The organism is Microseira sp. BLCC-F43, assembly GCF_041929235.1.
Lineage (GTDB): Bacteria > Cyanobacteriota > Cyanobacteriia > Cyanobacteriales > Aerosakkonemataceae > Microseira.
The window spans coordinates 1-57,671 of sequence record NZ_JBHFNP010000168.1; the positions used below are offsets into that span (position 1 = coordinate 1).

At 45.3% G+C, this 57,671-nt stretch carries 51 protein-coding genes and 2 pseudogenes (1 of these 53 running past the window's edge); 27 read left to right on the forward strand and 26 right to left on the reverse strand.

Going from position 1 to position 57,671, the window contains the following annotated elements:
• The first annotated feature begins 152 nt into the window (after positions 1–152).
• A complete protein-coding gene (locus ACE1CM_RS23265; protein ID WP_374880975.1) occupies positions 153–344 on the forward strand; it encodes a hypothetical protein in 192 nt (63 codons plus the stop codon).
• A 15-nt stretch (positions 345–359) separates the two neighbouring features.
• Positions 360–1,484, forward strand: coding sequence for an RNA-guided endonuclease InsQ/TnpB family protein (locus ACE1CM_RS23270; protein WP_374880810.1), 1,125 nt, complete (start codon positions 360–362; stop codon positions 1,482–1,484).
• A 229-nt stretch (positions 1,485–1,713) separates the two neighbouring features.
• On the opposite strand, the gene ACE1CM_RS23275 is transcribed toward ACE1CM_RS23270, so the two are convergent.
• Positions 1,714–2,232: a hypothetical protein gene (locus ACE1CM_RS23275; RefSeq protein ID WP_374880812.1), complete on the reverse strand. Its 519-nt coding sequence runs from the start codon at positions 2,230–2,232 to the stop codon at positions 1,714–1,716.
• A gap of 747 nt (positions 2,233–2,979) precedes the next feature.
• Here ACE1CM_RS23275 and ACE1CM_RS23280 point away from each other — a divergent pair.
• Complete coding sequence (locus ACE1CM_RS23280) at positions 2,980–3,264, forward strand: hypothetical protein (protein ID WP_374880814.1); 285 nt, start codon at positions 2,980–2,982, stop codon at positions 3,262–3,264.
• A gap of 139 nt (positions 3,265–3,403) precedes the next feature.
• On the opposite strand, the gene ACE1CM_RS23285 is transcribed toward ACE1CM_RS23280, so the two are convergent.
• On the reverse strand, positions 3,404–3,802 hold the full coding sequence (locus tag ACE1CM_RS23285) for a hypothetical protein (protein ID WP_374880816.1): 399 nt from the start codon (positions 3,800–3,802) through the stop codon (positions 3,404–3,406).
• A gap of 395 nt (positions 3,803–4,197) precedes the next feature.
• Between ACE1CM_RS23285 and ACE1CM_RS23290 the strand changes: the two genes are divergently transcribed.
• The 5 genes from ACE1CM_RS23290 to ACE1CM_RS23310 all read left to right on the forward strand — a co-directional run bounded on the left by ACE1CM_RS23290 (position 4,198) and on the right by ACE1CM_RS23310 (position 6,211).
• The gene (locus tag ACE1CM_RS23290; RefSeq protein WP_374880817.1) at positions 4,198–4,839 is read left to right on the forward strand and encodes a P-loop NTPase; all 642 of its coding nucleotides are present in this window, start codon (positions 4,198–4,200) and stop codon (positions 4,837–4,839) included.
• A 2-nt stretch (positions 4,840–4,841) separates the two neighbouring features.
• Positions 4,842–5,075, forward strand: coding sequence for a hypothetical protein (locus ACE1CM_RS23295; protein WP_374880819.1), 234 nt, complete (start codon positions 4,842–4,844; stop codon positions 5,073–5,075).
• 153 nt (positions 5,076–5,228) lie between these two features.
• Entirely contained in the window at positions 5,229–5,555 is a 327-nt protein-coding gene (locus ACE1CM_RS23300; RefSeq protein ID WP_374880821.1) for a hypothetical protein, read from the forward strand.
• Between the two features lie 144 nt (positions 5,556–5,699).
• Positions 5,700–5,933 (forward strand): hypothetical protein, encoded by a 234-nt coding sequence (locus ACE1CM_RS23305; protein ID WP_374880823.1) that lies wholly within the window; start codon positions 5,700–5,702, stop codon positions 5,931–5,933.
• Between the two features lie 98 nt (positions 5,934–6,031).
• Positions 6,032–6,211 carry a hypothetical protein gene (locus ACE1CM_RS23310; RefSeq protein WP_374880825.1) on the forward strand — a complete coding sequence of 60 codons (180 nt, stop codon included), beginning with the start codon at positions 6,032–6,034 and terminating at the stop codon, positions 6,209–6,211.
• A gap of 88 nt (positions 6,212–6,299) precedes the next feature.
• On the opposite strand, the gene ACE1CM_RS23315 is transcribed toward ACE1CM_RS23310, so the two are convergent.
• Together ACE1CM_RS23315 and ACE1CM_RS23320 are read right to left on the reverse strand one after the other, a co-directional pair.
• The gene (locus ACE1CM_RS23315; protein WP_374880827.1) at positions 6,300–6,440 is read right to left on the reverse strand and encodes a hypothetical protein; all 141 of its coding nucleotides are present in this window, start codon (positions 6,438–6,440) and stop codon (positions 6,300–6,302) included.
• A gap of 19 nt (positions 6,441–6,459) precedes the next feature.
• Positions 6,460–6,738, reverse strand: a complete 279-nt coding sequence (locus ACE1CM_RS23320) for a PepSY domain-containing protein (RefSeq protein WP_374880829.1) — start codon at positions 6,736–6,738, stop codon at positions 6,460–6,462.
• Positions 6,739–6,796: 58 nt separating this feature from the next.
• Between ACE1CM_RS23320 and ACE1CM_RS23325 the strand changes: the two genes are divergently transcribed.
• Positions 6,797–6,937, forward strand: a complete 141-nt coding sequence (locus tag ACE1CM_RS23325) for a heavy-metal-associated domain-containing protein (RefSeq protein WP_374880831.1) — start codon at positions 6,797–6,799, stop codon at positions 6,935–6,937.
• A gap of 442 nt (positions 6,938–7,379) precedes the next feature.
• On the forward strand, positions 7,380–8,606 hold the full coding sequence (locus ACE1CM_RS23330; protein ID WP_374880833.1) for a glycosyltransferase: 1,227 nt from the start codon (positions 7,380–7,382) through the stop codon (positions 8,604–8,606).
• A 158-nt stretch (positions 8,607–8,764) separates the two neighbouring features.
• Here ACE1CM_RS23330 and ACE1CM_RS23335 read toward each other — a convergent pair whose 3' ends face one another.
• Positions 8,765–9,745 (reverse strand): hypothetical protein, encoded by a 981-nt coding sequence (locus ACE1CM_RS23335; protein WP_374880835.1) that lies wholly within the window; start codon positions 9,743–9,745, stop codon positions 8,765–8,767.
• A 166-nt stretch (positions 9,746–9,911) separates the two neighbouring features.
• Here ACE1CM_RS23335 and ACE1CM_RS23340 point away from each other — a divergent pair, with 166 nt between their 5' ends.
• The 6 genes from ACE1CM_RS23340 to ACE1CM_RS23365 all read left to right on the forward strand — a co-directional run bounded on the left by ACE1CM_RS23340 (position 9,912) and on the right by ACE1CM_RS23365 (position 16,837).
• Positions 9,912–10,040 carry a hypothetical protein gene (locus ACE1CM_RS23340; protein WP_374880837.1) on the forward strand — a complete coding sequence of 43 codons (129 nt, stop codon included), beginning with the start codon at positions 9,912–9,914 and terminating at the stop codon, positions 10,038–10,040.
• 274 nt (positions 10,041–10,314) lie between these two features.
• The gene (locus ACE1CM_RS23345) at positions 10,315–11,448 is read left to right on the forward strand and encodes a glycosyltransferase (protein WP_374880839.1); all 1,134 of its coding nucleotides are present in this window, start codon (positions 10,315–10,317) and stop codon (positions 11,446–11,448) included.
• A gap of 149 nt (positions 11,449–11,597) precedes the next feature.
• Positions 11,598–12,707: a glycosyltransferase gene (locus ACE1CM_RS23350; RefSeq protein WP_374880841.1), complete on the forward strand. Its 1,110-nt coding sequence runs from the start codon at positions 11,598–11,600 to the stop codon at positions 12,705–12,707.
• A gap of 116 nt (positions 12,708–12,823) precedes the next feature.
• A complete protein-coding gene (locus tag ACE1CM_RS23355) occupies positions 12,824–14,866 on the forward strand; it encodes a CHASE2 domain-containing protein (protein ID WP_374880843.1) in 2,043 nt (680 codons plus the stop codon).
• A 327-nt stretch (positions 14,867–15,193) separates the two neighbouring features.
• The gene (locus tag ACE1CM_RS23360) at positions 15,194–16,075 is read left to right on the forward strand and encodes a M48 family metallopeptidase (protein ID WP_374880845.1); all 882 of its coding nucleotides are present in this window, start codon (positions 15,194–15,196) and stop codon (positions 16,073–16,075) included.
• Positions 16,076–16,591: 516 nt separating this feature from the next.
• A complete protein-coding gene (locus ACE1CM_RS23365; protein ID WP_374880847.1) occupies positions 16,592–16,837 on the forward strand; it encodes a fatty acid desaturase in 246 nt (81 codons plus the stop codon).
• Here the strand turns inward: ACE1CM_RS23365 and ACE1CM_RS23370 are convergent.
• The 3 genes from ACE1CM_RS23370 to ACE1CM_RS23380 all read right to left on the reverse strand — a co-directional run bounded on the left by ACE1CM_RS23370 (position 16,797) and on the right by ACE1CM_RS23380 (position 20,436).
• Entirely contained in the window at positions 16,797–18,077 is a 1,281-nt protein-coding gene (locus tag ACE1CM_RS23370) for a glycosyltransferase (protein ID WP_374880849.1), read from the reverse strand. The genes ACE1CM_RS23365 and ACE1CM_RS23370 overlap by 41 nt on opposite strands.
• A gap of 223 nt (positions 18,078–18,300) precedes the next feature.
• Positions 18,301–18,531 (reverse strand): hypothetical protein, encoded by a 231-nt coding sequence (locus ACE1CM_RS23375; RefSeq protein WP_374880851.1) that lies wholly within the window; start codon positions 18,529–18,531, stop codon positions 18,301–18,303.
• A gap of 411 nt (positions 18,532–18,942) precedes the next feature.
• Positions 18,943–20,436, reverse strand: a complete 1,494-nt coding sequence (locus tag ACE1CM_RS23380; RefSeq protein WP_374880853.1) for an RNA-guided endonuclease InsQ/TnpB family protein — start codon at positions 20,434–20,436, stop codon at positions 18,943–18,945.
• A gap of 67 nt (positions 20,437–20,503) precedes the next feature.
• On the opposite strand from ACE1CM_RS23380, the pseudogene tnpA reads away from it, so the two are divergent.
• Positions 20,504–20,900: pseudogene (tnpA, locus tag ACE1CM_RS23385) on the forward strand (IS200/IS605 family transposase).
• On the opposite strand, the gene ACE1CM_RS23390 reads toward tnpA, so the two are convergent.
• The 3 genes and pseudogenes from ACE1CM_RS23390 to ACE1CM_RS23400 all read right to left on the reverse strand — a co-directional run bounded on the left by ACE1CM_RS23390 (position 20,891) and on the right by ACE1CM_RS23400 (position 23,511).
• The gene (locus ACE1CM_RS23390) at positions 20,891–21,385 is read right to left on the reverse strand and encodes a hypothetical protein (RefSeq protein WP_374880855.1); all 495 of its coding nucleotides are present in this window, start codon (positions 21,383–21,385) and stop codon (positions 20,891–20,893) included. The pseudogene tnpA and the gene ACE1CM_RS23390 overlap by 10 nt on opposite strands.
• Before the next feature lie 298 nt (positions 21,386–21,683).
• Positions 21,684–22,097: a hypothetical protein gene (locus tag ACE1CM_RS23395; RefSeq protein ID WP_374880857.1), complete on the reverse strand. Its 414-nt coding sequence runs from the start codon at positions 22,095–22,097 to the stop codon at positions 21,684–21,686.
• Positions 22,098–22,284: 187 nt separating this feature from the next.
• Positions 22,285–23,511 (reverse strand): annotated as a pseudogene (locus ACE1CM_RS23400) (ISL3 family transposase).
• A gap of 218 nt (positions 23,512–23,729) precedes the next feature.
• On the opposite strand from ACE1CM_RS23400, the gene ACE1CM_RS23405 reads away from it, so the two are divergent.
• From ACE1CM_RS23405 to ACE1CM_RS23415, 3 genes are all read left to right on the forward strand, one after another.
• A complete protein-coding gene (locus ACE1CM_RS23405) occupies positions 23,730–23,948 on the forward strand; it encodes a transposase (protein ID WP_374880977.1) in 219 nt (72 codons plus the stop codon).
• 382 nt (positions 23,949–24,330) lie between these two features.
• Positions 24,331–25,506, forward strand: coding sequence for an arginine deiminase family protein (locus tag ACE1CM_RS23410; protein ID WP_374880859.1), 1,176 nt, complete (start codon positions 24,331–24,333; stop codon positions 25,504–25,506).
• Positions 25,507–25,520: 14 nt separating this feature from the next.
• Positions 25,521–25,766, forward strand: coding sequence for an AMP-binding protein (locus ACE1CM_RS23415; protein ID WP_374880861.1), 246 nt, complete (start codon positions 25,521–25,523; stop codon positions 25,764–25,766).
• A 1,071-nt stretch (positions 25,767–26,837) separates the two neighbouring features.
• On the opposite strand, the gene ACE1CM_RS23420 is transcribed toward ACE1CM_RS23415, so the two are convergent.
• The 7 genes from ACE1CM_RS23420 to ACE1CM_RS23450 form a co-directional block, all read right to left on the reverse strand.
• A complete protein-coding gene (locus ACE1CM_RS23420) occupies positions 26,838–27,710 on the reverse strand; it encodes a DUF6671 family protein (RefSeq protein ID WP_374880863.1) in 873 nt (290 codons plus the stop codon).
• A gap of 117 nt (positions 27,711–27,827) precedes the next feature.
• On the reverse strand, positions 27,828–28,694 hold the full coding sequence (locus ACE1CM_RS23425; RefSeq protein ID WP_374880865.1) for a nitrate ABC transporter ATP-binding protein: 867 nt from the start codon (positions 28,692–28,694) through the stop codon (positions 27,828–27,830).
• A gap of 134 nt (positions 28,695–28,828) precedes the next feature.
• On the reverse strand, positions 28,829–30,829 hold the full coding sequence (locus ACE1CM_RS23430; protein ID WP_374880867.1) for a nitrate ABC transporter ATP-binding protein: 2,001 nt from the start codon (positions 30,827–30,829) through the stop codon (positions 28,829–28,831).
• A gap of 125 nt (positions 30,830–30,954) precedes the next feature.
• Complete coding sequence (gene ntrB / locus ACE1CM_RS23435) at positions 30,955–31,782, reverse strand: nitrate ABC transporter permease (RefSeq protein WP_374880869.1); 828 nt, start codon at positions 31,780–31,782, stop codon at positions 30,955–30,957.
• A 108-nt stretch (positions 31,783–31,890) separates the two neighbouring features.
• Positions 31,891–33,270 carry a CmpA/NrtA family ABC transporter substrate-binding protein gene (locus tag ACE1CM_RS23440; protein ID WP_374880871.1) on the reverse strand — a complete coding sequence of 460 codons (1,380 nt, stop codon included), beginning with the start codon at positions 33,268–33,270 and terminating at the stop codon, positions 31,891–31,893.
• A gap of 1,438 nt (positions 33,271–34,708) precedes the next feature.
• Positions 34,709–36,091 carry a cation:proton antiporter gene (locus ACE1CM_RS23445; protein WP_374880873.1) on the reverse strand — a complete coding sequence of 461 codons (1,383 nt, stop codon included), beginning with the start codon at positions 36,089–36,091 and terminating at the stop codon, positions 34,709–34,711.
• A 184-nt stretch (positions 36,092–36,275) separates the two neighbouring features.
• On the reverse strand, positions 36,276–37,994 hold the full coding sequence (locus ACE1CM_RS23450; RefSeq protein WP_374880875.1) for a SulP family inorganic anion transporter: 1,719 nt from the start codon (positions 37,992–37,994) through the stop codon (positions 36,276–36,278).
• Between the two features lie 963 nt (positions 37,995–38,957).
• On the opposite strand from ACE1CM_RS23450, the gene ACE1CM_RS23455 reads away from it, so the two are divergent.
• From ACE1CM_RS23455 to ACE1CM_RS23480, 6 genes are all read left to right on the forward strand, one after another.
• Positions 38,958–40,820, forward strand: a complete 1,863-nt coding sequence (locus ACE1CM_RS23455) for an NAD(P)H-quinone oxidoreductase subunit F (RefSeq protein ID WP_374880877.1) — start codon at positions 38,958–38,960, stop codon at positions 40,818–40,820.
• Between the two features lie 211 nt (positions 40,821–41,031).
• A complete protein-coding gene (locus tag ACE1CM_RS23460; RefSeq protein ID WP_374880878.1) occupies positions 41,032–42,519 on the forward strand; it encodes an NADH-quinone oxidoreductase subunit M in 1,488 nt (495 codons plus the stop codon).
• A 142-nt stretch (positions 42,520–42,661) separates the two neighbouring features.
• Positions 42,662–43,963, forward strand: a complete 1,302-nt coding sequence (locus tag ACE1CM_RS23465; RefSeq protein WP_374880880.1) for a CO2 hydration protein — start codon at positions 42,662–42,664, stop codon at positions 43,961–43,963.
• Positions 43,964–44,443: 480 nt separating this feature from the next.
• Positions 44,444–45,070, forward strand: coding sequence for a 2OG-Fe(II) oxygenase (locus tag ACE1CM_RS23470; RefSeq protein WP_374880882.1), 627 nt, complete (start codon positions 44,444–44,446; stop codon positions 45,068–45,070).
• Positions 45,071–45,633: 563 nt separating this feature from the next.
• Positions 45,634–46,224, forward strand: coding sequence for a DUF6272 family protein (locus tag ACE1CM_RS23475; protein WP_374880884.1), 591 nt, complete (start codon positions 45,634–45,636; stop codon positions 46,222–46,224).
• 50 nt (positions 46,225–46,274) lie between these two features.
• On the forward strand, positions 46,275–46,628 hold the full coding sequence (locus ACE1CM_RS23480) for a hypothetical protein (RefSeq protein WP_374880885.1): 354 nt from the start codon (positions 46,275–46,277) through the stop codon (positions 46,626–46,628).
• Between the two features lie 76 nt (positions 46,629–46,704).
• On the opposite strand, the gene ACE1CM_RS23485 is transcribed toward ACE1CM_RS23480, so the two are convergent.
• The gene (locus tag ACE1CM_RS23485) at positions 46,705–47,106 is read right to left on the reverse strand and encodes a fasciclin domain-containing protein (protein ID WP_374880887.1); all 402 of its coding nucleotides are present in this window, start codon (positions 47,104–47,106) and stop codon (positions 46,705–46,707) included.
• Positions 47,107–47,403: 297 nt separating this feature from the next.
• Here ACE1CM_RS23485 and ACE1CM_RS23490 point away from each other — a divergent pair, with 297 nt between their 5' ends.
• Positions 47,404–48,246 (forward strand): universal stress protein, encoded by an 843-nt coding sequence (locus ACE1CM_RS23490; RefSeq protein ID WP_374880889.1) that lies wholly within the window; start codon positions 47,404–47,406, stop codon positions 48,244–48,246.
• Positions 48,247–48,420: 174 nt separating this feature from the next.
• Here ACE1CM_RS23490 and psbM read toward each other — a convergent pair whose 3' ends face one another.
• From psbM to ACE1CM_RS23525, 7 genes are all read right to left on the reverse strand, one after another.
• Positions 48,421–48,534, reverse strand: coding sequence for a photosystem II reaction center protein PsbM (gene psbM, locus ACE1CM_RS23495; RefSeq protein WP_374880890.1), 114 nt, complete (start codon positions 48,532–48,534; stop codon positions 48,421–48,423).
• 215 nt (positions 48,535–48,749) lie between these two features.
• On the reverse strand, positions 48,750–49,046 hold the full coding sequence (locus ACE1CM_RS23500) for a 2Fe-2S iron-sulfur cluster-binding protein (protein WP_226590923.1): 297 nt from the start codon (positions 49,044–49,046) through the stop codon (positions 48,750–48,752).
• Positions 49,047–49,175: 129 nt separating this feature from the next.
• On the reverse strand, positions 49,176–49,370 hold the full coding sequence (locus ACE1CM_RS23505; RefSeq protein ID WP_374880892.1) for a hypothetical protein: 195 nt from the start codon (positions 49,368–49,370) through the stop codon (positions 49,176–49,178).
• Positions 49,371–49,415: 45 nt separating this feature from the next.
• The gene (locus tag ACE1CM_RS23510) at positions 49,416–51,152 is read right to left on the reverse strand and encodes a TolC family protein (protein ID WP_374880894.1); all 1,737 of its coding nucleotides are present in this window, start codon (positions 51,150–51,152) and stop codon (positions 49,416–49,418) included.
• Positions 51,153–51,356: 204 nt separating this feature from the next.
• The gene (locus ACE1CM_RS23515) at positions 51,357–52,931 is read right to left on the reverse strand and encodes a response regulator (RefSeq protein WP_374880896.1); all 1,575 of its coding nucleotides are present in this window, start codon (positions 52,929–52,931) and stop codon (positions 51,357–51,359) included.
• A gap of 66 nt (positions 52,932–52,997) precedes the next feature.
• On the reverse strand, positions 52,998–57,347 hold the full coding sequence (locus ACE1CM_RS23520) for a PAS domain S-box protein (protein WP_374880898.1): 4,350 nt from the start codon (positions 57,345–57,347) through the stop codon (positions 52,998–53,000).
• 241 nt (positions 57,348–57,588) lie between these two features.
• On the reverse strand, positions 57,589–57,671 hold the 3' end of the coding sequence (locus tag ACE1CM_RS23525; protein ID WP_374880900.1) for a response regulator. It continues 1,861 nt past the right edge of the window; only the last 83 of its 1,944 coding nucleotides appear in the window; the start codon falls outside the window, past its right edge; its stop codon occupies positions 57,589–57,591.

Here is a 57,671-nt window from a genome sequence, read left to right on the forward strand (position 1 = left end):
TTGACGGAGACTTAACATACTCGAGTAGTCCTATGGGATTGCACCCAGAAATGCCACCAGAAAAAGCCTTTATGTTAAAGAAACAAAAAGGCAAATGTGCATACTGTGGATTGCACTTTCTCGATGGAGACTTATGAGAAACAGACCAGATTATCCCTACAAGCAATGGGGGTAAAAATTCCAAAGACAATAAGCAATTACTCCAGGGACACTGCCACGACTTAAAAACTGCTCAGGATATGGTTGGTATGGGTGACAAGCACCAAGTAACTGAGGAGCCAGATGAGGTGAAAGTCTCACGTCCGGTTCTGAAGACGAGTCAGAGAGGTGACGCTCTGGCTTAGTTCAACAACGATGCATTGGCAATCTGCGTTTCCGAGTATAAAGGAGGTAGAAAGAAGCCCAAGAACGCCGACTTGCAAAAACAATTTATCACCCAAGCCAAGAAAACAGAAGAACGGGCATGGCTATCCGAAGTTTCTGCCGTTCCCTTACAGCAATCGCTCAACGATTTAGAACAAGCGTACAAAAACTTCTTCAACTCCTGCAAAGGAAAAAGGAAGGGACAGCGAATTAAGCCACCCTGGTTTAAAAAGCGCTTTTTCAAGCAATCGGCGCGATTTACCAACACAGGATTCTCCCTGAAAGGAGGCCAAATCTATTTAGCCAAAATCGGCGATTTAGATGTGGTTTGGTCAAGAGAGCTTCCGTCGGCACCTAGCTCTGTTACCGTCATCAAAGACAGTGCAAAGCGATACTTCCTTAGTTTTGTTGTCGAAATTAAACCCGAAAATCTGCCGCAATCTGACAATGGGATTGGGATCGATTTAGGAATTAAAACCTTTGCTACCTTAAGCAACGGTCAAAAAATAGAAGCTCCCAAACCCCTCACAAGAAGGATTCGGAAGCTTCGGAAACTATCTAAAAAATTATCTCGGAAAACGAGAGGGTCTAAACGATACGAGTATTCTGGAAAACGGTTAGCAAAATTTCATGCTAAATTGGCCGACAATCGAACCGATTTTTTGCACAAACTATCAACTCAGATAATTTGCTCAAACCAAACGATTGTCTTGGAAGATCTTAATGTGTCGGGTCTGGTTAAAAATCGGAAACTGTCTAGAGCAATCTCTGATTTAGGATGGAGAAAATTTAGAACATTTCTCGAAGCTAAATCGGAAAGTTCTGGCAGGGAATTTCGGGTAATTAACCGTTGGGAACCTACTTCTCAAAAGTGTTCTTGTTGTGGCTTTAGAATTGGAAAGTTAGACTTATCAATCCGAGAATGGGTTTGTTTGAATTGCGGTACATCGCACGATCGTGATGTGAATGCCGCAGTGAATATCTTGGTCGCCGGAGGACATTCGGAGACTTTAAACGGACGTGGAGGCCAGCGTCAGACTACAACTATTTGTAGCAGCGACAAGCGTTGCGTCAACCCGCCAGAATTTCAGCAGCTATCAATTTTTGAGCTTCTGGAGTAGATGGAATCCCCGTCGCTTCAGCACGGGGAGGATGTCAACAAATAACTGCTATCAGCATAAAGTTGGTAACTGGTTTATTCAAGAGAGAGCGTTTCCATCAGTTAGTCGGAAGTTACTCCGCGACGCGGGGTAACTTCCGCTTAGAGTTTAGTGGAAGACTGCTTGTTTCGGTTCAAAACGGAAGACAGTTGCAGAAAAAACAACAGCGCCGACAACTAAAGCGGATAGACTACCACGTTACCTTGCTGTAATCGAATAGTTTTTCTAGGTGAATGATGGTCGCTTCAATGAGTTCTTTGTTTTCTTCAGAAAACTCACCATGAACAGTAACCATCCCTTTTTCGTTGTTGAACGTGATTTCAGCATCAACTAAAAGAGCTTGTAGCTGCTTGAGCGCGCGTTCAATTCGAGGAAGTTTGTCTTGGGTAAATTTGCCAATCATAAGAACCCCCAGTAATTCCCTGGATGATAAGTATTGCGATCCTGGAGGCAAAGTGGGGGTAGCGGAAGCCGTTTTCTTGCGAATATAACCGTCTTCTACTGTTAACCCCAGCTGTTGTAACAAACAGTATAAATTAGATGAATCGACTGGTGTACCGGAAAGAAGGCGTTTAACTGTTGATGTACATGTAAACGCTTTGTCAGCCCAGCCATCATAAGACCACTGCCTAAGAGCTAAGGCTTCTCTAACAGCTTGAATTCCAAGATCGGATAATGCAATAGAATTGCGGTTACGCTGCTTTTTCATTGGGAATTCACTCCAATGTATAGAACTATCGATATTAATAAGCCGCCAAGCTTATCTATGATCGATCCTAACATTCCTTCTTTTTCAACGTGGGTTCATTTAACTTCAATGACGCTGAACCGTATATGATACTGAAGTGGCCTTATCTCGGCTAAAAATAGCTTGCCTGTACAATGTTAAATAAGCGATCATAGATTTAACCTGATAAGTTAGATTGAACCAAAAATCTGTCCATACAGGCTATGTCCAAGGAGTGCTTTCAGACTAAAGTGTCCTATTTGCGGTTGCTTCGCTCATAGTTAGATAAAATGAGAATATAGAGAGAGTGGTTGTCTCAAGCTTCATTCCAGTAGTTGAACTCCGATACTTATCGAGCCGCCAAGCTTAAGTAGTGAGAGTTTAGACAAGATGAGCATATCTTATACCATGCTACTCTCTCTTTTCCACATCCCGTGAAAAGTCAGTCCCGGAACCTACAACTATGTTTGGTTTGTTGTTATCACCCCGAACACACCCTACACCCTGTTCAACTAGAGCTTATTTAATCACCTAAACATTGTCCTAGTATTAGTAAAAGGTCTGTTAAGGTCATTTCTTTTTATTAAAGAGTGGCTTCTTTAACAGACCTTTTTATGCTTATAAATTATAGTTCATAGCTATTAAAATTGGGTTATTCAAGCTTGGCGGCTTGATGGGGTGCATCGCTTCGTTTCGTATTCACCTATAGAGTTATTGGAGTTCAACCAAATGTTTGACGCTAAGGAGTTGTCCACAACACTCAGCGCTACTTACACTGAGCAACCTGTCGAGTTGCCGCACTCGGCGATTGTTCCAAAAGTACAGCAACAGTTGCCAACCGGGGGCACCTTCCTGGTTGTGCTTTTTTTCTTAACTGTGTTGATCCGTGATGTTCGCTTGTCGCTTGAGTATGCTGTTTATTTCATCGACATGCTGCGGAATGAAAAACCAGCGTTCATCCCCAACACCAAAGTTTTAGATACCAAGGAAGAACCTCCCGGTGAAGCTAAGTAAGCTCGGTCTTTAGCAACCCATCGAGAGAGAAAGCAAATCCCTTCAGCACCGCGCCGAGGGGATTTGCTTTGGTGTCTGTGTTCTAAATTGAGTACTGGCTTTGGTTGGCCTTCACACGGTATGCGATCGCGTTTACTAGCTACAGGCGAACCTTCCATCGCAAGGGAAAAGGCGTCCCTGACCAGGGATAAGGAAAATCTGCCAGGAATGCCTCAAGATCCCTGACTATCTGTTGGGGAGAATAAGACTCAATTGGGAGCCAAGAGATTACCGGCCTGGTGAAATCGTTAGCCAGCGGATCTAAAATTTCCCCATCGACTTCGACCCAAAAATGTTCGGTGCGCTCATCATCTTCAAACTCGATCCACCCGCGTACAATTTTTTTTGTGCCGCCACTGACAGCACGATAAATTAATAGCGCCACTAGCTCACAATCTCCAAAAGGGGGGCGACCGCCAATGAGGTCGCACAAGCGGCGATACTCTGCGATCGCGTCAGCGTACCGGAGGTATATCGCTGCGTCTTTCAAATTGTTCATGTGGGGCAGGTTCCTTGGGTATTGGGGGAAAGCGAGATAAAGAAATCACCACCAAACGAAAAAACTAAATAACGAAATAACGAAAGAACGATAACTGTATTAGTGGGCGTTGTTTCCCAAAAAGGCATTTGGGGATTACTTGATTGATTTGGATGTGGTGCCGCAGGCGCTGGATGAGGGGATGACGCTGGTGTTTTGATTCATAGAATCCCGTTCTTGTCTAAGGATATTTACATTTCTTTACGTCGTGTCCTATTTTGCACATATCTCGGCTGTTCCCCGATATCATCTCCCGTCTGATTGCCGAATGCATTTGACGATCTTAGACCTCCCCTTGGTTTGAGGGCGAAAAAACGATATAAAGAAACAGTTATAGTACGAAATAACGAATATCGATGACCCTATTAGTGGGCGTTGTTTCCCAGAAAGGCGGGGTGGGGAAAAGTACCATCTCCCGTCTGATTGCTCGCGAATACGCGGCGGCTGGCTGGGATGTGAAGATTGCCGACTTGGATATTTCGCAGGCCACAACCACCGACTGGAAGCAGCGGCGGGAACAAAATAGCCTTCAGCCTGAAATTGCTGTCGAACCGTTTCGCACCGTGGCCCAGGCGCTCAAACATGCGGATGTCTACGATCTGATGGTTCTCGACGGCGCACCGCATTCGATGCAAGGAACACTGGAAATTGCCCGCGCCTGCCATCTGCTGATCCTGCCCACGGGTTTATCCCTTGATGACTTGAAGCCGTCCATCTTGCTGGCGCACGAGCTAGTCAAAGCCGCGATTCCAGAGGACAAGATCGCTTTCGCTCTTTGCCGGGTCGGAGACAGGGAGAACGAAATACAGGAAGCTCGTTCGTACATTCATAAGGCAGGCTATAGCACGGTAGCAGGCTCAATCCCGGAAAAGACAGCCTATCGGCAGGCCAGCGATATCGGTCGCGCCGTTTCCGAGGTCACCTTCCCTACCTTGAAGCAACGAGCGGAAGAAGTAGCGCAGGACATCATCAACAAGTTGAGCAAACAGGAAGTATAAATATGGCAACAAAGCCACCGCCACCACCCCGCAAGTCCAGAAAAGGCGAACCGCCCAGCATCGAGGAAACGAAGGAAAACCTAGACAAGCCTGACCCTGGCGACATCGCCAATCTGAATTTCAAGGTGTCTGCCGAGTTTAAAAAGGATTTCAAAATCGCGGCGGCGACTTACGGCTGCACGCAAACCGAGCTGTTGCAGCGGATGTTCAAATTCTGGACGGAGCATCACGGCTAATCTTGCTTTCGTCCTTTCGCTACAGCACGAATTCTTTATTTTTTACAAATATGATGCTATTATGCAACCTACAACTAATCGCGCCGCGTAGAGGATCTTACTCATCCCCCACGCGACTTAACCCCCTAACACAAGTAGGAGGCTTGAATCATCATGCCAAATTTCTGTACCCGGTGGGAAACAACGCTAAGTTTCCTACCGCAATTGGTTTGCTCGCAAACTCAGGGTTTTGTGCCTGGGGGTGGCGACACTTTACCGTCGGTCATTCCTGGTGTGGACAGCCTGCCAGCTCGCTCTGATGGCTACGAAGTTGTGAGGGTGGTGATTTATGGCTCACCATATGGCATCACCTACACAATTCGCTGGTTGTACGCGCTCAACTTCGCCCAGGTCACTGAGTGGAGCTTCCTCATGCCTTCTCGCAATGGCGAGTACATGAGCATTGTCACTAAGCGAATCCCGCTCAATCGCACTAACTGATTGCAGTACAACTCGGTAACAACTTTGTAGCAACGCTGGCGATCGCTTCATTTATCGCAGCGATATGCCTCCCTTCCGCTTCGCGTGAAGCGAAGCTATCGCGTAAGCGAATCGCCAGTTTCTTCCATATCAGTGAGGAATGGTATGACTTATAGTGGCAATGAACCTAATGGCGATACTCCCTCTGGGCGATCTCTTGAGCAAGAGATTCAAGATATCAAAGATTGGGCGGATTCGGTAGATGAGGATTTAGACGCGACGCATGAAAGGCAGGATATCACCGATCAGCAGGTAGCTGAACTTACTGAGCGAGTGACAGAGTTGGAGGAGAAAACTGACTGGGGAGATTCGGATGACTGGTTCAGATCCCGATGGTAAGGAGATTGGCTCAAATGGGAAATTAGCTCAAAATTTTAACAGCCCGAACCCGGGCGCGAATCGAGAGATCCAAACTGGCTTTAGATCGCCAAAAGAAATTGGCTGCTGAATTCGCTTTGGGTCGCCCTAGACGAAAATCTCCTATAGCGGACTTCGTTGATGATTTGGTACACCGTCCGCCAAACCGGGAACAGATGCGCCAGATCAAAGAACTGCTTTTAGAAGAACAGCAAAGCATAGCTAAACTCATTGCTTTAATTGACAAGCACCTGGAGTAGCCGTTTGCCATTTTCGACTTGGCTTACCGCGCACGCTGCTGGGCGAGTTTTTTTTGGGCGGTGAGAGATCGCGCCATTTTCCCCAGAATCATAAACCCGTTACCAAGTTTTTCCCAGACGATCGCTCTTGGCGAGGAAACCTGTTAACGGGTTTTGTGGCTTTGGATGGGGGAAAGGGGCGATCGCGGTTGGGGGGAGGTGAGCGCTCCGATTCGGAAAGCGATTGCATCTGCTGGTTATCCCGTCACCTAAGAACGTTGGCGTTTGATCCCAAACCACAGCCAAATCCCCGTAATTGCCATTACTAACAAGCCTAGAGCATTGAGGAACGGATAAATCGCCGTCAGATTGAGGATGCCAAAGTCACCCACGTGTAACTTCTTTAACCACAAAAATTCCGCTCCCATCCCTGCCAATAGTGCCATTTGATAGAGGGAACCCGTGGTTAAAGTCAGCAAAATTGGCACTAGCATCACGGGTGCTAGGATGCGATGCAGTTGACGCCAGGGAAGTCGAGCGATCGCCATAACAAAAGCCTCACCTTTGACCCATCACCCATTGGCAAATTATGGAGCGAAATTTACCATGAAAACATTTCAATTGCAATTGCAAGGCATGGGGTGCGCTGCTGGCGCTACCAATATCGAGAAAGCCATCCAAACTGTTCCCGGCGTTGCAGACTGCAATGTCAATTTTGGCAGGGAATTTGTGATAATTTTTACCTAAAGCCCCCCTTTTTAAGGGGGGTTGGGGGGATCGGCAACCGCCTACTCACCCCCATATCAGGGGTCTTCATGAGACAGCAGCGAACGTGATATTATGTTTTGGCTATTTGAGCTTGACAAAAGCTTTATAAACTAGGGTACTTCCGCAGCAAATAAAAACTTCATAAATTGTTTCCGGCTTATTGCTTTCTCATTTTTCTGCATCTGCCTTTATTACAGTTTCCGTATTCAAAAGACGTAAGTAACGATCGATACAGTAAAACTACTCATGCAATCCATAAAAGTGTATGCTATCTGTTGAGCGAGGGTGCTATTCATCAGAGCCAGCGAGTCCGCAGCTTCAGGGATTTGAGAGTTTCACAGTTGCATTCAAGCAGAATAAACTCTCGATGAAGCCTCGCCGAAAAAGACTATTAACCCAGATTTATAGAAGGTAATTAACATTGAACATTACTCAACGGCAATCGCACCCAACATTTTTCGCGACACCTCAATCCCAACCGCAGGTTGCCCTTTTTCTCCGTAACCTTAACGGTGGTGGTGTCGAAAGGATTATGTTAAATGTAGCTTGCGGCATGGCGCAACAAGGCGTACAAGTAGATTTAGTGTTAATTAAAGCAGAAGGAATCTTTTTGCCCCAAGTACCGCCCTCTGTGCGAATAGTGGATTTACAGACCAAGGAAATTGACAAGAATCGTTCGTTCAAATTCCCCACCAGTCTCCAATGCACAACCAGTCTTCCCAAGTTAATCCGCTACCTGAAAAACGAACGCCTCACAGCACTGCTTTCAGCAGGTCATTACCCAAATGAAATAGCAATTTTAGCCAAACATATCGCTAGGGTTCCGACTCGCGTTGTGGTATCGGAACATACCACTCTTTCCGTGGAAGCTTTACGGGTAGAACAGGTTTCTTCCCGTGTAGCGCCTCTAGCGGCACGGTTATTTTATCCTTGGGCGGATGAGATTGTCACCGTTTCTCGCGGCGTGGCTGAGGATTTGTCGAGTATCTCTGGCTTACCTTTAAAAGGAATGCGAACGATTTACAACCCGGTGATTACTCCTGGGTTAAAAGAACAAGCAGAAGCACCTTTAAATCACCCTTGGTTTGCTGAAGGGGAACCGCCGGTGATATTGGGAATGGGAAGATTTGTAGCGCAGAAAGATTTCCCAACTTTAATTCGAGCGTTTGCCAAAGTACGCCAGGTAAAACCCGTTCGATTAATGATGTTGGGAAGTGGAAGAGAGCAACAAAAACTAGAAGCACTATCGCGAGAGCTGGGAGTTGAAAAAGATATAGAATGGGTGGGATTTGTGAAGAATCCCTTTCCTTATATGAAGCGAGCATCTCTGTTTGTTTTATCTTCAGCTTGGGAGGGTTTGCCTACAGTTTTAATTGAAGCGTTGGCGTTGGGATTGCAGGTAGTTTCGACTAACTGTAAAAGTGGACCTGCAGAGATTTTGGATAATGGGAAATACGGGGAATTAGTGCCGGTTGGGGATGCTGATGCAATGGCACAGGCGATTTTGAAAGTGTTGTCTGGGAATTCTAAGTTTGTTGATTCAGCTTGGTTGAACCAGTTTACCTTAGAAACTTCTATCCAAAATTATTTGGATGTTTTGGGTGTAGATCGACGAGCAAGTACTCGCTCTAATAACTCAAGTTGCTAGTTATCTCTCTGTGCGCGGCTAATGGCGTTCCCAGGCAGATCCGTGGAAACGAGGCTAATGGCGAGATTGGTAAAAATCCTATATTAGCAATTAGCAATTAGCAAGCTTGCAACGCGCTTGTTTATAACTAGCAACTTGCGTTAATAGCGAGAATTAGCTTAGACCCAACCATCTACACAAGCTATCCACGTACCATCTTCATTCAGGTGAGGATCGATGTGGTGCATACCACCGCCGTTCCAACCAAAACCAGTTGGCGAGGGAGTTAGCACTGACGCTCCTTCGACTTCTTTTTCTTGATAATTTGTAGGAGTAAGTTCGGTAATTTCAAATGCTCTCACCTGCATCCCATAGAAGGGGTAACAATCCTGGGTATAGCGAATAATTCTGTCATGCATCACCACGACTCTGCCAGCGGGTCTGGCAATATGTGGATTCCCGTTGATAATGGGACTCTTTGGATGTTCGATCCAGGGACCTGTGAGTTCATCAGCATAATATAGGCGAAGTGTATCGTATTTGGCGTGGGGATTAGTTTCTACAAATAACCACCATCGATTATCGTAACGAAAAATTGAAGGATCTAAAAACACTGAACCGCTTACTAGATTGTCTACAAAAGTCCAATGGGTGGGAAACTTAGAGGCTTTATATAGTCGAATCGATTTGGCTTCACCAGTTTCGGGAATCATGTAGTATTCATTCATCCAAACAAAAACATATGGATAAGATAAGTGAAATTTTTCAGCTAGCACAATTTGTTGATAGTCCCATTTCACCGCATCCTGGCTAACGGCTAGTCCAATTTCCCCTTTGCGAGTTTGCTGATTGTAAATTTCAAAAAACATATACCAGGTTTGCTCGACTTTTACCATGAAAGGATCGGCAACTAACTCGGCGGTGACATCTGAAACATCGTGACATTCTAACACTGGATTTTTGACATTTTTGGCAGCCATAAATTTCAAAGGTGATTGACCGACATAAATGCCAATCGACCACTGAGGATTCTTAATTAGATCGGGTAAAGACCTTTTAAAAAATCGCTTTCTCTCGAGCCAATTCAGCAGTTCTGGTGATAGCTTGTAGATCGATAACGCTAATTTGTTTTTAATTTTCTCTAGCTTGATATCCTGCATGATAAAACAACCTTTTGAACATTATTGACAGGCGATCGCACAAAAATACTCAGAGCGAGTTCCTCTATTATATCTCTCCAGAAAACAACCTCAAGGGCAGGCAGGATGCCCACCCCACAAGAGTTTTTGGATAAGTGTATTTCTCGGCAACCTGGGTAGGGGTGGATTGGAACGGGTGTTAAAACTCGCCTGCGGTATGACGCGGCAAGGCGTACCCGTGGATTTATTTGCGATTAAAGCAGATGCCATCTTCTTCACTCTGGCTCCACCGCTAGTGGGAATTGTGGATTTATAATTGACACTATCCAGCCTAAAGACACGAATATTCTTAACAATTTTCAATCTTCATATCCTTTCTAACTGGTTTCCAGTTTAGCACCACTTTTCCCAAAATAAAAATATTTGTTTTGACTTGACGTTGAGATTTAGGTAAGGTTTAATTATTAATGACTGTACAAGTTTACTCAGTATAAAAAAAATATAGTATAAAAAATAACAAATATACTTACTGAGATAGCGCCAAACAATATTAGCTCGTACTAATTATTCCTTTTGTAAACAACAACTATATGTCGCACAGAGCCAAACTCATCACGTTTCTCCTCCCCAGCTTTCAACCAAGTGGATTGCAGCGAGTTGCCATCAACTTAATCAAGCAGCTTCACCAACTGGGTATTGCCTTAGATGTCGTCGTCGCATCAGGCAAAGGAGCTTATTTAAACGAAATTCCATCGGGAGTGCGAGTTATCGATTTCCAAACACCAATTGAGGATAGAATCTCTAGCGCCAGTCGAGTCACCTTGCCTTTAGCGCGTTATTTAAGGAACGAAAAGCCACAGGCATTAGTGTCTCACTTCAATGTCTTTAATGTGGTGGCGGGGATGGCAAAAACTCTGGCGTTGTCTCCCGTGAATTTAATTTTAGTCGAACATACCTCATTTTCAATAACTTACGATAAACGCCAGAAACATTATGGAGTGCGCGAGGAATTATTGCCGATTTTGCGGCGCTGGTTTTATCCCCGTGCGGATGCAGTTGTAGCGGTATCCAAAGGGTTAGCGCAAGAGTTAGAAACTTATTTGCGACTGAAACCGGGTGCAGTTAAAACTATCTACAACCCCGTCATTGATGAAAGCGTACTGTCAAAAGCAAAAGCACCCGTCGAACATCCTTGGTTTCAACCTGGAGAAGTTCCAGTTATTCTCGGTGTGGGCAGATTAACTCAGGAAAAAGATTTTCCCACTCTGATTCGGGCATTTGCATTAGTAAAACGAGTAAAAACCGCTCGATTGGTGATTTTGGGAGAGGGAAAAGAACAGTCTAAACTCAACGGTTTAATCCGCGAGTTGGGCTTAGAAAATGATGTGACAATACCCGGTTTTGTAAGCAATCCCTATGCTTACCTGGAGCGATCTGCTGCGTTTGTTTTGTCTTCCTATCGCGAGGGTTTGCCTACTGTAATTATAGAAGCAATGGCGGTGGGAACTCCTGTTGTTTCAACAGATTGTCCGAATGGTCCGGCAGAAATTCTCGAGAACGGCAAATACGGCGAATTGGTTGCCGTCGGCGATAGTGAAGCTATGGCAAAAGCGATTTTAAAGGTATTGTCAGGTGACTCTAAATCTGTCGATTCATCGTGGCTGGAACAGTTCGCGTTAGCAACTAGCACCCAACAGTATCTTCAGCTAATGGGTATTGGGTAATGGGTAATTGGTAATGGCTGATTGCTCGTGGAACCCTTAGAAACAAAGCCTCTCCCGTAAGTTGGGTTGAGGATACGAAACCCAACCTACAATCAAACTTCTCCTTTCTGCTTTTACCACAACAATAGTCAAGCCGAAGAATGATAACCATGTCTAACAATACACCAGATATAGCCATTTACCTGCGTCTACTTTATGGTGGCGGTGCTGAAAAAGCTATGGTGAATTTAATGCACGGCTTTGTTGACCAGGGGCTAAAAGTAGATTTGGTCATGAATACCGTTGATGGACCTTTCATGAAACAAGTACCGCCTCAAGTTAGAATTGTAGGTTTAAAAGCCCCTCGGATGCTAGAAGGTTTGCCGAAACTGGCGGGTTATTTGCGACAGGAAAAACCCAGTGTTCTCCTTTCTGCCTTGCACTATAACAACGAAATTGCCCTGTGGGCAAAGCGTCTTTCTGGAACCTCCACGCGGGTTTTTGTCTGCGAACAAAATACACTTTCCATTCATTCACGAAACCGCCGCAGCGATCGCTTGGCACCTATTTTGTCGCGGCTGTTTTATTCTTGGGCTGATGGTATTGTGGCAGTATCTCGCGGCGTTGCCAAAGATTTAGCCAAAGTCACCCATCTTCCCGAACAGCGCATCCGAACGATTTACAATCCCATTATTACTCCCGAATTATTTGAGAAATCTCATCTAGCTATAGACCATCCTTGGTTTGCTACCGGACAACCTCCCGTTATTATCGGCGCAGGAAGATTGGAAGAACAGAAAGATTTTCCTAGTCTAATTCGAGCGTTTGCGATTGTCAGAAAAGTGCTTCCGGCGCGGTTAGTTATTTTAGGAAATGGCAAGGATCGCCAGCAACTCAATAATCTGGTACGCGAGTTAGGGTTAAAGGATGATGTTGGTTTTCTCGGTTTTGTAGATAATCCCTATGCTTACATGGCGCGAGCGCGTGTTTTTGTTTTATCCTCTGCTTGGGAAGGTTTTGGTAACGTTATTGTTGAATCTTTAGCATTGGGTACGCCAGTAGTTTCGACGAACTGTCCCCATGGTCCAGCAGAAATTCTCGACAATGGGAAGTACGGTGAGTTGGTATCGGTTGGAGATAGCGAAGCAATGGCGCAGGCAATTTTGAGGGTATTGTCTGGGAATTCTAAGTCTGTCGCTCCTGGTTGGTTAGAGCAGTTTACTTTGGCATCTGTTACTAAACAATATCTTGATGTTATGGGGATTTCAAAAGTCTTTTGATAACCCAAACGCTTCAGGCGATCGCTTCCCCATCACCGCCATCAATCGTTCTCCTTTCTGCTGCAAAACCGGGCATCCGTAAGCTTTAATAGAATTGTGCCTCAAGCTACGGTTGTATGTGGGCGAAGCTGAAACGGCAAATTTGGGAATGGCGGGGGGTATTAATTGCTGCCCCCAGTGTGGCGGCGTTGGTTATAGCCTTGCGCTTGGCAGGCTTTTTGCAACCCTTGGAATGGGCGAGTTACGATCAATTTCTGCGCCTGCGTCCAAAAGAACCTCCTGACGATCGCATCGTTATCGTTGGAATTACAGAATCAGATTTGCAAAAAGTTGGGCGGGGTATAGTTCCCGATCTATTATTAGCTCAATTACTCCAAAAAATTAAACAGCAGCAGGCAATCGCTATCGCCTTAGATTTATACCGAGATTTGCCAGAGGAACCCGGACATCAGCAGCTAGTTAGGGTGTATGAAACGACACCCAATTTAATTGGGATTAAAAAAGTCTTGGGAGATGCCAATGGCCCTGCGGTTAACCCACCCCCCCAACTCTTGCAGCGCGGTCAAGTCAGTGCCAATGATGTTTTATTGGATGCAGACCTCAAGCTGCGTCGAGGTTTTTTATATTTGACGCCAAAAGATGGCAATACGATAGAAAGTTTGGGATTGAGACTGGCTTTAATTTACCTGAAAAATAGAGTAATTGAACCAAAAGCTGCGAAAGTTAATCCGAATTATTTGCAATTGGGTGAAGCGGTATTTGCTAACTTTGAAAAAAACGATGGCGGCTATGTCAATGCCGATGATGGTGGCTATCAGATTTTAATCAATTATCGCGGGCCGCAAAAAAGCTTTAAGACAGTATCGATAATGGATGTATTGGAGAACCGGAACCCGCCGGATTTGCTGCGCGATCGCATTGTTTTAATTGGCGCGATCGCCCAAAGCCAAAAGGATTTCTTCTCTACCCCATATAGTATCCCCACGCGCACTTCCGGTGTTGAAATTCATGCCAATATAACCAGTCAAATTATCAGTGCAGCGTTAGATGGGCGTCCTTTAATTAAAAGTTTGCCAGATTCGTTGGAGTATTGGTGTATTTTTGGTTGGTCTTTGTTGGGTGCAATATTAAGTTGGCAAGCGCGATACCTGGGTGGCGTGGCTAAATTTTCAGCCCCCATTGTCGCCAGTTATATTTTAGCTGGCGGCAGTCTTTTTGGTATTGGTTATCTGGATCTATTGCAAGGAGTTTGGATACCCGTTGTACCACCTGCGATCGCTTTCTTCTGTTCTGGTATTGCTATCACTGCTTACATCCCACGCACTGCGGGAGAAATTCGCAAAACTTTCGGGCGATATCTCACCGATGAAGTCGTCGCCAATCTACTTGATTCCCCCGCAGGATTCAAGTTGGGAGGAGAAAGAAAAAAAGTCACTATTTTAATGTCAGATTTACGGGGATTTTCAGCCATATCGGAACGCTTGTCACCGGAAACAGTCGTTTCGATGTTAAACATTTATTTGGGGGTAATGGTAGATATTATTACCAGTTACCAAGGCACAATTGATGCGTTTATCGGCGATGGAATTTTAGTGATTTTTGGCGCGCCAACTCAGCGAGAAGACGATGCTGAAAGGGCAGTCGCTTGCGCTGTCGCAATGCAATTAGCAATGGATTCTGTTAACGAAAAAAATACCTCTTTATGTTTGCCCAAATTAGCAATGGGAATTGGTTTGAACACGGGTGAAGCAGTAGTCGGAAATATTGGATCGCAAAAACATGCTAAGTATAGTGTAATAGGAAGTCACGTTAATTTAGCAGCCAGAATCGAGTCTTATACCGTAGGCGGTCAAATTTTGATTTCCGAATCAACCCTTAAAGACGTTGGATATATTCTGAAAATCGATAAACAAATCCAGGTTCAACCCAAAGGATTTCACGAACCTATCCCCCTTTATGATGTGGCAGGAATTGGCGGCGAGCGCAATATATTTTTGACCCGTCAAGAAGAAAATTTAATTTTACTAAAACAAGAAATTACCGTTCAATATACGGTTATAGATGGCAAGCAGGTTGAGCGAGCAACATTCAAGGGAAGTTTAGTCAAACTCTCAGCTAATTCTGCTGAAATTCGTTCAGAACGTTTAGAGCCACCCTAGACCAATCTCAAGCTAAATTTATTAAATGAAGCCAGTAGCGATATTTATGCTAAAGTATTAGAACAATCGGCGGTTAACAAAGATTGTTTTACCATTCATTTCACTACGATTCCCCCCGATGTCGCAGCAGTGCTTGAAAAATTTTATAAAAACTGAGTGGATCAAAATAGACAAATTTTTGCTAATGTAGTTTGTACAACTGGACTGACGCAGCTCGAGGCCAGAAACCCGGTTTCGACCTTGATATCTGGTTGCCAAACCAACAATGTTTTGTAGAAACCGGGAATATGTGCGTAAGTCCTATACAACTTGGGAAGAGCAAAACTCATGGAGCAAAAAGTATTAACAGGACTAAGATCAGAAGCCTACGAACACCCCTTCGATCGCAAAGCCCTAGCTTCCTTGGAAAAAATGCCCGGTGTTTCTTTGCTGCTCAAGAAAATTAACGAGTACGGCATAGATCGCTTACTCAGACTGCAATTCCTTGGTAATGACATAAGAGTCACACCCCGCAATTTTCCTTACCTGCATAAATCATTTGTAGAAACCTGCCAAATTCTTGATGTTTCCCCAGTCCCCGAATTTTACCTGTGTCGAGGAACGGGTTACATTCAAACCTACACCATTGGTGTGGAAAAACCCCTCGTCAGCATCAATTTAGAGGGTATGGAATGGCTCTCCCACGAGGAGTTGCTTTACGTTTTGGGACAAGAAGTGGCTCACATTAAAAGTCGGCATTTACTATACCACCAAACGGCGATTATTCTGCCGAGTTTAAAAACGTTTTTAAGCAATACTACCTTGGGTTTAGGTGGCTTGTTAGCGAGTGGAGTGGAACTGGCTTTGTACAATTGGTTGATGATGGCGAAATTCACTAGCGATCGCGCCGGTTTGCTGGCTTGTCAGGATGTGGAAGTGGCAACTACCGCACTGATGAAAATCGCTGGTTTACCGAGGGAATACTTGTCAACTGAAATCGTTGAAGATTTTATTGACCAAGCTCGCGAGTTTTCCTCCGAAAGCTTTAATAATCTCGATAAGATCGCCAAAATGTTGAGTTTTATGGAATACAGGTTTTCTTGGGCAATCATGCGAGCTAGTGAGTTATTGAAATGGGTTGATTCGGGAGAATATGAGGCTTTAATTCAACAGAGTAACTTAGAAGAAATCGGAGATACAGAAGATTGGAATTTTTCTGATTCTTGGTAACTTGTAACGAACAACAGGACTGACGTCGCCACTCCATATATAGTGGTGACGGTGCCGTACACGGCTAAGGATGCACCCTACATTGTAGAACTTGGCGACGATTGGCAAAATCCGCACCTTTTTTTCTTCGGTTTTGCTCACCAGTGCTTAAGTCGGCTTGTTAGCTTAGAGAAGCGATCTTCTTGCAGGCTCAATCTCTGCTCAAAACTAGAACCATTAATAACGGTTTGCAGAAGAGTTTGATGAAAGCAAAAAACTGGTTTTTAGCAGCAGGACTCACGCTCCTGGTTTTTTTCATGGTTGTAGTTTTATTGACATCATCGCTGCGTGTTTCTCTGGATCTGGTGCCTGTGGTAATTCAGACCAGTTTTTGTTCTGGGATGGGATTCATCCGACGACGGCGGCTCACCGCATTTTAGGGGAAACTGCCTTTAATGCGATGCTTGACGGATTATCGATCATCTTTAACTTGCTGCAACATTTTTCGATTTTCGCCGAACAAAATATGTTTTTATTTTGGGTAATTCCATCACTTTTAAGTTCGCTCCAGTTGTTTTACTGCGGGACTTTTCTGCCACACCGGAAGACGGAGGATATACAAATCCTCACCGTTGCCAGAGTAATTCCCTCTCAACGTTCTGGTCGTTTATTACCTGCTATCATTTTGGCTATCACGAGGAACACCATGAGTATCCTGAGGTTCCCTGGTGGCAATTGCCAATCATCCGTAAGCGGCGGATAGCTGATTTGACTCAGACTTGAGAGATTGTTCGATGATGGTGGCAGCTTTTTTTACTCCGCCAGACTGAGCGATCGCACTCTTAATCTTCTGGGCATTGTGCCAATAAGACTCTTGAGTTAATACCCGCTCAATTGTCTGGCGCAATTGAATTTCACTCAAGCGCGATACGGGAATCACCTCGCCGGTACCCGTCTGGCGAATGCGCGCCGCATTTCCCGGTTGCTCAAACGTAATCGGAATCGCCACCAGGGGGACTCCATGACTGAGGGAATCGAGAACCGTGTTTAGTCCGGCGTGGGTAATCGTTAAACTCGCTCTTGAAAGTACTTCGAGTTGGGGAGCATATTCAACCACCAAGGGATTTCCGGGAAGTTCTGCCACACCTGTTGCATCCATCCCGCCTCCGTGGGTAATTACCAGTTGCACATCCAATCCTTCGCAAGCAGCCGCAATGCAGCGAAAAACATCGCGTTTGGTGTTTTGCACGCTCCCAAGCGAAGCATAGATCAAAGGTTGTCCGGTTAGTTGGTCAAACGGGAAAGAAACGGATTTGCCAGAAGCATTCCGCAGCGGTCCAACGTAATGCAAGTGCTTGGGTAAATTGGGGATGGGAAAATCAAAAGCCGCTACCTGCTGACTTATATGGGCAAATCGCGCATTAGAAGCGTAGATGTGATGGTAGGGAGGCAACTTCCACTTTTGCCGATACTCGTTAATAACTTGCAAAATCGGCTGACAACCCCGATCTAGCAGGTAGTATGCTGCTTGATTCCGCAACCTCGCCCACAGGACATCTTGGTAACTCCAGGGGGTGAAGAACGGCGGCACATCTGGGCGACGATGAATAGCCTGCCCCGAAGAAATGCAGATAAACGGCAATCCCAGTCCTTCTGCAACGGTTTCACCGACAATTTCCAGCTGATCGACTAACAACGCTTCGATGCCGATATCTGCGATCGCTTTTGGCGCATCCCGACAAATCGTTTCTGCCATTTCCTGACAGAATTTCACCGAATACTGCAACGCTTTCAACTCGCTTAATTTCGCCAGTTCGATGAAGGTTTGCGCCATCGTTCCCGGTTGATAGGTAGATTCCCCAATCGGATAGAAATTCAAACCTTCGGATCGCACCTTTAATTCCAGATCGGGAATTTGCAGAAATGTAACTTGATGCCCGCAAGATTGTAATTCTCGTCCGAGTGCAGACAACGGATTCAAATGCCCTGGATAGGGAGGACAGATAATACCAAAATGAGTCATTTTTTTAAGGTTATCCAAATTAATTTTGAGATTGTGTCCGCTGGCATCGCCATCCCACGGCGCGGCGGGTTTATAAATACAATTCGTTTAAAATCAAACGCTTTGGGTAAAACCCTCCAATCATACGAGTAGGGGCACGGCATAATAAATATTTCCGACAAACAGATAACGTTAATCACCTTCCCTACTCCTAATTATGGGTAATCAACCAAAGCTGATACGATCAGGCTTCTTCCTGGTTAGCTTCAGCTTTGTCGTTCACTCGTGGATTGAGTGGGGAACTTTGGCGAATTTCCATCAGTTCTTGGCGATCGACAAACCCGGATTCTGGTTGTGGATCTTGCGGTTCGATATCTTGATTACCGCTAGTATTAGTGGTGGATTGTGGCTCTTGGGAATTGGTGCGATCGCTCATGATAATTTCTCGATCTTTAACTGTTGCTTCTGAATTCATCCTAGATAGCAAGACGATTTTTTACTTCTAACCAATGAGGTGTGATATCGCCAGTACTTCTCTATCCAATGAATGAGTCGCTTTAAATCCCAGAGTGATGCTAAATACGATTGCCCCCTTGATTCTCTCTCTTCGTCTTGGCGATCTTGTGATTCTCTCTCTTCGTCTTGGCGTTCTTGTGATTCTCTCTCTTCGTCTTGGCGTTCTTGGCGTCTACCCTACGGGAAGCCGCTGGCGCGTCTATGGCGGTTCGTTTAAAAACAGAGTTGTGGGTATGAGCGAGTATAGCGGGGGTAATTCACGCAGATGGAAATTGCTCGATGCGCGCGGTAGCTTGCACTGTAGCCTTACCTGCTGCAATATCAATCTGTTGGATTTGACACTCCCCCGATTAGAAATCGGGGGATTCTACTAGGCAGAATTGGAACTACCTAATATATCCATATCGAACAGCGCTAACTGTTCTCCAATTTGGTTCCCTGGCACATTGCGTTCACTCCTACGAGTACAATGTTGTCTCCTTCTAACTCCTGTTGATTCAGGAGAGGGCGTTTCAAGAACATCCAAGTTCAGCTTTAACTGAATTGGTTCCTTGGGTTTCCCAGAGTCCCTGGGTACCTTTTTAATATTTAAACCATACTGCTTAATACCTATGAGCTTGATATTCTGAGCAGCATTAATATCAGCATGACTGAAAAAGCCACAGTTAGTACAGATAAACTTTTCTCTGTCCCGACTAGCTTTATCGACATGACCGCAAGCACCACAAGTCTGACTGGTATGCTTGGGATCTACTTTGACTAAAATCTTTCCTCGCTTTGCAGTAACGTACTCAATTTTAGAGATCAATTCTCCCCAAGCCGCATCAGAGATAGCCCGATTTAATCCTTGCTTGCGCGATTGTCCATTTTTGAGGTACTGTCCTGTTTTCTCATCTTTCTTTACCTTACATCTCGATTTCATCCCTTGTATGTTCAAGTCTTCAGCAATAATACAATCTGCCTTGTTAGCTACTTTATGAGCTAGTTTCCATTGATGGGCAGAGCGTCTATCCACTATTTTTTGGTGTAACTTAGCAACTCGCGCAACTGCCTTACTCCTGTTTTTACTCCCCTTCTTCTTCCTGTTGATGCGACGTTGCCTGACTTTTAGTAACTGTCGCGTTTTCTTATTGGTACTAAATTTGGGGTTATCTAACACAGAGCCGTCCGAGCAATGTACTAATTTGATTAACCCTAAATCCAATCCCACCGCAGTATTAACCTCTGTCAGTGGTTTAGGAGATAATTCCGGTACTGACTTGTTTTCAAGCCTCACGCTCATATACCACCCTTGCTGTTGGCGTCGAATGGTAATCGTGCGGATATTAAAACCATCTGGTATTGAGCGAGAGTTAAAGTATTTCATCTCCCCTATACCAGGAAGATATACCCTAGACTTGTCAAAATTAAATATTACTCTTCCTGGCTTATATTCAAATGACCTGAAATTACTACGGTTCTTAAACTTAGGAAAACCTCTACCTTCAAAGAAGTTCTTATAGGCAGTATCTAACCTAGCAATATTTCGCTGTAATACATCAGAGTCGATCAAAGCATACCAGGGTCTAGCTTTTTTCAAGATTGGTAGTTCGGCATCTTGTATTTTTCCCGCATTGCGTTTTTTACCTGCTCCCGTCCAAGGATAACCAGTAGCACCACCTCTAACCACACATGAAGTTAGAGGATAAGCAACTGCCTTAGTCTTTAGATCGCAATACTCTCCTTGTATGAACTGTTGGTAGTAATTATCTATCCTATCCGCTATACACCAGTTATAATGGCTACGCAACATATCAAGCCAATTATCCATCTTGGCGGATTGCTCCTCGTTTGGACGTAGCTTGTAGACGTAGCTTAATATCACTGTTAGACCTGTTGCCGTTGATAGGGCTATAATTATCTACAGATATCATAACAAGGTTTTTAGGGAAATGCAACAGTATATACACAAAAATCACACGGTATCCCCGATCAACTACCATCTGGTCTGGATACCTGCCCGTAGAAAAAAGGTTCTAGTTGGAGATGTAGAGAAACGACTTCGGGAGATAATCTGGGATACGTGCAAGGAGCATGATTGGCGGATTATCGCCTTGGAAATAATGCCCGATCGCGTACATTTGTTCGTTAATGCACAACCAGACACCTCAGCTAAACAAATAGCTAAGGCAATTAAAGGCAGAAGTTCTCGTTATCTCAGGCAAGAATTTCCTCACTTACTAAAACTGCCCTCGCTGTAGACTAGATCCTATTTTGTCAAGGGCGGCGGGTAACGTCAGTAGCGAAACCATTAAGATGTATATAGAAAATCAACGACATCATGATTGACGGCGAATAAATTCGCTCGTGTCGCGCTTCCTCCCCCGACTGAAGTACGGGGGCTTCCGCGCTTCCCGTTCTTTATTGTGAAACCTTGTGCCGCGATTGGCGAGATCGCCCAAGCTCAAGATGTGCCCCACTTGTGCCATCGCCGCGGGTGCAAGCTCTTCGGGTGCTTCTTTACCCTCAACGCGCCATCGTTCAAGAACAACCCCATTGCCGTCTGGCTCAATTCGGGGTTTAGTGTAAGTGGCTACCTGATTTTCTCCAGCACTGAAATAAAATGCGATCGCACCATCTGCCCTTAACTGACACTCGATCTGCTGCTGGGAAGGTGATAATTCAGCAACTAGCGAACTGGTCAACTGTTCTTGTTGGTTGAAAATCGCTGGTGTTAGTAATTGTTCTAGATGTGCGGCGATAACTTGGTTATTTGGGCTGGGTGTATTATGTCGCTTCCCGTGGTCCCGATGGCGATAAATTCGCTTTTTCATGGTTTAACTTTCCAACTAAAGATGATTTAGTTTGACATATGGAAGTGCCTGACACTTCCACATGAAAGAAAAAGCGGTGCATGTGTACTGTGCCTTCTCTGAGCTGATTAGAGTCAGGTCTGTTCACCCTGAAATGCTTGCTTGCGCCTGGTAGTGCTATTTGAGTGAGAATGATAATCATACAGAGAGGGAAAAGGCAATCGGAGATTGCCTTTTCCCTCTCCCCGACCACAGAAGATTCTCATTTTCATCGAAAGTATTTTGAGCATATTCACTCATTGACAAAAGTTCCACTTTCTTAACCTGGCACGAATGCGGTAGCTCTAATCTGACTGCCGAATAAGAAATAATGTTCTTTCAGACTGGCTAAAATATCTATATCGATGGTGCGATCGCGTAATTTTAGCCGTTTTTCGGCGTAGTAACCGATAAACTTTCCCCAAATATGATAGCTTTCTTGGGGGTTATGTTCGCTGGCGGGGCTTCTATTTTTAATTGCTTGTAAAGCTCTATTAAAATGCCAGCTGGCAGAATTATCGCATCTTAACAGCAGTTCGACGGTAATTTCTGTGGCTCGATTGACTAATTCTACACCAACCTTTTCTAGGAGGGTGACGGCGATTTCCCAGGCGGTTTCTCCTTGGTGACGAGGTGCGGAGTTGGCGGCACTTAATAAGGTTTCTTGGAAAGTGTAGTCTTTAGCGATCGCCATAACTAAAAGCGGCAGTAAAATCTTAGCAGCTTCGGCTTCTCGGCGGGAAATCGCCGCAAAGGTAATGCAGCGAAATGGCAGAATTGTGGTTTTGTCTAGTTCGTCTGCGATTTGATAAAAGTCTGCGAGGGTAACTAAGGTTAAAACTTGGCGGAAAATAGGGTTCTTCAGTACCTGTTATGCCAAACTAACAATTAAAATGCCAATGTAATAAACATCTAACTCGGAAATTATCAAAGTTTTTAAATCCATAAGCAGACCGTTTAATCAGTTTGATTTTATTGTTAATGCCCTCGACTATACCCTGAGTAGTTCTGTGGTCAAAATAAGCAAGGATTTCATCTAACCATCGCCGGATAGTTTTCTGAGTTTTTGGAAAATATTTTGCAGCCTTATTTAACCAATCCCCTAAATTAAATAAGGCTATCATCCAATCTGTGCTTTCTTGGAAGATTGCCCGCAACTGTTCTTTAAGTACATGCATTTTTCCTAAAACAGGATAAACTTTTTTTCCCCGATCCAGCTTGATTTTTTGTTGCTCATTTAAACTTGATTCATTTTTAATTAAAGCGGATTTACTTTGAGTAATTCCTGATAACATTTTTGAGTTTACCAATTTATTATGATGTTTTTTTGCGCTAACTTTATCGTGTTTTCTTTGTCGTTCTAATTCATCATTTACCTGTTTCATTACATGAAATCTATCGGCTACAACCCGATCGTTGGGCATCAACTCTTCTACAAGTGTTTTATAAGGTTTCCACAAATCTATACTGACTTCCTCGATTTTTTCTAAAACCTCTGTTCCCCACTGTGTAAGTACTTACCTGATTTTTGCTTGTGTACGTTCATTGATGATTGCGACTAACTTGGATTTGTCCAAATCGATGAAAACCGCACAGTAATTCCCTTGTCCTTTTACCATGGCTATTTCATCAATTCCTAACCGTTTTAATTTTGATGGTTTTGAATTTAAAGTTTCTCCAGATATATCTTTGATCGTTGTTTCAATTTCTTCTGTCGTTACATGACTTCTTTCTGCAACACTCTTGATATCATTATCTAAAATCTTTCTGACAATTTCGTCAGCTAATCCTTTAGTATAATTTCTGATTTTCTTGACAAAATCTAGGTCTTCGCTGAATGGTTTTCGACATTTTTCCCACTTAAATTGTCGTCGATTTACTTCCAGATATACACGTTGACCACTCAATGGCAAATCTTTAACTAAATACCGATTATTTTGCTGTAGCCGATGGCTCTTTGTCCCACAATGTTGACAAATACTATATGATTTTAATGACTCAACCTGTAAAATTATTCCAATACCTAAATGCTGACGATAAGAAGTTACTTTTAACTGCTCAAGATTTAGGAGTTCTGTCATAAGTTTGGTTCCGTATTTCGAGTCCATAAATCAATTTTTACCCAAACATACTATTTTGTCTAATTTCAATCAATTATAAATTGATTACAGATGTCAAGTATAGCAAGGCTTTTATCAATTTTTATACACAATCGTTTATAGTGATTTTGAAAAATCACTAATTTTTTAGCATATTAGGTACTGAAGAACATATTTTTTAGCAAATTAATAATTTAGGTGAAGGCACTTTAAAATTAGCATATTGGCTGTTAAAAGCTACACCTTTTTTACCAAAAACAGTAAAAACGATCAAAAACTGGTTTGCAGAAATAGTCGGTTACTTTGAGCAGAAAACGACTGCTATGGTTGAAGGAATAAATAATCGCTTAAAAGTTTTAAAACGTTGTGCTTTCGGCTTTAAAAATTTCGATAATTTTGCTAAAAGAGCTTTACTACATTGGCATCTAACTGATAGTTTAGCATAATATGTCCTGGAGAACCGGAATTCACTTGATTCTCATTATTATAGATTTAATAAAAAAATATAGTCTCTGGGTTTCCGAGGGGTGTCTTTCTATATATTCCCGAAGTTGACTCATTTTCTTCGCGAGAAAACTCTGTTAGAATCTTCAAGCGATCGCGTGAGAGTTTCTTTGTTGGAGAGGTCTAATGAGTGGTCTAGCCTTCGTTGGCAGGAGCAAGAAGGGGCTGTATGGATACTGGAATGAGCCTCGCAGTGGTCGTCCTCAGTGTTGGTAGGAGAGGGGTGCGCCATCATTTAGCGAGAAAAAGATGATGGCAGGCGTAGGACTTCGAGGCAGTATCCTACTGCTCCCCGATCAAAGCTGGAATTGTTGGTGTTTAAGGATGCAAATGAGAATTGTTAATGCCTGGAATGAATGGGATGAGCTAGAGGAGATAGTAGTCGGGATTGCAGATGATGCCTATTTTGAACCGACTGAGCCAGGCAGCTGTCCGGCACTACGCGACAAACATGCGGCGAAGATCTTCCCCTTTCCCAAGGGGCCAAAAAAACAAGAAGTCACAGAGAAAGCCAACGAGGAGTTAAATGGGCTGGTGGCTCTCTTGGAATCACACGGCGTGACCGTACGCAGACCCGAAAAACATAACTTTGGCACACCTGTAAAGACCCCCCTTTTTGAAGTGGAGAATCAATACTGTGCAGTCTGCCCACGTGACGTGATGATCACCTTTGGCAATGAGATTCTGGAAGCGACCATGTCACGGCGAGCGCGTTTCTTCGAGTATCTGCCCTATCGCAAGCTGGTCTATGAGTATTGGAACCAGGATCCGTACATGATCTGGAATGCCGCCCCCAAACCAACGATGCATGACTTGATGTATCGTGAGGAGTTCTGGGAGTGGTCGTTAGAAAAGCGCTTTGAGCGCATGCATGATTTTGAATTCTGTATAACCCAGGATGAGGTGATTTTTGACGCGGCAGACTGTAGCCGCTTTGGTCATGATATCTTTGTGCAGGAGTCCATGACGACCAATCGTGCAGGGATTCGCTGGCTCAAACGGCATTTGGAGCCACGTGGCTTCCGCGTGCATGATGTTCACTTCCCACTGGATCTTTTCCCATCCCACATTGACTGTACCTTTGTCCCGTTGGCACCGGGCGTTGTGCTAACGAATCCAGAGCGCCCCATCAAAGCGGGCGAAGAGAAACTCTTCATAGACAACGATTGGCAATTCATCGAAGCCCCCCACCCCACTTCCACCGACGATGAGATGCCTATGTTCTGCCAGTCAAGCAAATGGTTGGCGATGAATGTGTTGAGCATCTCCCCCAAGAAGGTTATCTGCGAAGAGCAAGAGCATTCGCTTCATGAGTTACTCGACAAACACGGCTTTGATGTCTACCCAATTCCCTTCCGCAATGTCTTTGAATTTGGCGGTTCGCTCCATTGCGCCACCTGGGATATCCGTCGCAGGGGAACCTGTAAGGATTACTTCCCTAAACTAAACTACACGCCGCTAGCTGCAACAACTAATAGCGTCTCTCGCTTTATCATGTAGAGAACCCTACCCCCATGCAAGAGAAAGAACGCCAACAAATTCTATTTGATTGGAACGCAACGCAAGCTGAGTTTCCGGATATCTGCGTTCACCAATTGTTTGAGCAACAAGTTTCAGAGCAGCGGGACGCAATTGCACTCATTGAGGGTGAGCAATCCCTTACCTATGGGGAACTAAATGTACGCGCTAACTACGTAGCCCACCATCTCTTGTCCCTGGGCATTCGTGCCCGGTTAAGAAAGTGGAACTTTTGTCAATGAGTGAATATACTTAAATGATAATGAGAATCGTTTATGGTCGGGGAGAGGGAAAAGGCAATCGTAGATTGCCTTTTCCCTCTCTGTATGATTATCATTCTCTTTAAAGCTAGCTAACCCGAAGCGATGGAGAATAAAAAGTTAGTTAATTACCCAATCTCAATCTAGAGAAATAGTAGTAAATTAACCAAAAATACAGATTTGATTGACTTAAATTGATGACCACAATTAATAAAATTATGTACATTTACCAGCAGTCAATCTAGTAAAAAGTGTTCAAATTGCTCCGTTAGTATAACTGACAGAATAATAAATTTACTAGGCGTATTGTGTCGCTTCCCGTGGTCAGGATGGCGAAAAATTCGCTTTTTCATGGTGTAACTGTCAAACTAAAGATAATTTAGTTTGACACATAGAAGTACTTGACACTTCCACTATTTTTGATAAGTAGTGCATCTGTGCTGTGCTGTCTCTAACCAGATTGGAGTAGAGTCTGTTCACCTTGAAATATTCGCTTGATCCTGGTACTACTGTTTGGATGATAATGATAATCATAAAGATAGAAAAAGGCAATCATTGATTGCCTTTTTCTATCCACGAACAGATAATATTCTCATTTTCATTCAAATTTATTTGAGCATATTCACTCATTGACAAAATCTCCACTTTCTTAACCTGTCACGAATGGTTTTTCTCAGGCTATTTCTCAACGCTAACTGTTACAATATCGCTTGCTCAGTCGTATTTTCCCCATGCTTGCCAATTGTTGCGTTCGCTACAATTAAGTTAGGTATAAATAAACTGAACACCCGACGTCCTCAAGAGAGAGATTTGAAAGCTTTGTGGGGTGGGCATCCTGCCTGCCCTATCTTTATATAACTATTTTCACTTTATTTACATGCACCTACTTATCTACTTCTTCTTTTCTCTTCCTAGCGCTAACGCGCCGCAAGGCTTACGCGTTCTTCGTGTCTAATTCGCTACCCTTGAATCCCTCTTGCGCATCCGCAATGCTGAGGGAATGCTAACGCGGTTCATTCAATACAAATTCTTCCGGAGGGAAGGGATTAATGTCTAAGGATTACAATAAGAACACCGTGCTGGATCTGCCGAGTCTCTCCCATCTGGAAATAATTTTTCTTTGGCAAAACCGCATTTTTTGCATTGATAAATAACAGCCAATGTCATTTCAGTAGGAAAACCACAAACCCCACAAGGCAATCCTATTTTCCTGTCAACTAAATCAAAACCAGGCCAAGAACACTGGGGACAAAGTTGGTTAAGTTTCCCAATCAAATCGAGGGTAGCTTTTTCGATATTTTTCATCCGAGTCGGATTGTAATGCCCGCGCATATCTGTCTCAATCTGCACGCTACCATCTTGCGACTGACTCAACCCCAAGGTTACAGCTTCAATTAACTGTTCTTCCGTGACAATTCCTTTAATAATTTGAGGTTTATTTTCCGATGGTTTATTAACCATCACAACGATTCCATGTTCCGGAAAGCCTACTTGTTTGGCAAATGCATAGGCTTGAGCGATATTCTGAACGGTTTTACTATTAAAATTAGTTTCTAAAGCAGCTGACTGACCGATAATTTCTATTTCGTGCTTTTTATCTATAAAAATTACAATTTCTCGATTTAAAGCAAGTCCGGGAAGCAAGGGATGGGGGCCAAAAGTACCCTCGCTGGCGAATGCGATCGCTTCCCCCGTCACTTCAATTGCCGCCAGAGCTTTAAATCTCGCTGCTTCTACTTGACTTCCGGCGCGTTTTATGTCTCTAGTAAAAGTCCCGAATCTATCCGTATCAAAATTTTCTGGTACTAGAACGGTAATTCCTAATTCCCGCGACAAAATCGGAGCCATCACCCGTTCTTTTTGGTGCATGGTCGCCAGGACTCCCACGCGGTTGCTGAATAATTCTGCAATGATTTTGTGTGGCATTACTGATGATTGCTAATTGGTAATGGGTAATAGGTAATTGGTTTTCTTGCCCATTACCTATTACCTATTTACCCTCGTTCCCTGGCTCTGCCTGGGAACGCCATTACCTAAATTATCTTAGTCGTCGCTGTGGGCGAAACGGTGGTAGAGGAAGTCTAAAGCCTGGTTACGCAGCTTATAGTAAGTTGGATCTTCCATGATGCGGGCGCGATCGCGGGGACGCGAGAAGGGAATCTCCATAATTTCTCCAATTTTAGCCGCAGGGCCGTTGGTCATCATCACCAACTTATCTGCCAAGAATAGCGCCTCGTCGATATCGTGGGTAATCATCAACACGGTGCATTTTTGATCTGCCCATATTTTGAGCAATTCTTCCTGCAATTCTTCTTTAGTAATCGCGTCCAACGCACCAAAAGGTTCGTCGAGAATCAACACTTGAGGGCGAATTGACAAAGCACGAGCAATAGAAACCCGCTGTCTCATACCCCCAGACATTTGCGGTGGCTTTTTCTCAGCCGCATCTTCCAATCCCACCATTTTGAGATTTTTCCGCACAATGTCTCTTTTTTCGGCTTCCGACTTATTCGGATGAACCGCATTCACCGCTAAATAAATATTTTCAAAAGCAGTCCGCCAAGGCAATAGGGCATAGTTTTGGAACACCACCATCCGGTCGGGTCCTGGTTGGGTAATCTGCTTTCCTTGCAGTCGCACTTCACCTTCAGTCGGGAAAGCGAAACCCGATACCATGTTCAAAAGCGTGGATTTGCCACACCCAGAGTGACCGATGACGCAGATAAACTCCCCTTCTTCTACCCTCAAGTTAACGCCATTGAGAACCGTGAAAGGGCCATTCTTAGTTGGATAAACTTTGCTGACATTTTCAATCGACAGGAAAGCCTCGCGCCTGCTGGTAGCTGGTGCTGAACGACGGGTTGTGTAGCTGGTTTTGCTATCTGTATAGCTTAGAGGGCGGTTAACCATTGATCCAGTTAATTTAGTGAGATGGACAGAGTATTGCAGATTTCAGATTTTAGATTTCAAATTTAAATCTGCCATTTGAAAGGGGTTAGGGGCTAGGGACTAAGGAAGCATCTTCCCTTAGTCCCTAGTTCCTATTAAGCAGCAGTAGGTCGGAAATCGATCGCAATTTCTGCAATGCTGAAATCGCGTTTTATCTCTAGACTGTTGAGATAGGCAATGGGGTCTTCAGTATTAAAGGTAGAGCCATCGAACAGTTTAATTTTGCCTTGATTGTAACTGATATCAACTAGACCCAATTCTCGTGCTGCGATGCTGAATGCGCGGACGCGAGAAACCCGTTCTAGAATTTCCACCCAGTTCCTGGGGAAAGGCGTGTGATCCCAACGTGCCAGCTGGGTCATGTGCCAAAGTTGCTCGGTACGACTGGGACGGTTAACGCCTTCGCCAAAGAACAGGTGATGCCCGTATTCGCGCATCGGTATATCCAAACTACAGCTAGCGCTATCGGGGGTACCCAAGTGGATGTAAGAAACATCCGTACTTAAATATTCCCGATCGGCGAGAATTTTGCACACCTCTTGTTCGTGTGCCGGCTCGGCACAATACCGACAAGCTTCCAACAACGCTTTGATTAACGCGACGTGGGTGTTGGGATAAGCGTCTGCCCACTCTTCCCGCACGCCGAGGACTTTTCCTGGGTGTCCGGGCCAAATTTCCAAGTCGGTGGCGACGGTGAATCCGACTCCATCCATTGCGGCGCGGGTGTTCCAGGGTTCGCCGACGCAGAAACCGTCAATCGTTCCCCCTTGCAAGTCCACCACCATCTGCGCTGGTGGGATATTTTTCAATTGCACGTCGTGGTCGGGGTCGATGCCGCCAGTAGCCAGCCAGTAGCGCAGCAGCAGGTTATGCATCGAGGAGGGATGCACGACTCCCATTCTGTGCTGACTCGCTGGAAACTCGAGCAACATCCGCTTGAATTCTTTGAGGGAGTAGATTCCTTGGTCGTAGAAGCGCTTGCACAAGGTAATCCCGTTGCCGTTGCGCGACATGGTGAGGGAGGTTACCGTTGGTGTGGGACGGTTGTCGTTACCGCCCAAGGTTAGCCACAAAGGCATTCCCGAGGGCATTTGTGCCCCATCTAAATATCCTCCCGAGATGCCGTCTACGATACCGCGCCAGCTGGTTTCCCGCACCAAGCTGACTTCATCTAGACCGTGTTTGGCAAAGAAGCCTTTTTCTTTAGCGATGGCGACGGGCGCGCAAGCTGTGAGGGGAACGAAACCAATTGACAGGTTGACTTTTTCCAGACCGTGACGCGCCACAACCGCTGTTTTTTGCGCCCGAATTTTCTTGATGCGTTTTTGTTGGTTGAGGAAGTAAATCATTTCGCTTCGCAAACTGTAGTAGCTGGGGTGTTCTACTACTTCCATCCGTTTGCGGGGACGGGGAATGTCTACTTCCAGAATTTGACCAATTTTAGATCCTGGGCCGTTGGTGAGCATGACAATTTTGTCAGATAGCAGCACTGCTTCGTCCACGTCGTGAGTCACCATAACGCCGGTGACTTGATTTTCTTCGCAGATTTGCATTAGCTGCTCTTGCAGATTACCCCGCGTTAGGGCGTCCAACGCACCGAAGGGTTCGTCGAGTAGCAGGAGTTTGGGGCGAATAGCTAGGGCGCGCGCAATCGCTACCCGTTGTTTCTGTCCCCCCGATAGCATCGTGGGGGATTTATCAGCGTGAGGTCGCAACCCCACCATATCAATATGCTGTTCTACAATATCCCGACGTTCGTCAACCGACAGCCCATTCATCACCGAGTCTACGGCGAGGGCGATGTTTTCCCGTACCGTGCGCCAAGGCAATAACGAATAGTTTTGGAATACTACCATCCGGTCTGGCCCCGGTCTGGTAATTTTTTGACCTTCCAAGGTCACGACGCCTTCGCTGGGCAAATCCAGACCGGCAATCATGTTTAATAAGGTGGATTTCCCACAACCGGAGTGACCGATTAACGAGACAAATTCCCCTTTTTTAATCTGGAGGTCAATTCCTTTGAGCGCGATGTACTGACCGCCACCGGATAGGTCGAATACTTTATTGATTTGGTCTACAGCTACAAAAACAGACATGGCGTTTGGTAATTGGTAATTGGTGATTGGTAATTGGTGATGGCTAATTGCTAATTGCTAATTGCTAATTGCTAATTGCTAATTGCGTAATTCTTTGCTGCCATTAGCCAGCCATTAGCGATTGACTATTGTTGGATAATCTTCGATTCCAGCCAAACCATGAACTTGTCTAGAATCAAGCCAATTCCGCCGATATAAACTAGAGCCACAATTACTTCTGTTACTGCGTTATTTTGGTAAGCGTTCCAGATGAAGAAGCCAATTCCAACAATACCCGACATGACGATTTCTGCCGCGATAATTGCCAACCAAGCTAACCCAATCGCAATTCTCAATCCGGTGAAAATGTAAGGCAGTGCCGCCGGAATCAGAATGTTGAAGAAGTATTCTTTTTTAGTCAATTGGAGAACCTTGGCGACGTTGTTGTAGTCTTGGGGAATGTTCTTCACGCCCACTGCCGTATTGATTAATATCGGCCAGATTGCGGTAATAAAAATTACGAACAGCGCGGCTGGTTCGTTTTGACGTAAAGCTGCCAGCGAGATCGGCACCCAAGCTAGAGGGGGTACGGTTCTCAGCAACTGGAAGATTGGGTCTAAAGCTTTGTTCATCATTTTATTAGTCCCAATCAAAATGCCCAAGCCGATGCCGACAATGGCAGCTAAAGTGTAGCTAATTGCCACCCGTTGTAAGCTGGCGAGGATTTGCCAAAACAATCCTTTATCTGTACCGCCTCTGTCCAAGAAAGGATAGAAAATATAATCCCGCGTATCTTTATCCGCGAAAATTTGTACCGGGCCGGGTAAGGTTGCACCCGGAAGCCAAGCAAATAGCTGCCACACAAATAGAAAAGCAGCTATAGCTAGAATCGGGGGAATCAAATCGGGCAACTGTTTTTGCAGCTGCGACATAAAGTCATTCCGGTTAGCACCGCGTCTTTGAAGTGTAGTCATTGAGAGTGTTCTCCTCTAAACAGGTTAATTGGGAATTGGGAATTGGGAATTGGGAATTGCTAATTGCTAATTGCTAATTGGTTTTTTCTATTAGCCATTAGCCATTAGCTAAACTTGCACTTTCTTGATTTTCAAGCTCTTGAGGTAAGCCGTCGGGTCGGCTGGATCGAAAGTGATACCATCAAAAAACTTTTCAACACCACGAGAGTCGCTGGTAGGCAGATCCGCAGCCGCAATACCTGCTTCTTTTGCTGCTTCTAGCCACAGATCTCCCCGGTTGACTTTATCGATTATTGCCTTAGCATTCGTCAAAGTATCTGGTGGCAAAAAGCCCCAGCGAACGCTTTCGGTCATGAACCAAAGGTCGTGACTCTTGTAGGGATAGGACACGCTGCCTCGGGCGTCTTTCCAGTAGTAAGTCGCCATCTTTTTATCGTCAATCTTGCGACCATCGCCCATGTCGTATATGCCTTGGAACGGATTTATCAACACTTCTACTGGCACGCCGAAGTAATTCCGAGTGGCGAGAATTTGTGCCATTTCTTGGCGGTTATTAAAATCGTCGCACCACTGTTGCGCTTCCATTAAACCTTTGAGGATTGCTTTAGTAGCTTTGGGATGTTTATCCACCCAATCTGCACGAATCGCTAAGTATTCTTCCGGGTGGTCAGGCCAAATTTCTGCGGTCAAAGCTGCCATGTAGCCGATGCCGTCTTTGACGATACGATAAGGCCAGGGGTCGCCCGTACTGAAGGCATCCATCGTTCCCGTCTTCATGTTTGCCACAGTTTGGGCGGCGGGTACGGTTAGCAATTTGACATCCGCATCGGGGTCAATTCCACCTGCGGCGAACCAGTAGCGAATCCAGAAATCTTGGTTAGATCCGGGAAATGTATACGCCGCAGTGAATTGGGCGTTAGTCGATTTCAGCTGATCGAAGAGAGATTTGGTGCCGTCGAGTTTCAGTCCAATTTTCCCTTTGTGCTTGGATGCGACTGCTATCCCATTTCCTTGGGTATTCAACTGCGCCAAGACATACATGGGAATTTTGGCGTTTCCTTTGGTAATCTTGCCTTCAGCAATTAGGTAAGGCATCGGCATCTGCCACTGTCCGCCATCAACGCCGCCCCCTGCCGCGCCAATTTCCACGTTGTCTCTAGCAGAACCCCAGTTCGCTTGCTTGGATACGTCTACTTCGGTCATGCCATACTTGGCAAAGAAGCCTTTTTCTTTAGCAATAATTAGAGGGGCTGCTTCTACAATCGGGATATAACCCAATTTGACTTTGGGGGTTTCTGGTGCATCTGCCGGGTTAATATTCGCAGCCGGAACAACAGCGGGGCTGGTCGTTGTTGGCACCGTACCCGTACCGGCGTTATCTGTAGGAGGATTTCCCAAACAGCCTTTGAGTAATACAGAACCTACAGCGGATGCTCCAGCTGTGACAAGAAACTTACGACGAGAAACTTGACTGGAAAACTGACTCATAACCTCTCCTTACCTCTGACCTCTTCTCTCTTTTGATTGGGGAACTCGATTTATAGAACCTCTATTCTGGAAAGACGCTTAGGGCGTGAATTAGCTTTAGCGCTATCTGTAGGTAGTTAGCTTAGGAATTGCAACTGCGAGTCGCTATCCGCGCGAACCAAGTTAATACAAAAACATCATGTCAGGTCTGTATTTGATGCTTGGTTAGTATGAGCCCGCCGCAAAACCTGCTATAGGTTGGCGGCTATTATTTGGCAATGGCGAGCGCTAATGCAGTTGCATTAACCGCTTTTAGTTAGTGAAGTCCGTTACAGCCTTAGTAGCTGTGTTCGTTAAATGTAAATTTAGCACCTAAACGAGGTTAGTGGTTCAATGGTTGAACCAAATTATAAAAGAAAAATTAAATGATTACGATAAGTATTTTTTACTATCCTCTACCTGTTTTAGGTTTTACATAGATTAACCTCTATGGATTGGTTTGATTGAACCATAGCCGAAACTAGAGGCAACGGCTGGCAAAGCCATATTTACCTCAGACGAGGGATAGCGCTGTTTTCGATTCAAACGAGAATTTGACCCTATTGTCAGCGATGTTTTTACGGAGAATTAGCCGTACATTGCTACTTGATGTCCAAGGAAAATACTCGATAGGCGCACAATTAATTTGCGATCGCATCTACCAAAAGAGATAGGCTGATCGATATCTTATCCCTGAAACCGGGTTTCGACTAACTTGACTGGTTGCAGGGCTTATTTCCAAAGGATTTCGCGATTTAGCATTACTGCTGAACCTTTGCGATCGCGCAAGCGTTGCGGAGGCATATCGCCCGCCCTTTCACCCGATTCGCTCAGTATTATTACCGATTTGCCAACCTTTTATAAATGAGCATTATTACCTAATTTGGCTAAATAGTAATAATTTCTAGTTGACTTTGGTAAAAGTTTAGCTTATCGGAAAAATTATTAGAGGTTGCGGGGAGTAGAGACGCATCATATCATGTCTGTTTGATTACCCATAGTGAGGACTGACGCCCAGACTCGGGGACAAGGCGACGCGGAGAGTTTAATTATGGGTGAAAAGCCTGACATCATATCAGTAAGTTTTGTCGAATTCCTCAAAGTTTTTCCGATGCGTCCCTAAAATGTTTTGTTGCACCCATATTCAAAATATCTCAGGACTTACGCACGACCAGGCCATCACCAAAGTTTCTTTTAACTCGTTTCCAGACTCGCGCCTGGAAATGCAGTTTGGGAGGCTCCTGCCTCCCCAATTCTCCAGAGGCAGGAGCCTCTAGATTTGCGTTACCAGGCGCAGGCCTGGTAACGAGGTAAGAGGTAAACTGCTGTAAATAAGCCTCCAGATCTCTTCTTCAGAGATTGGAGGCTTGCTTATTTGCGTTACCAGGCGGGAAGCAGAATCAAGAGGGTAATCGTATTACTACCCAACATTAGCTGGTTCTTTAGCGGGTTCTATTTGTTGATTAGGTTCCACTGGTTCCTTAAATACCAACCGCAATAAAGGTGGTGCTAAGAAGGTGGTCATAATCACCATGATAATAATCGCCACTTGCAAGGGTTTATCGAGAGTACCGCTAGCTGAACCAATGCCAACAAATACCAATCCGACTTCACCCCGTGGAATCATGCCGATTCCAATCGCTGGACGGTTAATTCCGGGTTGACCAAAAACTGACCAACCTGTCACAACTTTGCCTAAAATCGCCACCACGAGCAAGAAGATAGCAATAACTAACCCTTCGCGATTTTCAGGAACGACGGGATTGAGAACGCCGAGATCTGCTTTTGCACCGACGGTGACGAAGAAAATCGGCACCAAAATATCAGCAATTGGCTTCACTTGTTCATCGAGTTCGTTGCGATCATCGGTTTCGTCTAAGACTAAACCTGCTGCAAACGCACCCAAGATGGCTTCTAAATGAATGGCGCTGCCAATGAAAGCCATGAAGAAAGCAAAAATCATCGCTGGAACAATTAGGTTTCCGCGCGTTTGCAATTGCTTGGTAACAGCAACAAAGGATTTATTGAAGAACTTGCCGAGCAGAATCGAACCGATGAGAAAAACAGTAGCGCTGACAATCAGATAGATAACGTTCAACACATCGATTTCGCCAGTTTTGGCAAGGCTAGCAACGACTGCCAGAACGATAATTCCCAAGATATCGTCAATGACGGCAGCACCGACAATAATCTGACCTTCTCTCGATTTGAGTTGCCCAATTTCTGACAAAACTTTGGAGGTAATACCGATACTGGTAGCCGTCAACGCCGCACCTGCAAAAATTGCCGGAATCGCTGCTACGTGAAACAGCAGCATCAGTCCGGCAGTACCAGCTGCAAAAGGAACTGCGACGCCAACACAAGCCACAATGGTGGCTTGATAGCCGACTTTTTGCAGTTCCCGCAAATCTGATTCCAAACCAATTTCAAACAAGAGGATAATTACACCCAGTTCGGCGAGAACTGAGACAACCTCGCTTTGCGATTGAAAGATTGACGTAACTGCTTCGGCATCAAGGTTGCCCAGAAATTGCAAAATGGTCATGATGACCGAGTCGGAAGCATTGGCACCGCTTTCGGGAAATACAACCAAATGCAGAGCAGAAATACCGACAACGACACCTGCCACTAATTCACCTAAAACAGGCGGAAAGTCCATCATTCTGGATAGCTCTGCACCGACTTTACTGGCAATATAAATCGCCACTAAACTCAGCAGCACCCCTGTGAGAACGACTGGAGCATATTCGGCTTCGGTTGCTGTCGCTAGTAGGGGAGAAATTGAATTAGTCAACTCTATCATGAGGAATAATTCTCGCTATTGAAATTTGTGGAAACTGTTGCCATCGATATTTTGGGAAGTTGATGACTTACACAGAAAAACCCGGTTTCTAATAACAATTGTAGGCTGGTTTACGAAAACCTCTACGAAGAAACCGGGTTTCTGGCATTGAAAAAACCCTGATGTTTACCAGAAAATTTTCTAACTACGAACGCACTGTAGCGTCACTAGATTCGGTGGGGAAGCCTTTGGCGCTAGTACCATTGGCTTGAATTGTATTGTACTTAACCAAGTCAACGGCTTGGCGAAGTGCTTCTGTGCGATCGCCTACAAAGCGATCCGCTGGGACAAAATCCATGATGCCAAATTTTTCTAACCGCCGCTTGACTTTGCCCGCCGCACCAACAACGAATACTTGACGATTTTGGTCAACAGCATCTTTGATCGCATTTTCAATCGCTAAAGAAGCCGTTACGCCCATCATCGGTACATCGCTCAAGTCCACAATTAACACATCTGCATCTCGCATGGCGGCGTGTTCGCGAGCAATTGCTTTCGATACCCCGAAGATCATCGGGCCACTCAAGTAGAACAGCAGTACCCGTCCATCTGCTTGTTCGATCAGCTGCTTCTCTTCATCATTTAATACGATGTCATCATCCGCATCGCTGATCGTTTTAACTTCCTCAGAATGCAAGTCAGAAAGACGTTCAATTGTCAAGATATTGGCAATGAACACCCCAACGCCTACGGCAACAATCAGGTCAACAAATACGGTGAGCAACAACACCCCGTACATGATGATGCTGCCTCTGAGGGATACTTTGTGCGAGCGTTTGAGGAAGCTCCAGTCTAGAATATCAACCCCGACTTTCAGCGCAATCCCTGCTAAAACTGACATCGGAATGCTTTGAGTCAGACCCGCAGCACCTAAAACTACCACAAACAAGATAATGGCACGAGTCAGACCAGATACTGCTGTCGAAGCACCAGTTTGGATGTTGACGACGGTTCCCATCGTCGCACCAGCACCAGGCAAACCACCGCATAAACCAGAAACTAAGTTACCAATCCCTTGACCGATTAATTCTTTATCAGATTTGTGTTCGGTGCGGGTTAAGCTATCGGCAATCACCGCAGTTAGCAAGGTGTCGATACATCCCAACATCCCCAGCATAATCCCATCCACGATCATGATCGTCAATTGGGTGGGGGTAAATGTGGGCATTTGCAAGGTGGGCAATCCGGTGGGGATGGCGCCAATCCTTCTGATATCAGCATCTCCGAAAACCATCAGAGAAATCGCCGTACCGACAATTAATGCCACCAGTTGGGGAGGGGCAAACCGCTTTAGTTTAGCTGGCATGAAGAACAGAATTGCCAGGGTGACTATGCCCAAAGTCAATTCCGCTGGATTCACCTTGGATAGCAATACAGGGATGTTTTGCACCATCCCCAATACGCCACCTTTGGGATTCGGCTGTCCGACAAAGGGAGCAATCTGAAGGATGATCAGAATTACCCCAATCCCAGACATGAAGCCGGAAATCACGCTGTAGGGCATCAGGGTAATGTATTTACCCAGCTTGAATACCCCAAAGATAATTTGAAATATCCCCGCCAGCATGACGACGGTGAATGCCATTGCTAAGCCTTGATCCGGATTAGCAGCCGTCAAGGACGCGATAATTGTGGTTATGACCACGGTCATCGGGCCGGTGGGTTCGGAAATTAAAGTAGGCGTCCCGCCAAACAGTGCGGCAAAAAACCCGACGCAGGCAGCGCCGTAAAGACCTGCTACTGGACCGGCACCGGAGGCGACACCGAACGCTAGCGCCAGGGGCAAGGAGACAATCGCGGCGGTGAGGCCACCAAACATGTCACCGCGTAAGTTTCGGAAGTGGATTTTGTTTGTGATTTGCATAATTGAGCCAAAATTTTTGACAAAAAGGGGGTGCGAACGGCTTTTAACTGCCGAACTCAAGGTCAATTAAGTTTTATTGGGAAATACCCTATAAACTTACGGCGGTAAATAATTTGGCTTGAAAAACTGATTAATCATCTCTCTCTCCAGGCAATGAATTTGGACTTGTTTCCTCAAACAGTTAGGGTTGTTCGCCTTGCGATCGCTTTCCTTGAGCAGAAAACCTTTCGCAAGTAATCGGGTTTATTGCGAGCGCGTAGCCTGTGCGTAACAGGCATCGCTCCTTAAGATCGGTTGGCGAACCTTATCCCCGCACGCTGTCCGAACCGCAGTTCCGTTAGCTGTTTTTACTCGGTTAAATTTCTTACAGATCCCAGGTGATGTAAATTTATCACCTATAACAGAACAATGGTTAACTTAAAAGATAAAACTATTAAAGAAAAATTAAATAACATTTATAACTTTTTTTATATATATAATCTTTCCTAAGATTATCATAGATTTTTATCTATGAATATGTGAGGCGATCGCTCAACTTAGTGCAAGGAACCACAAAAAGAGCGATTAGTCAAGCTTAAATTGTGGTTAAGTCAGTAGGCATCAACGGAGATAATAGTAAGGAATACTCATCAGGAGAGCAGACGCAGATTTTTTGATTGACATCGGTACGCGATTTGCTTTATAAGAGAAATCAATCATAAATATTGTCAACAATAATAAGAGTTATAAAAATTAGGTGCGACAATATATGGGTTCTATACACGGAACTCACGGGTTACTATTAGGTAAATTTATGGCTCGCCTATTTCGTTTGCGATCGCAGCAATATTAGACTTAGATATCAACAAGATTAAAAAAAGATTAATCAACATAAAGTTGGATAATCTTAGTTAACCGGGGATCAATTGCTGCATCCTCGTATAGAGGTTCGAGCTATTGAGTAAAACTTACGAGGTAATGTAGATGTCTCAGTTTCTGCTTCAGACAGCATGGTTGATACCGTGCTACGCCTTAATCGGGGCGGTGTTGGCGATACCTTGGTCGCCTGGATTGATTCGGAAGACGGGGCCGCGCCCTGCCGGGTATATCAACGAGATCATGACGGCGATCGCGTTTTTGCACGGCGTCCTCGCTTTACCAGCGACGTGGAATCAACCCGCGCAACAAGTCCTCATCCCCTGGCTGAATGTAGCGGGTTTGGATTTAACCATCCCAGTGGAACTTTCTTCATTAACTATTGGCGCAACTATCGTGGTGACGGGTTTAAACCTGCTTGCCCAAATTTACGCCGTGGGTTATATGGAAATGGACTGGGGATGGGCGCGTTTTTATTCGCTGCTGGCATTGTTTGAAGCGGGGATGTGCGGACTCGTCCTATGCGACTCGTTGTTCTTCGCCTACTTTATTCTGGAAATTCTCACCTTGGGAACCTACCTGCTGATTGGACTTTGGTTCTGTCAGCCATTGGTAGTCACGGGTGCGAGAGATGCATTCTTAACCAAACGGGTGGGCGACTTATTACTGCTGATGGGAGTATTGGCAATCTATCCCTTAGCAGGAACTTGGGATTTTTCCGAATTAGCCGCATGGGCGAAAACTGCCAATGTAGACCCAACAGTCGCTACTTTATTGGGTTTAGCATTACTCGCGGGACCGATGGGTAAATGCGCCCAATTCCCGCTGCACTTGTGGCTGGACGAAGCAATGGAAGGGCCAATGCCGGGGTCGATTTTGCGGAATACAGTAGTAGTAGCAACGGGTGCTTGGGTGTTGGTGAAGCTGCAACCTGTAATTGCACTTTCGCCCGTTGCGATGTCGGCGGCGGTAATCATCGGGGGTGTAACGGCAATCGGCGCTTCGTTAATTGCGATCGCCCAAATCGATATCAAACGCACTTTATCTTATCCGGTCAGCGCTTATATGGGGTTGGTGTTCGTCGCCGTGGGGACGGGACAAACCGAAGGGGCGTTGTTGTTAGTTTTGACTAACGCGATCGCAATGGCAATATTAGTCATGGCGGTGGGTGCCTTAGTTTGGATGAACGTCACCCAAAACGTCACCCAACTCGGCGGATTGTGGTCGCGCCGCCCGATTACCGGGATATGTTTTATTGTGGGGACTTTGGGGTTAATTGCATTTCCCCCCTTGGGCGGCTTTTGGGCATTACTGAAAATCGCCGATGGTTTATGGAGTACCCAACCTTACTTAGTGGGAATCCTGCTACTGGTCAACGCATTAACCGCGTTTAATTTCACCCGCGTATTCGGGTTAATTTTTGGCGGAAAACTGCAAGAAATGAGCGTGCGCTCGCCCGAATGTTTTTGGGCAATTACGCTACCAATGGTAATTGAATTAGGCTTCGTTTTCCACCTGCCTTTAATCCTGCAAAGTTGTCAGTTGCTACCTTCCTGGGCAGAACTAAATAAAGATGTCGCCCTCATGTTAATTTGGTCGAGCATTTTTGGCCTCAGCATCGGTGCAGTTGTTTATCTGGGTAATGTTATACAAAAACCCGTACAACTGCCTTGGAAACCGCTACAAGATTTATTCGCTTACGACTTTTACACCCCTCAACTTTACCGCATCACCATTGTATTTGTGGTTGCCTTAGTGTCGCAAATGACAGCTTGGTTTGACCGCTACATTATTGATGGCGTGGTGAACTTAGTCGGTATAGTAACAGTTTTCAGCGGTCAAAGCTTGAAATATAACGTTTCCGGTCAGACCCAGTTTTATGCCCTGACAATCTTGCTAGGAGTCGCACTGTTGGGATTGTTAGTAAGCTGGCCTTTATTGTCGCGTCTTTCTCTGCTAATTGGGCAATGACGTTCCCAGGCGACCGCCTGGGTCACGAGGGTAATTGGTAATTGAAAAAAATCGCCAACTACCGACTACCTTGTTTGTAGTTGCGCTTAAGCGCTAAAGATAGACTACGAACAAGCTGTCTTAGCGCCATTATTCTGACCTACCCACTACCAATCACCAATTACCAATCACCAATTACCAATCACCAATTACCAATCACCAATGACCGTTTATGCTGAGTACCTTAATCTGGCTACCCGTATTGGGAGCCGCTATTGTTGGGTTTTTGCCGGGAAATCAAACCGCGAATCAGTTGCGTAATATTGCTCTGGGGATCGCAACCGCTATTGTGTTAGCAACGTTCTGGCTGGTAAGTCACTTTGACATAACGACTTCCCAAATGCAATTTCAGGAATTTATCCCTTGGATTCCCCAATTAGGGTTGAACTATAAGTTGGGAATTGATGGGTTATCTTTTCCGCTGCTGGCTTTAAGCAGTCTGCTAATTTGGATTGCGATTATAGCCAGCAATAATATTCAACGACCCCGGCTTTACTACTGTTTAATTCTGCTAGTTTATGCCGGGGTAGCCGGGGGATTCGCTGCTCAAAATTTGCTGCTGTTCGTCCTATTTTACGAAATAGAATTAATTCCCTTTTACCTGTTAATTGCGATTTGGGGCGGTGAGAAACGCGGCTATGCAGCGATGAAGTTTCTCATCTATACCGCACTATCTGGGATATTAATTCTGGCAGCATTTTTGGGTATAACTTGGCTGTCTGGTTCCACCAGTTTCGATTACAACTCCCTATTAAGCCAACCATTACCCCTAATTAGCCAGCTAATTTTGCTCACCATGTTGTTGGTGGGGTTTGGGATTAAAATTCCCTTGGTTCCCCTGCATACTTGGTTACCAGATGCTTATACCGAAGCTTCGCCGCCTGTAGCGATTATGTTGGGCGGTATTCTGGCTAAATTGGGAACTTATGGTTTAGTCCGGTTTGGTTTGGGTTTATTTCCCGAAACTTGGGCGCTTGTCGCTCCCGGACTATCTATTATTGGGGTTGTGAGCGTAGTTTATGGGGCATTGAGCGCCATCGCCCAAAAAGACATCAAACGCATGGTAGCTTATAGTTCCATCGGTCACATGGGCTATATTTTAGTTTCCGCAGCCGCTGGCACACCTCTAAGCGTTTTGGGTGCTGTCGCTCAAATGGTCAGCCACGGCCTCATCCTCGCCATACTCTTTTATTTAGTGGGGATTGTCGAAACCAAAGTCGGCACTCGCGACTTAGATGTCCTCAACGGTTTAATGAACCCTGTGCGGGGTTTACCCCTCACCAGTGCTTTGCTCGTCGCTGGCGGCATGGCAAGTGCAGGAATTCCTGGTTTAGTAGGATTTCCGGCTGAATTTCTGGTGTTTCAAGGTACTTTCGCAGTCTTTCCAGTCCAAACCCTGATTTGCGTCATTGCCAGCGGTTTAACGGCAGTTTACTTTGTAATTCTGCTCAACCGCACCTGTTTTGGCAAATTGGACAACAATTTGGCTTACTATCCCAAAGTTTTGTTGATGGAAAAAGTCCCAGCATTAGTCTTGGCAGCGATTATCTTGTTTTTGGGAATCCAACCAACTTGGTTAGTCCGCTGGACTGAACCAACAACAACTGCAATTGTTGCCGTGATGCCACCCGTTAGCGCGCAGCAAGTTGCTCAGAAATAGTTATTTGGTAATAGGTAATGGTGTTCCCAGGCAGAGCCATGGGAACGAGGCTAATGGCTAATAGCTAAAAAACCATTTACTACCTATTACCAATTAGCAATTAGCAATTAGCAATTAGCAATTAGCAATTACCAAGAACGCCATGACAGCAACTATACCCAAACCGCAATCCAAATCGATTATTCCACCCTCGAAGCACGAATTCGCCGAAGTCATTCACCGTTTGGAAGCAGGCGGATCGATGCTGCCAGATACCCCGGAAAATTTGATGCAAATTATCGGCATTTATAAAGCATATGCCGTGCCGATGGATTTCTACTGGCGCGACTTGCTTTATATTGCTGAGCGCGTCTTTTTAAATCCATTTCCCTTTTTTAAATACTTCCTACCCCAGGAGTATTTAGACCTGCACAACCACTACGCTGGCGATGATGCAGATTTGCGAATCTGGCGCGGGCAAGCTTCTGCCCACCCAGAACTTTTGGCATTTATGGAAAAGGGTGAAACCCGGAAAATGCCGAAGTTATTACATCATTTGTGGCACGATCGCATCAACATGGAATTTGCCGAAGCTTGCATGTACGCAATGCTTTGGCACCAAAAGATGGGCGGTAGATTTAACGATTATCTGGAAAGCGACGAATACAAAGCCAATGCAGACCGAGCAATTAAAGCCTACTTTAAAGGCAATAAGGTGATGCTGGGACTGTATAAATTGTTTCCAGAAATGTTTTACGAACAGTGCCGCATGATGTCTTATTATTCCAATCTCGGACTGTTCTGGGAAATCATGGCGCCGGTGTTCTTTGAAATGTCGGATATCTACGATGAAGGCGGGTTCAAAGGCGTGCCGGATGCGATGAATTTTCTGATTAACGGTATCTTTGCGATCGCCGGTCGTCCGATCTACCACCATGTCTACGTCGGTGACGAATGCTACGAAATTATCCCCAAATCAAAGGGGTTTATGTGGCTGTATGAAGCTGCATTACCCTATGTAGAAGCGGTTTTCTATCGCACCGCACCTTTTAGGGGCACGAAGTCTTACAATGCTCAAGCAAAACAAGTCCCCGACGAGCAAAAAGACTTCCACTACGGCATTCTTTATGCCGACGTATTTCCGGTAGGAACTGCTGGTATTCCGCCCACATTATTGATGCAGGATATGCTGCATTTCTTGCCTCCTTATTTGCTGGATTACTACAAGCAACACTGCCGGGGCGAAGAGGATATGTTAATCCAACTGGGGATTACTTTCCAACGTTCGATGTATAACGTAACTTCGGCAGTAATTCAAGCTTTGCGGTGCGCCTTGTTGTATCCTTTAGACGATCCAAATCCGAAGCATTTAATGGCAAATCGTAAGTTCTTTGAATCACAAATGGATCGGTTTATTCGTCCTGAATCTCGTCTGCGACAAATACAACGGCAGGATTATCGGTAATCTATCTCGGGGCACGGCAGGTTTAAGGTTATCTGTTTTTATTAGAAATCTCGGATGCCGTGCCCCTACTGCGACAAATACAACGGCAGGATTATCGGTAATCTATCTCGGGGCACGGCAGGTTTAAGGTTATCTGTTTTTATCAGAAATCTCGGACGCCGTGCCCCTACCGTTATTTAAAGGTTATCTATTTTTATCAGAAATCTCGGACGCCGTGCCCCTACCGTTATTTAAAGGTTATCTATTTTTATCAGAAATCTCGGATGCCGTGCCCCTACCGTTATTTAAAGGTTATCTATTTTTATCAGAAATCTCGGATGCCGTGCCCCTACCGTTATTTAAAGGTGATCTGTTTTTATCAGAAATCTCGGATGCCGTGCCCCTACCGTTATTGCAACAGGAGGAATTTTAAGACGATAAAATAGAGATACGCCTTGCGATGGCAATTCATCCCCCACTCGTTCCATCACCCGGAAAGATTTGATTCGTAACCAAATTTTTACAATTGAGAATATTCTTTCACCAGCAGAATGCGCCGAGTATATTGAATTAAGCGAAAATATTGGTTACGCCGCAGCTCCTATTATCACGTTACGAGGATTTCAAATCCGTCTTGAAATCCGCAATAACGAGCGCGTTATCCTGGATGATTTAGAACGGGCGGCAAATCTTTGGCAACGGGTATCTGCTTATATTCCGGAAAAAATTGGCAGGTGGCGGGCGATTGGATTAAACGAACGTTTTCGATTTTATCGCTACGATCCGGGTCAAAAATTTGCACTACACCACGATGGTTCCTATCGGAAAGCCAACGGTGAAGAAAGTTTGTTAACGTTGATGATTTACCTAAATGAAGGTTTTGCAGGAGGAGAAACCCGATTTTATGTAGGGACACGGCATCCTTTGTATCTGAGAAAAACAGATAACCTAAACATGCCGTGCCCCTACTATGGCGATCATAGTGAGATTTCTGTAGTTCCAGTAACGGGAATGGCGTTGTGTTTCATCCACGATTTAGCCCACGAGGGAGCATCAGTAATTCGGGGACGCAAGTATGTTTTACGGTCGGATGTAATGTATAGCGATTGCGCGCAACAAGCTGAGTAGGCAGAGATCGCAAGAGTTAAAAACTCTCATTTAAGCTTCCGTCTACTTGCGATAGCAACGAGCAGTTATCAAGTAAGGGTGAAAAACTTCTAGAAAGTTACGCTGAAGCGATCAGGTTATCTTAAACCATTATCTGATACCCTGCCAGAGTTGACCAGAAGCGATAATTCCCGCTTGGTCGATCTCGATGCCAGATTTGGATAGTGTCCACATGCCCATAGCTGAACATATTAATGGCGTACACTATGAGGTACAGGACTTACGCGCATATTTCCGGTTTCTACGAAAAATCCTTGGGAAAGGGAACCAGAGATATGCATACCCGACGCTTCGCGAACGAGGTCGAAACCGGGTTTCTGGCAACGCCCTGGTGTAAGTTCTGAAGTAGAGCAACTCTTTTAAGTCGTGAGACTCCTCTAACCGTTGAGGGTTGCCCCAATCGGCAACATATTGGCACGCACAAGGTGTTTGATGATATTACATTATGTGTACTAAAACAGAAATAGTCGGGAGCATACCTAACAGACTCAATCCCAAAACCCCACATCCAACATTGAATGACCATGACTCAAACTTTCGGGGAATTTAGAAAAAATCTACCTACCGACCAGGAATTTTTAATCCTTGGATTCTCGCCGAGTTCGGTTTCCCTCAAGCAGCGCTGGCGCAACAATGGTTTGTCAGCTGATTTTATTGCCGATTACTTAACGACGTTCTTTCCAGTCAGCGAGGACGAACCAAGTACGAAAGAAAAGCAAGTGGAATTCAAAGGAACTGTTAATTACATTGCGAATGAGTTACTAGAAAATGCGATGAAGTTTAGCGATGATACATGCAATTACCCGATCAAATTTGGACTGCACTTGCTCTTGGATACAAGAGTTACAGTGGTACTGATCGTAACTAATAGTATTCCTGCCGCAGCTTTGGATAAGTTTCAAACCTTGATTCAAGAATTACTCGATGAAGATCCGGCAGAGTTATACATTCGGCAGTTAGAGAAAAATGCCTGCAACGATAATGGCAACAGTTCTGGGTTAGGACTGATAACGATGAGGCACGATTATTTAGCCAAGTTGGGCTGGAAGTTTGAAACCGTGCAAAAAGAGCCTCAAGTAGTTGCAGTGACGACAATGGTACAGTTAACCTTATAGGGACTAGGGGTTTGTTCGATTGATATCTACACCATTAGGAGACTGGATAGGTGGAAATTCAGGACATTCAAGGGGAAAACTACAAGGTAATCTGCGAAATGGCGACAGGAACCGTAAACTTTGAGGGCTGGCTGCGGCTAGAGGGAATGGCAGAGTACGCACCTATAGTGGATTTACTCAATAAAGTAACCGCTAATACTACTCCAACCATTACCCTAAATCTGAAGGAACTGCAATTTCTCAACAGTTCCGGCATTAATATGTTATCTAAATTTGTGATAGACGTGCGTAAGAAAAAAACGATTCAGCTTGTGGTTAAAGGTTCTGAGGTCATCCCTTGGCAAAGCAGGTCTTTAAAGAATTTGCAGCGCTTGATGCCGGATTTAAAACTGGAATTTGAATGACCGAGAAAAGCGGTTAGGGATGAGGGGCTAGGTGCTAGGGAATATTGAGAAAATATAGTCTCCTAGCCCCTAGCCCCTAGCCCATTAAGATCACTGTATCTATGACGTGAATCACACCGTTATCTGCTTCGATATCTGGCGCTACAACTGTGGCATTCTTGACTTCAAAACCATCCGAACAATCAATTCTGATCGGCGCCCCTTCAACAGAAATTACCTCACTCACTTGCGCTAAATCCGCTTTCATTAACTTCCCAGGCACGACGTGATAAGTTAAAATCCTAGCTAACTGGGGAATATTTTGCACCAGGGTTGTTATCGTTCCTGGTGGCAGCTTGGCAAAGGCATCGTCATTGGGTGCAAACACAGTAAAAGGCCCAGGACTTTTTAGCGTTTCCACTAACCCAGCCGCTTGGACGGCGGCAACTAGGGTGTTGAAAGAACCTGCACCTACTGCAATATCAACTATATCAGCCATATACTCCACCTGATTCAAAAAAGCTCCTTTAAGAAAGTTAAACTAATCTGGCTCCCACCTACAAAGAAAACAAGTTATATTATTTCATCGCTTTAGCTGGGGGTATCCCCAACCGAGCAGTCGGTATTGACAATTTTGCTATTAAGTGGTAGAGCAATAGGGGTGAAAAATTAGGGGCCGTTTTGTAAAGGCTTGTAAAAGACTCGGCTTGGCGGGCACCCAGAAGTTTTATCTTGATATTAAATCCTCATCGAGCGCTAGCTTCAAAAACTCGATCGATTCTTACCACAAAAACCGATGATAGAAAAAATATTGCTGGCTGACTCCGGAACTGGTCATTCTGAAGAAATGCTCAAGGTGTTGATGGAAATTCCTTCCATCAAACCTGCCTCGGTCACCGTCCTGCACGTCGTGCCGCCCCAAGTGACGTCTGAGGCTATGACTGAAAAATGGGAAGAAGGCGGTAAATTCCTCGCTACCGCGATTCAGTCGTTGAAATTAGATCCCAATCACGTCACCGCCATGCTGCGCCAAGGCGACCCCAAAACCACAGTCTGTCAAGTCGCCGACGAAATCGATGCGGATCTGATTATCATGGGTTCCCGTGGACTCAAACGGTTGGAGTCGATCTTAGAAAACTCGGTTAGCCAATACGTTTTTCAACTGTCCAATCGCCCCATGTTGTTGGTCAAAGACGATATTTACGTCAAAAAAATCAACAAAGTGATGGTGGCGATGGATAATTCTGAGGCTGCCCAACAGTGCTTGAAGCTGGCGATCGCTCTCGTGCGCGATATTAAAGGAGGTCAGCTAGTACTGGTGCGCGTTAATCCAAAAGGAACCACCCCAGCTACTCCCCCCGAAACCGATCCGGTGCTAGCACCTGCTGTGGCGGAAGCGAAGAAAATGGGCGTTTCTTACCGCTGCGTCATTGGCACTGGCAAACCAGGGGAAGAAATTTGCCGCCTCGCCCAAGAGTCAAACGTAGATTTGTTAATCCTGGGGTCGCCAGAGCGTCGCCCTTCCATCGCCAAAGGTCTGCCAGATTTAGACCGCCTGCTAGGTGCTTCCCTGTCAGACTATGTGCGAGTCTATGCCACCTGCCCGGTGTTGTTAGCCCGCACCGTTGGTGAAACTTGATCCAGTCTTGAAGAGGACGCACCGGAGGGGGGGACGGGGGGACGGGGGGAATGTTTTGCCACAAATCGACTTGTCGCCGCGTCTCCCACTCGACCCGTCTTCTTGGTGATAAAATTAGCCCCAGCTACCAAATAAATTAAGGCTGCTGGGGCTTGTTTTTTTGCCAGCAAACTGCTAGGATTTACCGCTTTGGCGGCTAGCAGTTTGAATGTACAAAATGATTAAAAATGCAGCAGGGACAAGTACAAACAAAAGACTTGCAACAAACCCAAGGTCATTAACTTGCATGGAAACAGTGCCTCTATCAAAATCGCAAATCAATACGCCTAGAATATCATTATTCGCGATCGCTCATGCAGGAGCAGTCAGTTGTAACCCAAAATACAAACAACTGACCTACTCCAAAGAAACATTTCAGGACTTACGCCAACAAACCGGGTTGCTCGGAAAATTCTACGCAGAAACAAAGGTGATAGGTTCGTCGTGCGTAAGTCCTGCATTTGTCAAGGCTTCGTAGCGACAATAACTGGCCCATTTACCAGGGTTTGACAGGCTAGACGATAATTTTGCGGCTTTTTCTTCAGTTTGCGGTTTTCTACTTCGGTGCGGGGGGAAAGATTTTCCATCCCTTCGACGATCTGCACAATACAAGTGCCGCATTGACCATAACCACCGCAATTCATCATCTTGCCCGTGAACGTGTAGAGGTCGATGCCATTTTGCAGCATTTTTTCCCTTAAATTAGCGCCGTCGGCTGCTACTACTTCCTTATTTTCTTTGACAAATTTGATGTTAGCCATTGCCAGTCCCTTGTTCACCTAACATTCGTTCCTTATGGATTATGTTACTTTACTTTTTGTTAAGAAGTATTGCCAAATTGAGCGGAACTTACCCACGACGAGGCCAGAAACCCGGTTTCGACCGTCGATCTATCGTTCGCTTTGCCAAGGATGTTTGGTAGAAACCGGGTTTCTGGTTTTTCTGATGGAGAGGCGGCGCGTGCCCAGTTGGTGGCAATCGCGCAGACTGTTTGCCGATTCCTGCCGTTGAAGAGGACGGGTCGAGTGGGAGACAAGGGAGAGGGTCGAGTTGTAGAGAAAAATTCCCCGCGTCAGGAGCGTCACCGTGTCCCCGTGTCCTCTTATGTTCTAGCGGGTTTGGGTACATGGTTATGGCGCCGTCGCGGAGAGATTGCTGACCTCGCGCTGTAGGGTTGCCAGCGCTCGATTGTAGTCGAGAATGGCGCGGACGCGATCGCCCTCAGCACTTGTCAGGTCGTTTTCCGCGTCGATGACTTCAGTTTGAGTCCCCACGCCTGCTTGGAAGCGCAAGCGAGCTAGGCGCAACGCTTCGGCGGCTTGTTCTAGAGCAACGCTGGCGGTTTGGATATTTTCCAGACTTGATTGCAAGGTGAAATAAGCTTGTTCCACCCGGAAGCGAATCTGATTGCGCTGGTTGGCAAATTGAGTTTCGGCAATGCCAATATCCGCTTCCTCCTGAGCCGCCCGTGCATTTGCCGCCCCCCCATCGAAAATACTCCACTGCAACCTCGCTCCTGCCGAATAGCCATCGGCAAGCCCCAAACCATCGTTGAACACATCCAACAAGTTGTAATTGAAAAATAAACTCAGTTGGGGGAATCGACCCGAGCGGGCGATGCGTCGTTGTTCCCGATTAACGTTCCGTTCGGCTAATCGCTGTTGCAACTCGGCGCGGTTTTGAAACGCCAGGACGATACTTTGTTCCAGGGTGGGGTTCCACAGCCCCGCCACTGCCACCGGATCGGCTGCAACCATATTTACAGATTGAGGCAAACTCAATAACCGGGCTAAATCTCGCCGTCGGATTTGCCTATCGGAACGGGCGCGAATCAAGTTTTGGTTTTCCCTCGCCAACTGCACCTGGGCGCGCAGAACATCAAATCGGGTTCCCAATCCCGCCTCAAACAGCGCTTGAGCATCTTGCAAACTCCGCTGGGCATTCCTCACCGCCGACTCGGAAATTCGCACTTGCTCGTCGGCTTGTTGCAAGTCGTAGTAAGCAACGCTGACATCTAAACGAGTTTGCTCTCCCAGACTCTCTACCTGCAACTGATTGATCCGCACCTGTTCTTGTGCTGCCCGAATTTGAGCTTGTACGCGCCCGGCGGTAAAGATGTTGTAATTAATGCCTACCGTCGAGTTCAACTGCGTGCTAGTTCTTTCATCCGGGGCGTCCGGGATGTCCCGTCGCTGTGCGGGTGGTAGATTGCGTTGGGCTTCTCGCTGGCGCGAGACTTCTGCACGGGCGGCCTCGATCTGAAACTCGCTTCCAGTTGATCGCCCCCCTGAGAATGTTACATCTAAATCCACCGTAGGAAACAAACCCGCCCTCGCCTCGCCCAGGGCAGCTTGGGCGCGTTCCAGCTGAAGTTGAGCCACCTGTAGATCGGGATTGTTGCGCCGCGCCAGTTCGATCGCTTGTTGTAGCGTTAAAGGCTGAGTCACCTCGATATCGACTTCTTCCGGGCGGGTGGGAAACTGTAAAGGGTTGGGATTGGGTGCTAAAAACCCAGGAATTGCAGTCCTTCCCGACGGCTGTATCGGTGTAATAAGGGGCTTTTGAGAGTTCAATTCTTGTGCTTGAGCTAAGGTGAAGACGCTTTGCGTTCGCGCTAGCGTGCCGGAGGCATATCGCGCTAGTTGCACAGAGTTAGGAGCGAGAAAACTCCCCGTGTCGCTCAGTTTGCCCATCTGGGCGTTCCCCAAAACGTTACCCTCTTCTGGGTGATGCCCAATCCCAGGGTAAGCTTGATTTGCCGTGTCCAGGGCGAACCCTGGTGTATTGGGAATGGCGATCGCATTCCCGTTAGGTATGACGATCGCCGCACTCACACTCACAACCACAAAATTACGAAACGTAGACATATGTTTTTAAACCGTCTGCTGCCTTGATTAGCTGAAGTAGGACTTACGCAAAGATACCCGGTTTCTACGAAACATAGTTGGTTTGGCAACCAGAGATCAACGAAGAAACCGGGTTTCTGGCCTAGTCGTGCGTAAGTCCTGTGAAGGTTCAGACACTACAACCTAATGCAGCATAGTCGATTGTTGGGCATGAGGCATAGGCTATCAAACTGGAATTTCCACAATCAACTCTGTCCCTTGCCCTGGGGCAGAAACACAACGAATTTGACCCCGATGTTTTTCTACCACAATTTGGTGGCTGATAGATAACCCCAATCCCGTGCCACTCCCGACAGGTTTTGTAGTAAAAAAGGGGTCAAACATTTTGTTCAGTACTTCCTCAGTCATACCAGGGCCATTGTCAGCAATCCGAATCACAATGCGGTCAGTTTTCTGGTTCCCTGGTTCAACCTGGGAACCAGATGCGGCTGGTTTCTCGAAATCGTTCCCTGGTTCAACCTGGGAATCAGATGCGCGAGGTTGCTCGAAATCGTTCCCTGGTTCAACCTGGGAACGAGATCCGCGAGGTTCTACCTTGCTTGGTGCAAGATGTGAGTTATTTGCGATTGCTAACTCTTCGGCGCTGACTACTGAGGTACTAATCGTAATTTTTCCTGGGTAAGATTGAGTTTCTAGGGCGTCAATCGCATTGTTGAGCAGATTTGCCAACACCTGATTTAACTGACTGGCATAACAGGCGACTGGTGGCAGTTCCCCATAGTCCTTAATTACCTCAATTTCTGGGCGTAGTTGGCGATCGGTTTTGTCTGTGTCTCTCAGTCGCTGCTGCAAAATTAGCAGGGTATTGTCAATGATTTCATGGATATCTACTGTTTTTAGCTCTGCTTCATCTAGTCGGTATAACAGATTTAACGATTGAACTATTTGCTGAATTTCCTTGGCTCCCCCATCGATTTTTTCTATGATTTTATACCAATCTCTGACTATAAATTCCCAATCTATTTCCTCAATTGCCTGCTGAATTTCTCTAGGTGGATTGGGATAATTTTTTTGATAAATTTCCCCGAGAGCGGTGAGGTATTGGAAATAGTGACAAGCCGGATTAATCTTGCTTAAAATCAAGCTAACTCGATTGTTTATTTCCTGGGCAACTCCCGCAATCATTCGCCCTAAACTAGACATTTTTTCGGTTTGAATTAGTTGGGCTTGGGTGCGCTTTAATTCTTGCAATGTCAATTCTAATTTAATCGCTTTTTCTCGTTCCCGCGCTTCACTTTGTCGCAGTGCCTCTTCGACTTGCTGGCGCTCTTCTATCTCCTGAGACAGCCGTGCATTTTGTTCGGCAAGTTGCCTTTCTTGCGATCGGATGCGCAATTGATTCTCTACACGCGCCAATACTTCTTCCAGGTGAAACGGCTTGCTAATGTAGTCCACTCCGCCAACTTTAAAAGTTTTCACGATATCAAATGTTTCGTTCAAGGCGCTGATGAAGATAATGGGAATATCCCTCGTTCGTTCATCTGCTTTCAATGTTTGACAGACTTCATAACCATTCATGTCCGCCATCATAATATCCAGCAAAATCAAGTCTGGAGGATTGGCTAAAATAGATTGTATAGCTAGTTTGCCGTTGGGTGTGATTCGCACTTTATACCCCTGCTTGGATAGCATGTCGCTTAACAGATGCAAATTGGCAGGAGTATCATCAACCGCGAGGATATTTCCTTTTAAGTGGGTTGTTGATTCTTGGCTTGGATCTGGGCTGGGCGAAAATGACATTTTTGCTGTCTAAGTTACTAAAATTGAGTGAATTTGGGTCAGTTTTAATCGGAAAATAGAAATATTTTAATTTTTGCCTTTATGGGGTGAGGTCAAGGTTAGTAATTCCTCAAATTGGAAGTTGTGAGTTAAATTAGCGAGCGCGTTAGCTAAAATTTGGCAATCGGAGGGGATTTGGTAGATTAGAGCCAGCATTACATCAAAATCGCTTTCAATTGTAGCTTGGTAGAAGGAAACCAACCAATCATCTGGTAAAACGGCAATATCTTCCCTTGTCAAAGCCAGCAATTCATTTTTAGTTGCATCCTGCTTGTGAGTCGGTTCTTCATCAACAAATTGCACTCCAATATATTTGTTCATTGCCTCAAAAATCTCGGTTTGTCGAAAAGGTTTGCTCAGATAATCATTGCAACCGATTTGTATAGCGATCTCTCGCTCCGCTGCTGAACTACTAGCTGTTAAAGCAATGATAGCAGTAGCTTTTGACTCGTTCCCAGGCTGCTTAGACTCGTTCCCAGGCTGCTGGCTTGACTCGTTCCCAGACTCCTGCCTGGGAATGCAGATTTCCGATGGGGAATTCTCCCTCGCTCTGATTTCTTTAGTAGCTTCATATCCATCCATTAGAGGCATTAGCAAATCCATCCAAATTAAGTGCGGCTGCCAACTTTCCCAAACTTCTATTGCTTCAATCCCGTTGCTAGCTTCCCGAATATCGAAGCCAAAGGTAGAAAGCAATTCAAACAGTAATTGCCGATTTTCTGGCGAGTCATCTACAATTAGGATGCGATATTTCTGTTGATTAGGTTGCAGGGCAAAAATGCGACGCGGAGGTTGTTTTAGCTCGAGATACTCACGCTCAACCAAGTTCACTTTGATTTCAAACTTGAAGGTGCTTCCCTTGCCAACTTGGGAACTAACTGTTATTTTACCGCCCATTAATTCCACAAACTTGCGGCTAATGGCTAAGCCTAATCCGGTTCCCTCTTGAGCTTTTTTGCCGGTTTGGGTTTGCACAAATGGTTCAAAAATAGTTTCTAATTCATCGGGAGAAATACCGCAACCTGTGTCAGCAATCTCAAACTGTAATCGGTAATGGCGTTCCCTGGCAGAGCATGGGAACGAGGGTGGCTGTGCCTGGTAATGGCGTTCCCTGGCAGAGCATGGGAACGAGGGTGGCAGAGTCTGGGAGCGAGGATATTGGGTATTGTCTGGTGTTTTAACTTTTAAACAGACGCTTCCTTCTTGGGTAAATTTAATCGCATTAGAAAGCAGGTTAATTAATACTTGGCTTAACTTGAGTTCATCGGTTTCAATGTATTGAGGAACTTCAGGCGACCGCTCAAAAATCAACTGCAATCCTTTATTGTTCGCTTTGAGGCGAAACATATCTGACAAACCGTTGAGCAAATCGTAAAGATTGAAGCTATTTTCGTTGAGGGTGGTACGTCCTGCCTCAATTTTAGATAAATCTAAAACTTGGTTAATTAAAGCGAGCAAGTGTTCCCCGCTGCGGATAATAATGCCGAGATATTTTTTGTGTTCCGGTGCTAGGTTTGGGCTGTTGTTTATGAGTTGAGAAAAGCCCAGAATCGCGTTGAGGGGGGTACGCAATTCGTGGCTCATATTCGCCAAAAAGGTGCTTTTGACACGATTGGCGACTTCAGCGGCTTCTAGAGCTTGTTGCAGCGCTGCTTGGGCAAGTTTTCGCTCGTTAATATCTTCGGCTACAGCGATGGCATATTTGGGTTCGCCATCGGGCGATCGCACTAAAGTGCCAATCATATTTACCCAAATAATCGAGCCATCTTTGCGGATATAACGCTTCTCCATCGTGTAACTATCCATCTCTTTTTCCCACACGCGGCGAACGAGTTCTAGTTCAACATCGAGATCTTCCGGGTAGGTAATATCTTCCCAAGTTCGCTGGCTCATTTCCTCATAGCTGTAACCCACGATGTCGTAAAATGTTTGGTTGATCCGCACAAACTCACCGTCTAAACTCGAATGGCAAATGCCGATGGGCGCTTGCTCAAAAGTGGCGCGAAAGCGTTCTTCACTTTCTCGCAGTTCCTGTTCTGCTTGTTTGATATCGCTGAAATCGCGGGCGACAGCTAAGGCAAATTCGATGCTGTCATCGCAGTTAAATTCAGGCACAATCCGAACTTGATAAAATTTACAGCCAAGGGGTGAGGGAAAATCAAACTCAATCCGCTGTTCTTTCTTCCTGGCGAATAACATTTGCAAAGCGTCTTCCCAAAGCTTGGCAAATTCCAGGGGCATTCCCAACTCTCGATGGCTTTTACCAATAAATGCTTCTGGGGAGATTCCCGTTGCTAATTCTGCGGCTGGATTAACGTATACGTGGCGCAGTTGCCGATCGAATCGAGCAATTACATCGGGGGAATTTTCCACCAAGGCTTTGAATTCTTGCTCGCGACGATATAAAGCTTCTTGCTTCTGTTTAAGTTCTGTGATGTGGCTGGCTGTTCCCGTCCTGCCGACGATATTGCCCTGTTCGTCCCGCAGCGGCATCGCGTTAAATAACAGGTGAATCGGTTTATTATCTTTGGCTATATGAGTCGTTTCATACTGGAAGATTGACTCTCCTTTCATCAGTTTTTGATGAACCGCCGCATCTTTAACTATTTGTTCGGCTGTGAGGAAATCTGCGAACGGACGACCGATCATTTCACTCGGTTCGTAACCGTAAATTTGTTTCACCGCTGAGTTGACAAAGGTAAAGCACCCTGAAGCATCCACCGAGAAAATCAAGTCCTGGGATGTTTCAACCAAGTTGCGATATTTTCGCTCGCTGCCAGCAAGTGCCACTTCAGCTTTTTTGCGTTGGGTAATATCCATCACAATTCCCAACAGTTGGATCGCCATTCCAGCTTCGTTTAAAACTACTTCTGCCCGCATGTCAATGTATCTAATTTCACCATCGGGTCGCACAATCCGTAACTCGATTTCATAGGGTATTCCTTCGGCGATCGCGCGCTGTATAATTTCCTCAAAAGTAGCGCGGTCATCGGGATAAATCATCTCCACGATTTGGGGATAAGTCGGTTCGGGTTGGTTGGGATCTAAACCAAATATGCGAAATTTTTCTTCTGACCAGCTAATTTCTCCAGTCAGGATATTAAATTCCCAACTGCCGACATGGGCAACTCGTTGGGCATGGGCAAGATTGGCTTCGCTCTTTTTGAGTTTTTGTTCTGCCAGTTTGCGATCGCTAATGTCGCGAGAAATGCCCACAACTCCGATAATATGACCTTGGGGATCTCGCCAAGGGGATTTCGTGGTTAGCAGCGTCCGCATGATGCCCTGTTGGGGTACGAGTTCTTCATAAGTTAAAGATTCGCCCATCGTCATGACTTTCTTGTCATCTGCCATAATCTGGCGGGCTACATTTTCGGGAAAAAATGCCGTATCGTCCTGACCAATAATTTCCTCCATTGATTTAGAAAACCAGCGGCTGACTGTGGAATTCGCGACCATATAGCGCCCCTGTTCGTCTTTGACAAACACGACATCGGAGGTGCTGTCAATCAGGGAACGCAACATATTATTGCTTCTTTGAAGTGCTTTTTCTGCCTGGTTTTGTTGGGTAATGTCGTGGGCGATGGAGAGAATGCAGGGAATGTCCCCAATCTGGATCGCCTCTGCCGACACCAGCACCAATCTGATTTCGCCAGACTTGGTGCGAAACTGACATTTTTGTTTGTAAACACTGCCCGAAGTTTGCAATGCCGAAAGGAAGCACAAGCGTTCTTCTTGATTGACCCAAAAATTGAGTGATTCAGCCGTTTTCCCCAGTACTTCCTCTGGGGTATAGCCCATCATGCTGCAAAAACTATGGTTAACTTCGATCAAGCACTCTTCTGCCAAACTGGCGATCGTCATCGGACTGGGACTCGACCAAAAAGCTTTGGCAAATTTTGCTTCCGAAAGCCGCAAAGCTGACTCCGCTACCTTACGCGATCGCACTTCTTGCAGAAGCAAAGCATTTTGCTCTTTCAGTTGTTTCGTGAGATATCGCAGTTTTAAATGAACGTTGAGCCTAGCAATAATCTCCTCATGTTGCAGCGGTTTGGTTACGTAGTCTACCGCCCCCAAATTCAATCCTTTGACTTTATCCACCCCCTGGTCGAGAGCACTCATAAAAATTACCGGAATGTCATTCGTTGCTTTTGTTGCTTTCAAGCGGCGGCAGGTTTCAAACCCATCTATTCCCGGCATCAATATATCGAGCAAAATGATATCTGGTAAAACTCTTTGCAGTCTTTGCAGCGCTTTTTCTCCGCTCGTAGCTACCAAAACCTCAAATCCATACTCAATCAGCAAATCTGATAAAACTTTGATGTTAGTCGGTTGGTCGTCTACGATTAAAACTTGCGTCTTCTGCTGTAATTTCATAATTTATTTACCACATCTTATGAAAATTTATTATTTATTTTCACTATTTTAATAAAAATATAAAAATAAGTGTATTGTTTTATGATATTTTCATAGCCTCACATCACCTCACATCATATCACCTCACATCCTTCTATACGCTTGAATTATGGTATTTTACAAAAATTTCTCGAGCTGGTTTTACGTAGAATATTATACCAGCATAAATTCTTGAGATAGCCGCTCAACCAAAGGGCGGGAATCAAGTTTCGGGTAGATATGGGGCGATTAGCCCAGCGATCGCATCATCATCATACTGCGCGGCAAACTGCAATACAGTGCTAG

What these genes read in the sequence shown, in the direction of transcription:
- ACE1CM_RS23275 (WP_374880812.1), bottom strand. Translation starts at nt 2,232, where the DNA reads ATGAAAAAGCAGCGTAACCGCAATTCTATTGCATTATCCGATCTTGGA.
- ACE1CM_RS23280 (WP_374880814.1), top strand. Translation starts at nt 2,980, where the DNA reads ATGTTTGACGCTAAGGAGTTGTCCACAACACTCAGCGCTACTTACACT.
- ACE1CM_RS23285 (WP_374880816.1), bottom strand. Translation starts at nt 3,802, where the DNA reads ATGAACAATTTGAAAGACGCAGCGATATACCTCCGGTACGCTGACGCG.
- ACE1CM_RS23290 (WP_374880817.1), top strand. Translation starts at nt 4,198, where the DNA reads ATGACCCTATTAGTGGGCGTTGTTTCCCAGAAAGGCGGGGTGGGGAAA.
- ACE1CM_RS23295 (WP_374880819.1), top strand. Translation starts at nt 4,842, where the DNA reads ATGGCAACAAAGCCACCGCCACCACCCCGCAAGTCCAGAAAAGGCGAA.
- ACE1CM_RS23300 (WP_374880821.1), top strand. Translation starts at nt 5,229, where the DNA reads ATGCCAAATTTCTGTACCCGGTGGGAAACAACGCTAAGTTTCCTACCG.
- ACE1CM_RS23305 (WP_374880823.1), top strand. Translation starts at nt 5,700, where the DNA reads ATGACTTATAGTGGCAATGAACCTAATGGCGATACTCCCTCTGGGCGA.
- ACE1CM_RS23315 (WP_374880827.1), bottom strand. Translation starts at nt 6,440, where the DNA reads ATGCAATCGCTTTCCGAATCGGAGCGCTCACCTCCCCCCAACCGCGAT.
- ACE1CM_RS23320 (WP_374880829.1), bottom strand. Translation starts at nt 6,738, where the DNA reads ATGGCGATCGCTCGACTTCCCTGGCGTCAACTGCATCGCATCCTAGCA.
- ACE1CM_RS23325 (WP_374880831.1), top strand. Translation starts at nt 6,797, where the DNA reads ATGAAAACATTTCAATTGCAATTGCAAGGCATGGGGTGCGCTGCTGGC.
- ACE1CM_RS23335 (WP_374880835.1), bottom strand. Translation starts at nt 9,745, where the DNA reads ATGCAGGATATCAAGCTAGAGAAAATTAAAAACAAATTAGCGTTATCG.
- ACE1CM_RS23345 (WP_374880839.1), top strand. Translation starts at nt 10,315, where the DNA reads ATGTCGCACAGAGCCAAACTCATCACGTTTCTCCTCCCCAGCTTTCAA.
- ACE1CM_RS23350 (WP_374880841.1), top strand. Translation starts at nt 11,598, where the DNA reads ATGTCTAACAATACACCAGATATAGCCATTTACCTGCGTCTACTTTAT.
- ACE1CM_RS23355 (WP_374880843.1), top strand. Translation starts at nt 12,824, where the DNA reads ATGTGGGCGAAGCTGAAACGGCAAATTTGGGAATGGCGGGGGGTATTA.
- ACE1CM_RS23360 (WP_374880845.1), top strand. Translation starts at nt 15,194, where the DNA reads ATGGAGCAAAAAGTATTAACAGGACTAAGATCAGAAGCCTACGAACAC.
- ACE1CM_RS23370 (WP_374880849.1), bottom strand. Translation starts at nt 18,077, where the DNA reads ATGACTCATTTTGGTATTATCTGTCCTCCCTATCCAGGGCATTTGAAT.
- ACE1CM_RS23375 (WP_374880851.1), bottom strand. Translation starts at nt 18,531, where the DNA reads ATGAATTCAGAAGCAACAGTTAAAGATCGAGAAATTATCATGAGCGAT.
- ACE1CM_RS23390 (WP_374880855.1), bottom strand. Translation starts at nt 21,385, where the DNA reads ATGAAAAAGCGAATTTATCGCCATCGGGACCACGGGAAGCGACATAAT.
- ACE1CM_RS23395 (WP_374880857.1), bottom strand. Translation starts at nt 22,097, where the DNA reads ATGGCGATCGCTAAAGACTACACTTTCCAAGAAACCTTATTAAGTGCC.
- ACE1CM_RS23410 (WP_374880859.1), top strand. Translation starts at nt 24,331, where the DNA reads ATGCAAATGAGAATTGTTAATGCCTGGAATGAATGGGATGAGCTAGAG.
- ACE1CM_RS23415 (WP_374880861.1), top strand. Translation starts at nt 25,521, where the DNA reads ATGCAAGAGAAAGAACGCCAACAAATTCTATTTGATTGGAACGCAACG.
- ACE1CM_RS23420 (WP_374880863.1), bottom strand. Translation starts at nt 27,710, where the DNA reads ATGCCACACAAAATCATTGCAGAATTATTCAGCAACCGCGTGGGAGTC.
- ACE1CM_RS23425 (WP_374880865.1), bottom strand. Translation starts at nt 28,694, where the DNA reads ATGGTTAACCGCCCTCTAAGCTATACAGATAGCAAAACCAGCTACACA.
- ACE1CM_RS23430 (WP_374880867.1), bottom strand. Translation starts at nt 30,829, where the DNA reads ATGTCTGTTTTTGTAGCTGTAGACCAAATCAATAAAGTATTCGACCTA.
- ntrB (WP_374880869.1), bottom strand. Translation starts at nt 31,782, where the DNA reads ATGACTACACTTCAAAGACGCGGTGCTAACCGGAATGACTTTATGTCG.
- ACE1CM_RS23440 (WP_374880871.1), bottom strand. Translation starts at nt 33,270, where the DNA reads ATGAGTCAGTTTTCCAGTCAAGTTTCTCGTCGTAAGTTTCTTGTCACA.
- ACE1CM_RS23445 (WP_374880873.1), bottom strand. Translation starts at nt 36,091, where the DNA reads ATGATAGAGTTGACTAATTCAATTTCTCCCCTACTAGCGACAGCAACC.
- ACE1CM_RS23450 (WP_374880875.1), bottom strand. Translation starts at nt 37,994, where the DNA reads ATGCAAATCACAAACAAAATCCACTTCCGAAACTTACGCGGTGACATG.
- ACE1CM_RS23455 (WP_374880877.1), top strand. Translation starts at nt 38,958, where the DNA reads ATGTCTCAGTTTCTGCTTCAGACAGCATGGTTGATACCGTGCTACGCC.
- ACE1CM_RS23460 (WP_374880878.1), top strand. Translation starts at nt 41,032, where the DNA reads ATGCTGAGTACCTTAATCTGGCTACCCGTATTGGGAGCCGCTATTGTT.
- ACE1CM_RS23465 (WP_374880880.1), top strand. Translation starts at nt 42,662, where the DNA reads ATGACAGCAACTATACCCAAACCGCAATCCAAATCGATTATTCCACCC.
- ACE1CM_RS23475 (WP_374880884.1), top strand. Translation starts at nt 45,634, where the DNA reads ATGACTCAAACTTTCGGGGAATTTAGAAAAAATCTACCTACCGACCAG.
- ACE1CM_RS23485 (WP_374880887.1), bottom strand. Translation starts at nt 47,106, where the DNA reads ATGGCTGATATAGTTGATATTGCAGTAGGTGCAGGTTCTTTCAACACC.
- ACE1CM_RS23490 (WP_374880889.1), top strand. Translation starts at nt 47,404, where the DNA reads ATGATAGAAAAAATATTGCTGGCTGACTCCGGAACTGGTCATTCTGAA.
- psbM (WP_374880890.1), bottom strand. Translation starts at nt 48,534, where the DNA reads ATGCAAGTTAATGACCTTGGGTTTGTTGCAAGTCTTTTGTTTGTACTT.
- ACE1CM_RS23500 (WP_226590923.1), bottom strand. Translation starts at nt 49,046, where the DNA reads ATGGCTAACATCAAATTTGTCAAAGAAAATAAGGAAGTAGTAGCAGCC.
- ACE1CM_RS23510 (WP_374880894.1), bottom strand. Translation starts at nt 51,152, where the DNA reads ATGTCTACGTTTCGTAATTTTGTGGTTGTGAGTGTGAGTGCGGCGATC.
- ACE1CM_RS23515 (WP_374880896.1), bottom strand. Translation starts at nt 52,931, where the DNA reads ATGTCATTTTCGCCCAGCCCAGATCCAAGCCAAGAATCAACAACCCAC.
- ACE1CM_RS23520 (WP_374880898.1), bottom strand. Translation starts at nt 57,347, where the DNA reads ATGAAATTACAGCAGAAGACGCAAGTTTTAATCGTAGACGACCAACCG.